At 61.9% G+C, this 55,777-nt stretch carries 57 protein-coding genes (1 of these 57 cut by a window edge); 36 read left to right on the top strand and 21 right to left on the bottom strand.

The genetic code is table 11. The annotated features are described in order from the left end of the window. A protein-coding gene (locus tag ACN50D_RS09050; protein WP_050656772.1) for an MFS transporter crosses the window boundary here: on the bottom strand, positions 1-1,401 show its 5' portion. It extends 30 nt beyond the left edge of the window; 1,401 of the gene's 1,431 nt are visible here — the first part of the coding sequence; the start codon lies at positions 1,399-1,401; its stop codon lies beyond the left edge, outside the window. A 63-nt stretch (positions 1,402-1,464) separates the two neighbouring features. On the opposite strand from ACN50D_RS09050, the gene soxR reads away from it, so the two are divergent. Then, positions 1,465-1,905 carry a redox-sensitive transcriptional activator SoxR gene (soxR, locus tag ACN50D_RS09045; RefSeq protein WP_003943238.1) on the top strand — a complete coding sequence of 147 codons (441 nt, stop codon included), beginning with the start codon at positions 1,465-1,467 and terminating at the stop codon, positions 1,903-1,905. Positions 1,906-1,917: 12 nt separating this feature from the next. Here soxR and ACN50D_RS09040 read toward each other — a convergent pair whose 3' ends face one another. From ACN50D_RS09040 to ACN50D_RS09030, 3 genes are all read right to left on the bottom strand, one after another. Further along, entirely contained in the window at positions 1,918-2,724 is an 807-nt protein-coding gene (locus ACN50D_RS09040) for an ABC transporter ATP-binding protein (protein ID WP_047269415.1), read from the bottom strand. Positions 2,725-2,739: 15 nt separating this feature from the next. Next, entirely contained in the window at positions 2,740-3,444 is a 705-nt protein-coding gene (locus ACN50D_RS09035) for a FadR/GntR family transcriptional regulator (protein WP_003943086.1), read from the bottom strand. A 102-nt stretch (positions 3,445-3,546) separates the two neighbouring features. Further along, positions 3,547-4,107, bottom strand: coding sequence for a QsdR family transcriptional regulator (locus ACN50D_RS09030; RefSeq protein WP_003943195.1), 561 nt, complete (start codon positions 4,105-4,107; stop codon positions 3,547-3,549). A 157-nt stretch (positions 4,108-4,264) separates the two neighbouring features. Between ACN50D_RS09030 and ACN50D_RS09025 the strand changes: the two genes are divergently transcribed. From ACN50D_RS09025 to ACN50D_RS09000, 6 genes are all read left to right on the top strand, one after another. Continuing rightward, positions 4,265-5,236, top strand: coding sequence for a phosphotriesterase family protein (locus ACN50D_RS09025; RefSeq protein WP_030536044.1), 972 nt, complete (start codon positions 4,265-4,267; stop codon positions 5,234-5,236). Positions 5,237-5,239: 3 nt separating this feature from the next. After that, the gene (locus ACN50D_RS09020) at positions 5,240-6,895 is read left to right on the top strand and encodes an AMP-binding protein (protein ID WP_030536043.1); all 1,656 of its coding nucleotides are present in this window, start codon (positions 5,240-5,242) and stop codon (positions 6,893-6,895) included. A 250-nt stretch (positions 6,896-7,145) separates the two neighbouring features. Next, the gene (locus ACN50D_RS09015) at positions 7,146-8,537 is read left to right on the top strand and encodes an MFS transporter (RefSeq protein ID WP_030536042.1); all 1,392 of its coding nucleotides are present in this window, start codon (positions 7,146-7,148) and stop codon (positions 8,535-8,537) included. A gap of 68 nt (positions 8,538-8,605) precedes the next feature. Then, complete coding sequence (locus tag ACN50D_RS09010; protein WP_211921666.1) at positions 8,606-9,280, top strand: TetR/AcrR family transcriptional regulator; 675 nt, start codon at positions 8,606-8,608, stop codon at positions 9,278-9,280. Positions 9,281-9,318: 38 nt separating this feature from the next. Continuing rightward, positions 9,319-9,951: an HAD family hydrolase gene (locus ACN50D_RS09005; protein WP_007730818.1), complete on the top strand. Its 633-nt coding sequence runs from the start codon at positions 9,319-9,321 to the stop codon at positions 9,949-9,951. A 55-nt stretch (positions 9,952-10,006) separates the two neighbouring features. Then, the gene (locus tag ACN50D_RS09000; protein WP_007730819.1) at positions 10,007-10,294 is read left to right on the top strand and encodes a putative quinol monooxygenase; all 288 of its coding nucleotides are present in this window, start codon (positions 10,007-10,009) and stop codon (positions 10,292-10,294) included. 52 nt (positions 10,295-10,346) lie between these two features. Here the strand turns inward: ACN50D_RS09000 and ACN50D_RS08995 are convergent, their stop codons facing one another. After that, positions 10,347-11,849 (bottom strand): class I adenylate-forming enzyme family protein, encoded by a 1,503-nt coding sequence (locus ACN50D_RS08995; RefSeq protein WP_007730820.1) that lies wholly within the window; start codon positions 11,847-11,849, stop codon positions 10,347-10,349. 137 nt (positions 11,850-11,986) lie between these two features. Between ACN50D_RS08995 and ACN50D_RS08990 the strand changes: the two genes are divergently transcribed. Then, on the top strand, positions 11,987-12,667 hold the full coding sequence (locus ACN50D_RS08990) for a TetR/AcrR family transcriptional regulator (protein ID WP_007730821.1): 681 nt from the start codon (positions 11,987-11,989) through the stop codon (positions 12,665-12,667). 73 nt (positions 12,668-12,740) lie between these two features. On the opposite strand, the gene ACN50D_RS08985 is transcribed toward ACN50D_RS08990, so the two are convergent. Then, positions 12,741-13,217: a MaoC family dehydratase gene (locus ACN50D_RS08985; RefSeq protein WP_003942878.1), complete on the bottom strand. Its 477-nt coding sequence runs from the start codon at positions 13,215-13,217 to the stop codon at positions 12,741-12,743. Positions 13,218-13,374: 157 nt separating this feature from the next. Here ACN50D_RS08985 and ACN50D_RS08980 point away from each other — a divergent pair, with 157 nt between their 5' ends. From ACN50D_RS08980 to ACN50D_RS08925, 12 genes are all read left to right on the top strand, one after another. Continuing rightward, on the top strand, positions 13,375-14,196 hold the full coding sequence (locus ACN50D_RS08980) for an SDR family oxidoreductase (protein WP_003942864.1): 822 nt from the start codon (positions 13,375-13,377) through the stop codon (positions 14,194-14,196). After that, entirely contained in the window at positions 14,193-14,996 is an 804-nt protein-coding gene (locus ACN50D_RS08975; RefSeq protein WP_003942852.1) for an enoyl-CoA hydratase-related protein, read from the top strand. Before ACN50D_RS08980 ends, ACN50D_RS08975 begins: the two co-directional genes overlap by 4 nt. Then, positions 14,983-16,203, top strand: a complete 1,221-nt coding sequence (locus tag ACN50D_RS08970; protein WP_019745701.1) for an acyl-CoA dehydrogenase family protein — start codon at positions 14,983-14,985, stop codon at positions 16,201-16,203. The genes ACN50D_RS08975 and ACN50D_RS08970 overlap by 14 nt, the downstream gene beginning before the upstream one ends. 1 nt (position 16,204) lies before the next feature. Next, on the top strand, positions 16,205-16,987 hold the full coding sequence (locus ACN50D_RS08965; RefSeq protein WP_211921664.1) for an SDR family oxidoreductase: 783 nt from the start codon (positions 16,205-16,207) through the stop codon (positions 16,985-16,987). Continuing rightward, a complete protein-coding gene (locus ACN50D_RS08960) occupies positions 16,980-18,014 on the top strand; it encodes a phosphotransferase family protein (protein ID WP_039973187.1) in 1,035 nt (344 codons plus the stop codon). Before ACN50D_RS08965 ends, ACN50D_RS08960 begins: the two co-directional genes overlap by 8 nt. Before the next feature lie 45 nt (positions 18,015-18,059). Next, complete coding sequence (gene fabG / locus ACN50D_RS08955; protein ID WP_083056388.1) at positions 18,060-18,818, top strand: 3-oxoacyl-ACP reductase FabG; 759 nt, start codon at positions 18,060-18,062, stop codon at positions 18,816-18,818. Between the two features lie 34 nt (positions 18,819-18,852). Next, on the top strand, positions 18,853-20,046 hold the full coding sequence (locus tag ACN50D_RS08950; RefSeq protein ID WP_058226902.1) for an acyl-CoA dehydrogenase family protein: 1,194 nt from the start codon (positions 18,853-18,855) through the stop codon (positions 20,044-20,046). Next, entirely contained in the window at positions 20,043-21,140 is a 1,098-nt protein-coding gene (locus ACN50D_RS08945) for an acyl-CoA dehydrogenase family protein (protein ID WP_042921584.1), read from the top strand. Before ACN50D_RS08950 ends, ACN50D_RS08945 begins: the two co-directional genes overlap by 4 nt. A gap of 31 nt (positions 21,141-21,171) precedes the next feature. Further along, positions 21,172-22,155: an NADPH:quinone oxidoreductase family protein gene (locus ACN50D_RS08940; RefSeq protein WP_003943088.1), complete on the top strand. Its 984-nt coding sequence runs from the start codon at positions 21,172-21,174 to the stop codon at positions 22,153-22,155. 79 nt (positions 22,156-22,234) lie between these two features. Continuing rightward, complete coding sequence (locus ACN50D_RS08935) at positions 22,235-23,434, top strand: acetyl-CoA C-acyltransferase (protein ID WP_003943187.1); 1,200 nt, start codon at positions 22,235-22,237, stop codon at positions 23,432-23,434. Next, positions 23,431-24,216: a RhlG family 3-oxoacyl-ACP reductase gene (locus tag ACN50D_RS08930; RefSeq protein ID WP_007730838.1), complete on the top strand. Its 786-nt coding sequence runs from the start codon at positions 23,431-23,433 to the stop codon at positions 24,214-24,216. The genes ACN50D_RS08935 and ACN50D_RS08930 overlap by 4 nt, the downstream gene beginning before the upstream one ends. 173 nt (positions 24,217-24,389) lie before the next feature. Further along, positions 24,390-25,589: a DUF4185 domain-containing protein gene (locus ACN50D_RS08925; protein WP_211921662.1), complete on the top strand. Its 1,200-nt coding sequence runs from the start codon at positions 24,390-24,392 to the stop codon at positions 25,587-25,589. Between the two features lie 6 nt (positions 25,590-25,595). Here the strand turns inward: ACN50D_RS08925 and ACN50D_RS08920 are convergent, their stop codons facing one another. The 5 genes from ACN50D_RS08920 to ACN50D_RS08900 all read right to left on the bottom strand — a co-directional run bounded on the left by ACN50D_RS08920 (position 25,596) and on the right by ACN50D_RS08900 (position 30,264). After that, positions 25,596-27,635, bottom strand: coding sequence for a YhgE/Pip domain-containing protein (locus ACN50D_RS08920; RefSeq protein ID WP_211921660.1), 2,040 nt, complete (start codon positions 27,633-27,635; stop codon positions 25,596-25,598). 133 nt (positions 27,636-27,768) lie between these two features. Next, entirely contained in the window at positions 27,769-28,365 is a 597-nt protein-coding gene (locus ACN50D_RS08915; RefSeq protein WP_047269425.1) for an SRPBCC domain-containing protein, read from the bottom strand. Next, a complete protein-coding gene (locus ACN50D_RS08910) occupies positions 28,362-28,739 on the bottom strand; it encodes an ArsR/SmtB family transcription factor (protein WP_003942971.1) in 378 nt (125 codons plus the stop codon). Before ACN50D_RS08910 ends, ACN50D_RS08915 begins: the two co-directional genes overlap by 4 nt. A 61-nt stretch (positions 28,740-28,800) precedes the next feature. Continuing rightward, positions 28,801-29,484, bottom strand: a complete 684-nt coding sequence (locus ACN50D_RS08905; protein ID WP_003942830.1) for a GntR family transcriptional regulator — start codon at positions 29,482-29,484, stop codon at positions 28,801-28,803. A gap of 36 nt (positions 29,485-29,520) precedes the next feature. Then, positions 29,521-30,264 (bottom strand): aspartate/glutamate racemase family protein, encoded by a 744-nt coding sequence (locus ACN50D_RS08900; protein WP_047269426.1) that lies wholly within the window; start codon positions 30,262-30,264, stop codon positions 29,521-29,523. Positions 30,265-30,422: 158 nt separating this feature from the next. Here ACN50D_RS08900 and ACN50D_RS08895 point away from each other — a divergent pair, with 158 nt between their 5' ends. The 5 genes from ACN50D_RS08895 (at position 30,423) to ACN50D_RS08875 (ending at position 35,561) form a co-directional block, all read left to right on the top strand. Then, positions 30,423-31,127: a type 1 glutamine amidotransferase gene (locus ACN50D_RS08895; protein WP_249343016.1), complete on the top strand. Its 705-nt coding sequence runs from the start codon at positions 30,423-30,425 to the stop codon at positions 31,125-31,127. Between the two features lie 119 nt (positions 31,128-31,246). Next, entirely contained in the window at positions 31,247-32,416 is a 1,170-nt protein-coding gene (locus ACN50D_RS08890; protein WP_211921658.1) for a DUF4185 domain-containing protein, read from the top strand. A 22-nt stretch (positions 32,417-32,438) separates the two neighbouring features. Continuing rightward, the gene (locus tag ACN50D_RS08885; RefSeq protein ID WP_003943037.1) at positions 32,439-33,701 is read left to right on the top strand and encodes a response regulator transcription factor family protein; all 1,263 of its coding nucleotides are present in this window, start codon (positions 32,439-32,441) and stop codon (positions 33,699-33,701) included. Positions 33,702-33,849: 148 nt separating this feature from the next. After that, positions 33,850-34,938: an S-(hydroxymethyl)mycothiol dehydrogenase gene (locus ACN50D_RS08880; protein ID WP_007730860.1), complete on the top strand. Its 1,089-nt coding sequence runs from the start codon at positions 33,850-33,852 to the stop codon at positions 34,936-34,938. Continuing rightward, positions 34,935-35,561, top strand: a complete 627-nt coding sequence (locus ACN50D_RS08875) for an MBL fold metallo-hydrolase (protein WP_007730862.1) — start codon at positions 34,935-34,937, stop codon at positions 35,559-35,561. The genes ACN50D_RS08880 and ACN50D_RS08875 overlap by 4 nt, the downstream gene beginning before the upstream one ends. Positions 35,562-35,610: 49 nt before the next feature. On the opposite strand, the gene ACN50D_RS08870 is transcribed toward ACN50D_RS08875, so the two are convergent. Both ACN50D_RS08870 and ACN50D_RS08865 read right to left on the bottom strand, forming a co-directional pair. Then, a complete protein-coding gene (locus ACN50D_RS08870; protein ID WP_211921656.1) occupies positions 35,611-36,585 on the bottom strand; it encodes a phosphotransferase enzyme family protein in 975 nt (324 codons plus the stop codon). An 82-nt stretch (positions 36,586-36,667) separates the two neighbouring features. Further along, complete coding sequence (locus ACN50D_RS08865; RefSeq protein WP_007730865.1) at positions 36,668-37,159, bottom strand: Lrp/AsnC family transcriptional regulator; 492 nt, start codon at positions 37,157-37,159, stop codon at positions 36,668-36,670. 137 nt (positions 37,160-37,296) lie between these two features. On the opposite strand from ACN50D_RS08865, the gene kynB reads away from it, so the two are divergent. Genes kynB through ACN50D_RS08850 form a run of 3 tightly spaced genes read left to right on the top strand, consistent with a single transcriptional unit; the run spans position 37,297 to position 40,776 of the window. After that, positions 37,297-38,028, top strand: coding sequence for an arylformamidase (kynB, locus tag ACN50D_RS08860; RefSeq protein ID WP_211921654.1), 732 nt, complete (start codon positions 37,297-37,299; stop codon positions 38,026-38,028). After that, positions 38,025-39,290 carry a kynureninase gene (kynU, locus tag ACN50D_RS08855; RefSeq protein WP_211921652.1) on the top strand — a complete coding sequence of 422 codons (1,266 nt, stop codon included), beginning with the start codon at positions 38,025-38,027 and terminating at the stop codon, positions 39,288-39,290. Before kynB ends, kynU begins: the two co-directional genes overlap by 4 nt. 52 nt (positions 39,291-39,342) lie before the next feature. Beyond that, positions 39,343-40,776 carry an amino acid permease gene (locus ACN50D_RS08850; RefSeq protein WP_042921602.1) on the top strand — a complete coding sequence of 478 codons (1,434 nt, stop codon included), beginning with the start codon at positions 39,343-39,345 and terminating at the stop codon, positions 40,774-40,776. Positions 40,777-40,789: 13 nt separating this feature from the next. Here ACN50D_RS08850 and ACN50D_RS08845 read toward each other — a convergent pair whose 3' ends face one another. Then, positions 40,790-41,446, bottom strand: coding sequence for a dienelactone hydrolase family protein (locus ACN50D_RS08845; protein ID WP_211921650.1), 657 nt, complete (start codon positions 41,444-41,446; stop codon positions 40,790-40,792). A gap of 73 nt (positions 41,447-41,519) precedes the next feature. On the opposite strand from ACN50D_RS08845, the gene ACN50D_RS08840 reads away from it, so the two are divergent. The 4 genes from ACN50D_RS08840 (at position 41,520) to ACN50D_RS08825 (ending at position 45,983) form a co-directional block, all read left to right on the top strand. Continuing rightward, positions 41,520-42,464 carry a D-cysteine desulfhydrase family protein gene (locus ACN50D_RS08840; protein WP_211921648.1) on the top strand — a complete coding sequence of 315 codons (945 nt, stop codon included), beginning with the start codon at positions 41,520-41,522 and terminating at the stop codon, positions 42,462-42,464. Further along, positions 42,461-43,318, top strand: a complete 858-nt coding sequence (locus ACN50D_RS08835) for a helix-turn-helix transcriptional regulator (protein ID WP_030536017.1) — start codon at positions 42,461-42,463, stop codon at positions 43,316-43,318. The genes ACN50D_RS08840 and ACN50D_RS08835 overlap by 4 nt, the downstream gene beginning before the upstream one ends. Positions 43,319-43,412: 94 nt before the next feature. Then, positions 43,413-44,396 carry an ABC transporter substrate-binding protein gene (locus ACN50D_RS08830; RefSeq protein ID WP_030536016.1) on the top strand — a complete coding sequence of 328 codons (984 nt, stop codon included), beginning with the start codon at positions 43,413-43,415 and terminating at the stop codon, positions 44,394-44,396. A 420-nt stretch (positions 44,397-44,816) separates the two neighbouring features. After that, a complete protein-coding gene (locus tag ACN50D_RS08825) occupies positions 44,817-45,983 on the top strand; it encodes an alkane 1-monooxygenase (RefSeq protein ID WP_030536015.1) in 1,167 nt (388 codons plus the stop codon). A gap of 36 nt (positions 45,984-46,019) precedes the next feature. Here ACN50D_RS08825 and ACN50D_RS08820 read toward each other — a convergent pair whose 3' ends face one another. Together ACN50D_RS08820 and ACN50D_RS08815 are read right to left on the bottom strand one after the other, a co-directional pair. Further along, complete coding sequence (locus ACN50D_RS08820) at positions 46,020-46,937, bottom strand: nuclear transport factor 2 family protein (RefSeq protein WP_249343015.1); 918 nt, start codon at positions 46,935-46,937, stop codon at positions 46,020-46,022. A gap of 32 nt (positions 46,938-46,969) precedes the next feature. Then, entirely contained in the window at positions 46,970-47,608 is a 639-nt protein-coding gene (locus ACN50D_RS08815) for an NAD(P)-dependent oxidoreductase (RefSeq protein ID WP_030536013.1), read from the bottom strand. A 167-nt stretch (positions 47,609-47,775) separates the two neighbouring features. Here ACN50D_RS08815 and ACN50D_RS08810 point away from each other — a divergent pair, with 167 nt between their 5' ends. The 3 genes from ACN50D_RS08810 (at position 47,776) to ACN50D_RS08800 (ending at position 50,105) form a co-directional block, all read left to right on the top strand. Next, on the top strand, positions 47,776-48,747 hold the full coding sequence (locus tag ACN50D_RS08810; protein ID WP_211921646.1) for a serine/threonine dehydratase: 972 nt from the start codon (positions 47,776-47,778) through the stop codon (positions 48,745-48,747). 58 nt (positions 48,748-48,805) lie between these two features. Next, a complete protein-coding gene (locus tag ACN50D_RS08805; RefSeq protein WP_037130583.1) occupies positions 48,806-49,207 on the top strand; it encodes a hypothetical protein in 402 nt (133 codons plus the stop codon). A gap of 61 nt (positions 49,208-49,268) precedes the next feature. Further along, positions 49,269-50,105 (top strand): DUF1206 domain-containing protein, encoded by an 837-nt coding sequence (locus ACN50D_RS08800; protein ID WP_211921644.1) that lies wholly within the window; start codon positions 49,269-49,271, stop codon positions 50,103-50,105. 19 nt (positions 50,106-50,124) lie between these two features. On the opposite strand, the gene ACN50D_RS08795 is transcribed toward ACN50D_RS08800, so the two are convergent. The 3 genes from ACN50D_RS08795 to ACN50D_RS08785 all read right to left on the bottom strand — a co-directional run bounded on the left by ACN50D_RS08795 (position 50,125) and on the right by ACN50D_RS08785 (position 52,953). Then, the gene (locus ACN50D_RS08795) at positions 50,125-51,432 is read right to left on the bottom strand and encodes a serine hydrolase domain-containing protein (protein WP_047269434.1); all 1,308 of its coding nucleotides are present in this window, start codon (positions 51,430-51,432) and stop codon (positions 50,125-50,127) included. 82 nt (positions 51,433-51,514) lie between these two features. Further along, positions 51,515-52,252 (bottom strand): SDR family oxidoreductase, encoded by a 738-nt coding sequence (locus tag ACN50D_RS08790; protein ID WP_050655985.1) that lies wholly within the window; start codon positions 52,250-52,252, stop codon positions 51,515-51,517. Next, positions 52,249-52,953: a TetR/AcrR family transcriptional regulator gene (locus tag ACN50D_RS08785; RefSeq protein ID WP_042446242.1), complete on the bottom strand. Its 705-nt coding sequence runs from the start codon at positions 52,951-52,953 to the stop codon at positions 52,249-52,251. Before ACN50D_RS08785 ends, ACN50D_RS08790 begins: the two co-directional genes overlap by 4 nt. A gap of 686 nt (positions 52,954-53,639) precedes the next feature. Here ACN50D_RS08785 and ACN50D_RS08780 point away from each other — a divergent pair. Then, the gene (locus ACN50D_RS08780) at positions 53,640-54,875 is read left to right on the top strand and encodes a hypothetical protein (protein ID WP_147308025.1); all 1,236 of its coding nucleotides are present in this window, start codon (positions 53,640-53,642) and stop codon (positions 54,873-54,875) included. A gap of 13 nt (positions 54,876-54,888) precedes the next feature. Here ACN50D_RS08780 and ACN50D_RS08775 read toward each other — a convergent pair whose 3' ends face one another. Both ACN50D_RS08775 and ACN50D_RS08770 read right to left on the bottom strand, forming a co-directional pair. After that, entirely contained in the window at positions 54,889-55,437 is a 549-nt protein-coding gene (locus ACN50D_RS08775) for an SMI1/KNR4 family protein (RefSeq protein WP_230793204.1), read from the bottom strand. A 99-nt stretch (positions 55,438-55,536) separates the two neighbouring features. Continuing rightward, positions 55,537-55,777 (bottom strand): HNH endonuclease signature motif containing protein (locus tag ACN50D_RS08770; protein WP_141695757.1); only part of this gene is annotated, 241 nt, incomplete at its 5' end.

Below are 55,777 nucleotides of genomic sequence, written 5' to 3'. Positions count from 1 at the left end.
GCCGATTTTGTCGGGCGTTCGCGGAAGTGCGCGAGCTGCCACGGCAATGCCGATGATCGAGACAGCGGCGAAGGTGAAGAGAAGCAATTGCGCAGAACGAAGCGTCGACGGTTCGCCGATGTTGACCAGCACTCCGGCCAGGGCTGCACCGAAGGCATTGGCGATCAGCTGAACGGTGTTGATGGCAGCGGAGGCACGCGCACCTTCTCCGGGATCGGTGACCGAGGTCATCGCCCCGACTGCAAGATGAGGCCAGGCGATGCCGATTCCGACGCCGGCGAACAGCAGTCCGATCACCCACGCGACCACCGCACCGGCGCCGGCGTGTTCGGTGAGAAATGCTGCCATGATGCCCAACCCGATCGCGACGAGGATCGGACCGCTGACAACGATTCGTCGCACGATACGAGGGGCTGTTGCCGAGGCGCTCGGGATTTCGCCGAGAGTCCAGCCGAGAGCGAGTGCGGCCCCGAGGAATCCGGCCGCGAGCGGCGCCAGGCCGGCAAGTCGTTGCCCGAAGAGTGGAATGAACGTCTCGACGGTCGACGCGACAGCGAGGACGACGATGGTCAGGTACACCCATTTGAGGGACGACGCGTTGAACGTCGACGGCGGTAGTACGCCGTGGCGCGAGCGACGGTCAGCGGCGACAAAAGCGATCAGTAGCAGCACAGCGGCGAGAACCATTGCGGCGGTCACGGCGAGGTTGGACAGAATTCCGGCAACGCTGACCAGCAAAGCTGCCGCAGTCAGCAATGCCAGCGAGAGGACCGGCACCGGGCTACTGGTGGTGCTGCCCGGTTCATGTGCCGGTAGCGCGCTGGGGACGAGAGCGGCGACTGCGATCGTCGCGATGACCAGGACGCCGAAAGCCCATCGCCAGGCTCCGAACTGAGCAAAGACACCGCCGATTGCAGGGCCGGCGAAGGTGCCGACTCCCCACATCGCCGAAACCAGCGCGGCCCCGCGAGTCCACAGATGTCTGGGGAGCGCGGCATTGATGACGGCGTAACCGAGACCGGCCAGCAGGCCACCGCCCGAACCCTGGATCGTGCGGCCGACCAACAGCAATTCCATCGTCGGGCTGACCGCACAGACAACGGTGCCGAGCGCGAAGATCGCGAGGCCGATCAGGTAGGCCCCGCGCGGTCCCCTGGCAGCGAGGACGTTGGTGACCAACATCGAAGAGATGACGGAAGCAATGAGGAAGACCGTCGCGGTCCAGGCGTAGTACTGCTGACCGCCGATGTCGTCGATGGCAGTCGGAAGCAGGCTGGTCGTCAGGTAGACGTTGGTCGCGTACAGCGCAACGCCGCCTGCGAGGACGGTAGCGGTGCCGAGGTATCGACCGCTCAGGAGCTGCCGCCAGGTTCCGGTGGGAGCATCGGTGGGGGAGTGCATGTTGTCGAAGGTAGAATCTCGAGTGCGCTTCAGGTCAATGTCGCGCAGCCATTGGGAGGCAGAATGATCCGTAAGAGTGACGAACTTCTCTCGATCGGTGAGGTATCGGAGCGCACCGGCGTCGCCGTGTCGGCTGTGCGCTACTACGAAACACTCGGTCTGGTTCCTGCGGAGCGGACGGCAGGAAATATGAGGAAGTTCCCGCGGCATTCGATCCGGCGGGTGTCGCTGATCCAGTTGGCAGTCAGATTCGGGATACCCCTGGCCGAAGTTGCCGAAGTATTCGGATCGTTGCCGCAGGGGCGAACTCCGACGAAGAAGGACTGGCGCAAGATTTCCACGGAGTGGAATCAGCGCCTCGAGGATCGCAAGCAGGCCATCAACCGGATGCAGGACGAACTGACGGGCTGTATCGGCTGCGGGTGTCTGTCACTGAAAACATGCAACCTGCTCAACCCTGGAGACGAACTGGGCCGGGAGGGACCCGGCGCCAGACGTCTCTGAAACTACTGTCGGTCACACTCTTTCGCGTGGCCGCGACTGAGCATTCCACCGACCACCACGACGCTCGATCTCGATGGGATGCGAGAAGCACTCGCTGATGTTCTGGGTGGTGATCACATCCTCGGCGAGGCCGCTGGCGGTCACGACGCCGTCCTTGATCAGAAGAGCATGTGTGGTGGTGCTGGGGATCTCCTCGATGTGGTGCGTCACGAGGATGCTGGCAAGTGACGGGTTCTGATTGCGGAGGTCGTCCAGTGCCGTCAAGAGTTGTTCGCGTGCAGCAAGATCGAGCCCGGTCGCCGGTTCGTCGAGCAGAAGCAGGCGCGGTTCGACCATGAGTGCGCGGGCGATCAGGGTTCGTCCCCGTTCGCCTTGGGACAAGTTGGGCCACAGCGCGTCTGAACGCGGACTCATTCCGAGTAGATCGATCAGTGCGTCGGCGTGAGCCTCTTGCTCCGGCGTCGGTGACCAGCGCGGCATCACCTCGGTGGTGTTGGTGAGGCCGGTGATCACGACGTTGCGGACGGTGATCGGAATTCCGATCGTGTGACGAGGGTTCACGTGCCCGATGTCCATCCGCAGTTCCCTCATGTCGACGCGGCCCAACTTGTGGCCGAGGACGTAAACGGAACCGCGAGTCGGGTGGGCGGTTGCTCCGAGCAGGCTCAGAAGCGTGCTCTTGCCCGCGCCGTTCGCGCCGAGGAGGACCCAGTGTTGTCCGGGTTCGATCGAAATGTTGATGTCTTTCAACAAGTATCGGCCGTCGCGGACGAGATCCACGTGTTCGGTCGACAGAACTGTGCCGGTGGGGTGTTGCACGAGAACTAACCTCTCTTAGGCGTCGAGCACACGCAGTCGTCGTAGGACGGTGTCGATGTTTGCTCGAGTTGCCGCTACCGCGGCTTCTGGGTCGGCGTCTTGAAGGGCCTCGACCAACTGATCATGGGCATGTGAGGTGTCGGGGACGCCGGCCTCGTGGGCCATCATCTCGACGAGGGATTCACGAAGGAGTGGACGCACCGACGTGAAAAGCGAGAGCAGAACTGCATTTCCGGACAGCCGAACGACTTCGGTGTGGAAGTCGAGGTCGACGTCGACGAACTTCTCGACATCACCCTCGAAATGACTGTGTCGCATGGTCAGTCGACGCCGCAGGCCGTCGAGGTCCTCGGGTTGTACCCGCTCCGCGGCCAGTCTGGCGGCCTCGATCTCGAGTGCGCGACGGACTTCGAAGACCTCGAGGATCCTCGAGCGTCGAAGAAGTTTGGTGAATTCGTCGACGTGCTCGAGTTCGGACGCGGCAGCCACGAAGGTTCCGACGCCGTGTCGGACTTCGAGTAGTCCGTCGCGAGCGAGGAGGCGGATTGCCTCGCGAATCGAGGAACGCCCGACGCCGAGTTCGACGGCGAGGGCCGCCTCGCTCGGTATGCGCTCGGACGGCGCCCACGTTCCATGCATGATTCGCCCGCGCAGCAACTGTTCGAGTTGCGGTACCAGCGGGCCACTGCGAAGTGTGAATCCTGTGTGGTCGTCGGACACGGCTCGCCTCTCGGGTGGGTACCGAGAGAGTAACAACTCATCAGACGTCTGAGGACTCGGGTGGCCGGTGTGTCGCCGTAGTGTTCACGCGGTCGAAGCGTGTCAGTTGCGGGTGACGCCGAGGAGCAGTGCGATCAGGTCGAGGGCCGTCTCGATCTCGGCCTTTTCTCGGCCGAGCAGGGGGGCGTAGAGGTGTACGTCGCAGATGCGGACGAGGGCTTCGCCCAGTACTTGCGGCGAGAGCGTGATCGTCAGCTGGCCGGCGTCGACCTGGGATTGCAGGATTTCGGCGGTAATGGAGGCGGAGATCGATTCGATGGAGCCGGGCATCATCGCGAGTTTGATGAACACCATCGGTTCGCGTTTGGTCAGCGCGCGCAGTTCTGTCGACGATTCCACCGATCGCATAACGCGGCCGAAGACGTCGAGAATGTACTCCGGACCTTGCCCCGACGCCTGTGACATCGCCTTTCGGTATGTCCGTTCGGTGGCCTCGGCCAGCACTGTTCCGAGCAGCTCGTCGCGGTTGCCGACCCAGCGGTACAGCGTCGCGCGGCCTACGCCGAGACGTTCGGCGAGCAGTGACATGTCGAGTGGTTCCTCCGCGAGGTACATGCTCGCGGCGGTGTCGATCGCGCGTCGGCGTTCGAGGTCGGTAGGCATCGGGACATTCTCTCCGGTTGTCCGGTACTGCACAATTTCGGCCGTTGAAAAGTGGTGAGCCTCGGGGGATCGAGCCTATTGACGAACCTGGCCACGTGAGACACACTAGCTCATTGTCTCATGTTAGTGATGGCGATCACAGTCAGGGGTTCGATCGATGAGTTCAGTACAAACCGTTCGTGGGCCGGTGGATACAGCCGATCTGGGAAAGGTGTTGATGCACGAGCATGTCTTCGTTCTGGGTGAGGAGTTGCGCCAGAACTACCCCGACTACCCCGAACCCTGGGACGAGGAAGTACGGGTAGCGGACGCGGTGGCAAAGTTGACCGAGGTGAAGTCCCGCGGAATCAGCACGATCGTCGATCCCACGGTGATCGGCCTCGGCCGGTACATTCCGCGCATCGTCCGGATCAACGAGCAGGTCGATCTCAACATCATCGTTGCTACCGGCATCTACACCTACAACGACATTCCCTTCCAATTCCATTACACCGGACCGGGATTGCTGTTCGACGGCCCCGAGCCGATGGTCGAACTGTTCGTCAAGGACATCAGGGAAGGAATCGCCGGAACCGGTGTCCGAGCCTCCTTCCTGAAGTGCGCCATCGAGGAGCCGGGCCTTACCCCCGGCGTCGAGCGGGTCATGCGCGCGGTCGGACAGTCGCAGGTGGAAACGGGAGTGCCGATCACCGTGCACACCAACCCGCACACTGAATCCGGGCTGGTCGCGCAGAAGGTTCTGGCCGAAGAGGGTGCGGATCTGACCAAGGTGGTCATCGGTCACTCCGGCGACACCACCGATCTCGATTACCTGTGTGCGCTGGCCGATGCCGGTTCGCTACTGGGGATGGACCGTTTTGGTCTCGAACCGTTCCTGTCGTTCGAGGATCGTGTCAACACCGTGGTGGAGATGGCCCGTCGCGGTTACGCGGAGAAGATGGTTCTGGCACATGACGCGTCGTGTTTCATCGACTACTTCCCCAGTGCTGCAAGAGAAGCGGCACTTCCGAACTGGAACTACACCCACATCAGTGATGATGTCATTCCGGCGCTGCTCGAACGTGGTGTCACCGAAGACCAGGTCAAGGCGATGCTGGTGGACAACCCACGTCGGTACTTCGAGAGCTGAGATATGACCAACGTGTACGAGAGCAAGCCCTGGCTCGCCAATTACGACGCCGACACTCCGCCGAACGTAGACATCGAGCACGTCGACGCCCTCGCGATGTTCCGTGCTTCGCTGGAGCGCGATCGCACTGCCCCGATCATCAGGTACTTCGACAGGACCGTCAGCTTTGCCGAGCTCGACGAGATGTCGGATGCGCTTGCCGTAGCCCTCGCCAAGGATGGAATCGGGTTCGCAGACAGAGTTTCCTTTGTCCTGCAGAATGTTCCGCAGTTCGTGATCGCGACAGTCGCGGTCTGGAAGCTCGGTGCCGTCGTCGTTCCGGTCAATCCGATGTACCGCGACCGTGAGCTGTCCACCGTACTGGCCGACAGCGGAGCGGCGGCAGTCATCTGTCTCGAGTCCTCGGCCGAGACCGTGGCGACTGCGTCCGAGGGCACCGCAGTGAGACGGGTGATCACCACGTCGGAACTGGATTTTCAGTCGCGCGACGATGAACGGATCTTCGGTTCGGCGTCCAGGATTCGGCACGATGGATTTCCGGATCTACTGGAATTGATCGAGGCTCATCGAGGGCAGAAGCCCGAGAAGGTCGATCTGTCCCCGGAAGACCTTGCCTACCTTCCCTATACGTCGGGGACAACCGGCCCGCCGAAGGGGTCGATGAACACGCACTCAAATGTCGTGTTCGCAGCGCAGATCTATCGGGACTGGCTGGGGTTGCGCCCCGGCGGCGCGATGTTCGCGGTGGCGCCACTGTTCCATATCACCGGGTTGATCGGGCACGTCGCGGCTCCACTCCTAGCCGGCGCGCCCACGATTCTGACCTGCCGATTCCATCCCATCGTTGCAGCGGAGTCAATTTCGGAGCATCGGGCTACCGCGATCATCGGAGCGATCACGGTATTCATCGCGTGGACGGACAGCGCCGCAGTCTCGAAGGAATCTTTGAGCTCTCTCGAGTCGGTGTATTCAGGTGGCGCGCCGATCCCGCACGCGGCGTTGGAAGCGTTCCGGGCGAAGTTCGGTCACTACACTCACAACGGCTACGGGCTGACCGAGACGAACAGCCCGGCAATCGTGGTGCCGAATTCGCGTGAAGCGCCGGTAGATCCGGCGTCGGGGGCCGTTGCTGTCGGCGTACCGGTATCGAATACGTACGCCGAGGTGGTGGACGAGAACGACAAGCCGGTACAGGTCGGGGAGTACGGCGAAATCGTGGTCTCCGGTCCCCAGGTTGCACTCGGATACTGGAACAAGCCGGACGAGACCGCACATGCCATGCCGGACGGGCGTTTTCACACCGGCGACATCGGATTCATGGACGGCGACGGTTGGTTTTACATCGTCGACCGGATGAAGGATCAGATAAATGCGTCGGGCTTCAAAGTGTGGCCACGCGAAGTGGAAGATGTTCTCTACGAACACCCCGCCGTACGAGAGGCTGCTGTCGTCGGTGTCATGGATCCGTATCGCGGCGAAACCGTGAAGGCCTTCGTGTCCTTCAAGGACGGTGCCGAGGCGACCACCGAGGATCTGGTCGAGTTCTGCAAGGAAAGGCTTGCAGCATACAAGTATCCACGCATCGTCGAGGTCATGAATGACCTCCCGAAAACAGTGAGCGGCAAGATTCTTCGTCGTGAACTGCGGGTACCGAACTAGATCTGCCTGACAAACGAATTGCCGGCCGCCGACAAGGTGAGCCGGCCATTCGTCGTGGTGGCTGACGAGCATCGGTAGGGGATTTAGTCCCCTATGCGGCAATGCATTTCAGTGATTGACATCACTCTTTTTGTATCGCAGACTGATCGCAACGCCACAGAGTTGAAGTTGGTGTCAGTTTCTACTTCTGGCCCGGTTCCGCTTCTCAACTCCCGGCGCGACGAGCGTCCGACCCATCGAGGAGTAACCCATGACGAGATCGGCAGTGGATTCGAGCACGCAGGCAGGGGGCCTGTCCGATCAGGAACGGAAGAAGAAGAAGGCGCACCGCAAACTTCTCGGCGCGGGACTGCTCGGCAGTTCCATCGAGTGGTACGACTTCTTCTTGTACGGAACGGCTGCGGCACTGGTCTTTCCGCATGTGTTCTTCCCCGATTCATCCGCACTGATGGGCACATTGCTCTCGTTCAGTACGTTCTGGGCCGGCTTCGTTGCCCGCCCCATCGGCGGTTTGGTCGCCGGACACTTCGGCGACAAGTATGGGCGTAAGCCCGCTGTCGTCACCTGCCTGTTGCTGATGGCTGTCGCGACGTTCCTGATCGGCGCGATCCCGAGTGCTTCGGCAATCGGCGTCGTCGCTCCGATTCTTCTGGTGACACTGCGATTCATCCAAGGTCTCGCCTGCGGTGGCCAGTGGGGCGGAATCGTCCTTCTCCTCACCGAATCCGCGAGTCCCAAGAAGCGCGGATTCTCAGGCACTTTCGGTCAGATGGGTGTCTCGTTCGGTGTAGTGCTGGGCAACCTGGTCTTCCTCGTCGCGACCGCGACCATTTCCAATGATGCATTCCTGAGCTGGGGTTGGCGAGTTCCGTTCTTCGCCAGCGCGCTGCTCTTCCCTGTGGTTCTGTACATCCAGACGAAGGTCGAGGACACGCCGGAATTCCTCGAGTTGCAGGAAGACGCCAAGAAGAACCAAAAGGACGTCGTCGTTCAGGCTCCACTGGCGCAGGCGCTCAAGGATCACTGGCGCAAGATTCTGCTCGGTTGCGGACTTCTGGCCGCCACCAATGCACTATTCTACATCAGCATCGCCGGCGTGCTCAGCTACGGCACAACCGAACTGGGGTTGAAGCGGAACTCACTGCTCATCATCTCGCTCCTGAGCGCGTTGCTGACAGTCGGCGTGGTGCTGTGGTCCGGGAAGATGTCCGACAAGATCGGTCGTCGTCCGATGATCCTGATCGGCGCCGCGGCGATCGTGGTCTGGGCATTCCCGTACTTCTGGTTGATCAACACCAAGTCCCTGCCGCTGTTCTTCATCGCGGTGACGGTTGGCAGCGTGTTCCAGTCGATGACCTACGGGCCGATCGCGGCATACATGGGTGAGCTGTTCGCACCCAACGTGCGCTACTCGGCAGCATCGTTGGCCTACCAGTTGGCTGCGATCACGGTCAGCGGTGGCACTCCGTTCATCATGACAGCACTTATCGCGAAGACCGGAACCACGACATGGGTTGCCGTGTTCGTAGCCCTCATGGGCTTGGTGACCTTCTTCAGTGCCTGGGTGCTGAAAGAGACCAACCCGAAGGAAGTTCGGGACGATCCGAACGCAATTCCGGGCGCGCACCTGTACGCCAAGTAACTCTTTCGGTTTCGAGCAGACGCCCGCTATCGGTCACCGGTAGCGGGCGTCTGACGTATAACTGGAGCATGGCTGCAGCACGCACAGGCTCCGAAGATGCTTTGTCGACAGTGTCACGGGAACTCCCCTCCACTCAGCGTGGTTTGCGTACGCGGCGAGCGTTGATCGATGCGGCCCGCACCGTTTTCGAACGGTCCGGCTATCTGGACTCGCGGCTGATCGACATCACTGTAGAGGCGCAGTGCTCGGCCGGTACCTTCTACACCTACTTCGCGAGCAAGGAAGAGATCTTCGCGGCAGTGATGGAGTTGGCGCGCGAAGACATGATGCATCCGGGTATGCCGCACTCTCCGAAAGGCGCGGATCCTGCTGAGGTCATCGCGGCGAGTAACCGCGCGTACCTCGAGGCGTACCGACGGAACGCGAAGCTGATGGGACTGCTCGAGCAGGTAGCAAGCATCGATCCGGAGTTCCGGGTTCTCCGCCTCGAGCGTGCTGACGCGTTTGTTCGACGCAACGCGCGCAGTATCGAGAAGCTGCAGAAGGCCGGACTGGCGGACGCGAATCTGGATCCGCTACTGACGTCTCGGGCACTCTCCGGGATGATCAGTCGACTTGCGTTCGGGTACTTCGTATCCCGCGGCGGCGAGGACGGCGCCGCCGGAGTGACCTTCGACGGTCTGCTCGATACCGTCAACCGGTTGTGGATCAACACTTTGCAATTCTCGCTACGCCGAAATTGATGTTGACGCCGGGTTCATGTTTGGTGTCTGATGGAGCAATGACACCCACGCGTACGGCAGTGCTCGTCGATTTCGGTGGAGTTCTCACCTCCAGTGTGCTGCGAGCCTTCGAAGATTTCGGAGCCTCGCTTGGGGGCGACCCACGACTTCCGTTGACCCTGCTCTCCCGCGACGACGTCTCGAAGCGACTGCTCTCCGATCACGAATCCGGAAAGATCGACCAGGAGGCCTTCGAAGCAGGATTCGGGGAACGGCTACGAGCGCACGGCGCCGTCGTGGACAGCGAAGGATTGGTCGACCGTATGCAGGCCGGGCTTGTCCGAGACGAAGAGATGGTGCGACTGATTGCGGACGTCCGAGCGGCGGGTCACCCTGTTGCGCTCGTGTCCAATGCTTTCGGGCGTGATTGCTACGCGGGTTTTGTGCTCGAGGACCTCGCCGACGAAGTGGTGATCTCCTCGGAAGTCGGGATTCGTAAGCCCTCTCGTCAGATCTACACCATCGCGTGCGAGCGGCTGGGTGTTGCGCCCGAAGGCGCCGTGATGATCGACGACCTGCAACAGAACCTCGACGGCGCGGCACGATTGGGGATCGCCGGCATTCTCCACACCGATGCGGAAAGCACTCGCAGTCAGTTGGAATCGACGTTCGGACTACTGCCCATGCAGTGAAACTGTAGGTTCTCGGTAACACTCGAATACTGCTGGAACACTTTTGGAGGAATGAATGATTGCTGTCATCGCGGATATCACCGTCAAAGACGGAAGCGGCGAACAGTTCGAAGCCGTAGTCGCCGAACTTGCCGAGAAGGTGCGCACGGAAGAGCCCGGAACGGTTCTGTATCAACTGATCCGCTCGAAGACGGATACGAATTCGTACAAGTTCATGGAGCTGTATCAAGACAGTGCTGCGATCAAGGCCCATGGATCGTCCGAGCATTTCCAGGCCGCGGGAAAGGCGATGGCGCCCTTCCTCGCAGGCGCCCCGCAGATCGAATACTTCGACGCACTCTGAGCGCATGGACAGGTGAACCCCGGCGAAATCTCGCCGGGGTTCACCTGTGTTTTCAGTTCTGCTTCTGGGCGAGGAGTTCAGTGCGGTCGATCGATCGCTTGAGGATCTTTCCCGTCGAACCCTTCGGGAGCGCGTCGATGAACTGGACCACCCGCGGAATCTTATAGGCGGACAGACGTTCCCGAGCCCACGAGGTGACGTCATCTGCTTCGAGGTCGGAGCCTGGGCGAACGGCCACCACCGCCGCAACCTCCTCGCCGTAGTAGTCGTCGGGTATACCGATCACCGCGGCCTCGATGATGTCGGGGTGCTGGTAGAGCACCTCTTCGACCTCGCCTGGATAGACGTTGTATCCACCGCGGATGATGAGGTCCTTGACGCGGTCGACGATGCGAAGGTCACCGTCGGCGTCGGTCTCGCCGAGGTCTCCGGTGCGGAACCATCCGTCGTCGGACAGGACGGCGGCCGTGTCGGCCGGGCGCTTCCAGTAGCCCTTCATGACCGTCGGTCCTTTGATGAATACCTCGCCCACTGTGCCTGCCTGGCAGACATTTCCGTCGTGATCACGGACCTCGACCTCGGTGCGCGGTACGGCGCGGCCGGTGTATCCGATCTTTGCGACGCGGTCGATGCTGTTGAAAGTTCCGAATGCGCTCGTCTCGGTCAGGCCGTAGCCCTCGAGGATTGTGCAGTTGAACCGTGCTTCGAAGGCGCGAGCGACTTCACCGGGAAGTGATGCGCCACCGGAGATTGCGATCCGCAGTTGTTCGAAGTCGGAGCTGTCCACGTCGGCTGCGGCGTGCAGCATGGCATTCCACATGGTGGGGACGCCCGCCATGATGGTGAGCTTGTCCCGGCGCACCAGATCGAGCATGGCGGCCGGGTCGAACCGGGCGAGCAGGGATAGTGATCCGCCGCCGGTGAAGGTTGCCATCATGACCGAACCCTGGCCGAAGATGTGAAAGAGCGGCAGTCCGGTACCGGTGCGGTCCGAGGGATTTCCGCGGCTGCTCTCGGCGCCGATCTCACCGGCAGACAACAGATTCCCGACCGTCAGCTGAGCGCCCTTCGGACGTCCGGTGGTACCGGAGGTGTAGAGAATCGCCGTGGTGTCCGCTGTGTCGCGGTCGACCACCGTTGCCGGTGGATGGTCGGCCTTCGCCGATTCTTCGGTGAGCGTCCACACCGGGACGCCGCGCGCACTCCCTGCATCCTGAACTGCGGGACCGAGCTGGTGCCAGGCGATCGCCAGCGAAATCTCGGCGTCGTCCAGTACGTACTCGACTTCGGGTTGCGCCGACATCGTGTTGATGGGCACCACGACACAACCTGCAGCCTGAATCCCCATGTACGCCACGATGAATTCAGGCACCGACGGCGCCGCGAGCAGAACCCGGTCGCCGATGCTCAACCCTTCGTCGCGAATGCGGCCGGCAAACGCCAGAGACGCGTCGTGGAGCTGTCGGTATGTCCAATGATTATCCGTGCCGCGAATTGCAATATTTTCCGGAGTGGCTTCCGCGTGACGGGTCACCGGGTCGAGAACGCTAACCATGGTTCTGCCTTTCGGGAGGAATCGACCGATTGTGTGTCCTGGGTCTCACCAGAGCGTACACTTGAATCCGGCGTCAACATCGAGTCTGCTGGGATTGTCCCGAAAATGATGTTGATCGGAAGGATGAGGAGCGCACCGTGCTCGACGACGAATCGCGAATTGCCGCCTTACCGGTGGCTCCGCCCGCGCTGCTCCGGGATCGACCGACCACCGAGCGGGGGACACGCACGCGTGCGGCATTGGTTGCTGCTGCCCGTAAGGTTTTCGAGCGCAGTGGCTATCTCGATGCACGTTTGATCGACATCGCAAAAGAAGCCGGTTGCGCGACGGGATCGTTCTACACGTACTTCGCGAACAAGGAAGAGGTGTTCGCCGCCGTCCTCGAGGTCGCGCGAGACGACATGATGCACCCGGGCATGGGACGCGTTGCGAGCGCGGACGATCCGTACGCCGTGCTCGAGGCAAGTAATCGAGCGTATCTGGCCGCGTATCAACGCAATGCGAAGTTGATGGGGCTCATGGAGCAGGTAGCTCACATCGACCCGGAGTTCCGGAAGTTCCGCAGCGAGCGTGCCAATGCGTTCATACGCCGTAATGCCCGCGGGATTGCAGATCTGCAGTCCCGCGGCATCGCGGACACGACGCTGGATCCGATGACGGCGTCGATTGCTCTGTCCGGCATGGTGAGTCGACTCGCCTACAGTCTGTTCACCCTTCGTGAGGGTGAGGTGGACGGGCGTTCACCGGAGTTCGATCAGATTGTCGCCACTGTGACCGATCTGTGGGCGAACGCTCTGAAGTTCCCCGACCGTCTCTGACGAGGTGGGCCGCCCCGGCTGCATCGATGTTCGAGCGGCCGGGCGTCCCAGTCTCGGTTCAGCTCTTTTCGGTTCAGCTCTTTTCGACGACGCGAGCGACGGATTCGGCGACCACGACGGGCTTGTCGGAACCCTCGCGCTCGACCACCTGGCTCATCTTCACTTGGATTCCGCCGGGCAACTGCTCCGCGGACACGACGGTTGCGCGCATCCGGACCCGGGATCCCACGGGAACGGGAGCGGGGAAGCGAACCTTGTCGTAGCCGTAATTGAGGCTGTGGGCGAAGCCGTCGAAGTGGATGAGTTGGTAGGAGAACTGGGGTCCCAGTGAGAGGCTGAAGAGTCCGTGCGCGATCGTGCTGCCGAGCGGGCTCGATGCGGCTCGTTCCGGGTCGACATGAATCCACTGATGATCGTTTGTGGCTTCGGCGAACGCGTTGATGCGCTCCTGGGTGATGTCGTACCACTCCGTCGGGCCAAGTTCCTGGCCGATGAGCTTCTCGAGCTCGGCGAAGGTGGACGGGCGGACGGGCAATTGGTTTTCAGTCATCGTTATCCCTTTACTCGCAGTTCAGGAGGACGGAACGGGCCGTTCGGGTGACCGTCGCGATTCGACGGTTGAAACTGACGCCGGATTCAACTATACATGAGGGGAGACGTGGATCACTGTCAGCGCGTAGGTATGACGCAAGCGAGAGGAATCGCTCATGAAGGTTGCCCAGAAGGTAGCAATTGTCACCGGTGGCGGCGGGGGAATCGGCGGTGCACTGGCCGAGCGACTGGCTGCCGAGGGTGCTCGCGTCGTAGTGGCTGACCTGGACGGGGCAGCAGCTTCGGCAGTAGCAGAGGCGATCAACGCGGAGCGTCCCGGAGCGGCCGTGTCTGCCGGTGGCGACGTCTCCGACGAGACGGTCATTGCGGGCCTGATCGCGCAGGCGGAAAAGGAATTCGGCCCGGTCGACCTCTACTTCGCCAATGCCGGCGTTACCGGTGGCATGGGCCTCGACATCAGTGAAGACGTCTGGGACACGACGATCGACGTCAACGTTCGCGCCCACATTCGCGCTGCCAGGCTCCTCGTCCCCGGCTGGACGGAGCGCGGGGAGGGCTACTTCATCAGCACGGCCTCTGCGGCCGGCTTGCTCAGTCAGGTCGGGTCCGCCGCGTACTCGGTGACCAAACATGCCGCGGTCGCGTTTGCCGAGTGGCTCTCGATCACCTACGGAGATCAGGGTGTTCGCGTCAGTTGCTTGTGCCCGATGGGCGTCAACACCAAGCTTCTCTACGAAGGTGAGAACTCCGGCGATCCGGTCGGCAAGGCCGCAACCGGAGCCGTGCTTGCGGCAGGCAATGTTCTCGAGCCTGCCGAATGCGCCGAAATCGTTCTTGCGGCAGTGGATGCCGAAGAATTTCTCATCCTTCCGCACAAGAACGTGCTGGACATGTACCGGCAGAAGGGCGCCGACTACGACCGTTGGCTGCGCGGGATGCGCCGGTACCAGGCGTCGCTCCTCGCGGGAACACGATGACCGAGGAACTCGTCCTCTCCGAGCAGAGAGGAGCGGTGCTGGTTCTGACATTCAATCGGCCCCGCGTTCTCAACGCGTGGACCAACGAGCTCGAAGATCAGTACTACGACTTTCTGGCCGTGGCAGACGAAGATCCCAGTGTCCGAGCAATTGTTGTCACCGGCTCCGGCCGAGGATTCTGCTCGGGGGCTGACCTCGGCAATTTGAAGAACGTCGGCGAAGTCTCCGAAAGTGATCTTGTCCGGCCGCGAGACCGTCATTTCCCGACCACCATCCGCAAGCCGCTGATCGCTGCCGTCAACGGCGTCGCCGCCGGGCTCGGAATGGTCGAGGCTTTGTACTGCGACGTTCGTTTCGGTTCGAGCGCAACACGATTCACTACCGCGTTCGCGCGTCGAGGCCTGATTGCGGAGTACGGCATCTCCTGGATGTTGCCCCGCTTGGTCGGGCACAGTCGAGCAGTCGATCTTCTGCTTTCCAGCCGGATGGTGGACGCCGACGAGGCGTACCGCATCGGTCTGATCGACCACCTGGTCACCGGCGGTGACGTTCTGGATGCGGCGATTGCTTACGCCGAGGACATCGCGGCGAACTGCTCGCCGACGTCCCTCTCCGTCATCAAATCGCAGATGAGTGCCGACGCGCACTCGACCTTCACCGATTCCGCCAGGCGTGCGGAATCGCTGATGCTGAACGCATTTCACGGCCCGGATGTCGTCGAGGGTGTCAACAGCCATCTCGAACATCGAGCCCCCAATTTTCCTTCCCTCTCTGTCAGGAGTTCACATGTCAGTGTTTGAGTTCTCGGATCGCACCAAGAAGTACCAGGCCGAACTGCTCGATTTCATGGACAAGCACGTTTACCCGGCCGAAGCGGTCTACGAAGAGCAGATGCGTGAGTCCGGTAACCCGCACTTTCAGCCGCCGATCATCGACGACTTGAAGAAGGAAGCCAAGGCCCGCGGGCTGTGGAACCTCTTCCATCCCCATCCCGAATGGGGCCCCGGCCTGACCAACCTGGAATACGCACCGCTCGCGGAGATCATGGGCCGCAGCCACCTGGCCTCCGAGGCCACCAACTGCGCCGCTCCGGACACGGGAAACATGGAGGTGCTCACGCTCTTCGGCACCGACGAGCACAAGGAGAAGTACCTCAAGCCGCTTCTCGAAGGCGAAATTCGTTCCGCTTTCGCGATGACCGAGCCCGAGGTTGCCAGCTCCGACGCCACCAACATCCAGCTCCGTATGGACCGTGACGGCGACGAGTACGTGCTGAACGGCCGTAAGTGGTTCGCTTCCAACGCCTTGCACCAGAACTGCAAGGTTCTGATCGTCATGGGTAAGACCGACTTCAATGCCGCCACCCACCGTCAGCAGTCGATGATGGTCGTGCCGATCGATGCTCCCGGCGTCACGATCCTGCGCAACCTGCCGGTTTTCGGCTACCAGGACCGCGAAGGACACGGCGAGATCACTTTCGAGGACGTGCGCGTCCCGGCCAAGGACATTCTCGCCGGTGAGGGTGAAGGATTCGCGATCAGCCAGGCCCGCCTCGGCCCCGGCCGCATCCACCACTGCATGCGTGCAATCGGAATGGCCGAGCGCGCACTGGAACTGATGTGCAAGCGCGCATCCACCCGCATCACCTTCGGGAAGCCCGTCAGTGACAACGCGAATATCCAGGACTGGATCGCCGAGGCTCGTATCGACATCGAGATGGTTCGACTCCTCACACTCAAGGCCGCACACATGATGGACACGGTGGGCAACAAGGAAGCGCGCACCGAGATCGCAGCTATCAAGGTTGCGGCACCGAACATCGCGCTCAAGATCATCGACCGCGCCATCCAGGTTCACGGCGGTGGCGGCGTCACCGACGACTTCCCGCTCGCGATGGCTTACGCCCACATGCGCACCCTTCGCCTGGCCGACGGCCCGGACGAGGTGCACAAGCGCGCCATCGCCAAGCAGGAACTGCGCAAGTACCGCGAAGTCAAGGCGAACTGACATGGCAGGACTGGATCTCACCGGTAAGACGGCAATCGTCACAGGCGCATCGCGGGGCATCGGCCTCACGACCGCGCAGGCGATTGCGGCGGCGGGCGGAAACGTCGTACTGACTTCGCGCTCACAGGAATCCGCAGATGCGGCTGCCGCGCAGGTGAACGGCAACGCGATCGGCGTCGGCGCTCACGCGACGGACGAGGATGCTGCACGCAAGTGCGTCGAGCAGACGATCGAGCGTTTCGGCAGTCTCGACATCTTGGTGAACAACGCGGGCACCAACCCGTCGTTCGGGCCGATCATCAACCAGGATCACTCGCGCTTCGCCAAGACTTTCGACGTCAACGTGTGGGCTCCAGTCCTGTGGACCGGCCTCGCAGCGCGGGCCTGGATGGGCGAGCACGGTGGTTCCGTGGTCAACACCGCTTCGATCGGCGGCATGGCGTTCGAGGCGGGAATCGGTACGTACAACGCGTCGAAGGCTGCTCTGATCCACATCACCAAGCAGTTGGCGCTCGAGTTGTCACCGAAGATTCGTGTCAACGCCGTTGCGCCGGGAGTGGTGAGAACCAAACTCGCCGAAGCTCTGTGGAAAGAACACGAAGAAGCGGTGTCCGCGTCGACTGCTCTCGGACGCATCGGTGAACCCGAGGACGTGGCCGCTGCCATTGCCTTCCTGGTTTCGGATGCAGCCCAGTGGATCACCGGCGAGATCATGACCATCGACGGTGGCCAGTTGTTGGGTGACGCACTCCCGTTCCGGCAGGGAGCGTCCGTCGGTGGCTAGCGTCGGAGTAGTGGGACTCGATACCGAAGCGGTCACCGGGTGGATCGCAGGCCTGGGGATCGACTTTTCCGGGCCGTTGTCCTTCGATCGAATCGGCTTGGGGCAGTCGAATCTCACGTACCTGGTTCGCGATCAGGACGGCAATCGCTGGGTGCTACGACGCCCACCGCTGGGGCATCTGCTGGCCTCGGCTCACGACGTGGCGCGTGAGGCTCGAATCCTGAGCGCTCTCGAATCCACCGACGTGCCATCGCCGCGAGTATTCGGGTTGACCGAGGATCCTGCCGTCACCGAAGTTCCGCTGCTCCTCATGGAATTCGTGGACGGCGAAGTGGTGGACCGAATGCCTCTTGCGGAGGCGTTGTCGGAAGATCGTCGCCGGGCAATCGGAATCTCGCTCGCTCAGACGCTGGCGAAGATACACGCCGTCGACCTCGAGCAGGCCGGTCTCGACGACTTGGCAAGTCACAAGCCCTACGCCGCGCGGCAGCTGAAGCGGTGGGGTGGTCAGTGGGAACAGTCGAAGACGCGGGAATGCCCTGATCTCGACGATCTCACCCGACGCCTGATTGCAGCCCAGCCGGATCACACTGAAACCACGTTGGTGCACGGCGACTTTCACCTACGCAATGTGATCACCTCGGCGAGCAACGGCGAAGTTGTCGCGGCCCTCGACTGGGAACTGTGCACACTCGGTGATCCGTTGGCGGACGTCGGAAGCTTGTTGGCGTACTGGCCGGCGGCTGGTGAGAATACCGGCGGCGATTTCCCGGCATCGGCACTCCCGGGATTCCCCTCGCGAGAGGAGATCTCCCGGATCTATCTCGAGGCCACCGGACGGGATCCTGCTGCGCTGAAGTTCTGGCACACGTTGGGACTGTGGAAGATTGCCGTGATCGCCGAGGGCGTGATGCGTCGCGCCCGCGACGAACCGCAGAATGCCGCCGAGAGCGGAACTCCCACCGTGGAACGTATTGACGCCTTGGTCGCCAAAGCCAGGGAAATTGCAGATCAGGCCGGGATCTGACGAGATCGTCCGGTGTCCGTCGAATCACGAAAGTATGGAGGGCCAGTGAGCCAGGAACGTAGAACCGCAATTGTCACGGGTGCAGCACGCGGAATCGGTGCGGCAGTAGCGAAGCGACTGTCGGAAGACGGTTTTGCCGTCGCCGTGCTCGACCTCGACGAAGCGGCGTGTGCGGGAACCGTCGACGCGATCAAGGCCGCAGGCGGACAGGCGCTGGCCGTCGGCGCTGACGTCTCCGACGAGGCTTCGGTTGCTGCAGCAGTGGATCGTGTGGCCGCCGAACTGGGTGCACCCACCGTACTGATCAACAATGCCGGCATCACTCGCGACAACCTTCTGTTCAAGATGAGCGTTGCCGAGTGGGATTCGGTGATGAACGTCCACCTGCGCGGAGCGTTCCTCATGTCGCGTGCGGTGCAGAAGTACATGGTGGAAGCGAAGTTCGGCCGCATCGTGAACCTCTCGAGCACGTCGGCTCTCGGCAACCGCGGACAGGTCAACTACTCCGCAGCCAAGGCCGGCATGCAGGGATTCACCAAGACATTGGCCTTCGAGCTGGGCAAGTTCGGCGTCACCGCCAACGCCATTGCACCCGGATTCATCGAAACCGAGATGACCGCCGCAACGGCCGAGCGCATGGGCGTCGGCTTCGACGACTTCAAGACCGCTGCCGCTTCGCAGATCCCGGTCAACCGTGTCGGTCAGCCCGAGGACATCGCGCACACCGCGTCGTTCTTCGTCAGCGAAGGCGCGGGCTTCGTTTCCGGTCAGGTCGTCTACGTCGCCGGTGGACCGAAGGACTGACCGTCCGCTCACCGCTCGAACCGAAGGAATGGGCATGGCTTTCGACGAAGAGGCAGTATCGCGTGATCTCACCGAAAAGGTGAACACGCTTCTCGCGGAGAACGATCCGAACAGCGTGTCGGTATCGGACTTCCTCGGCGCACGATTCGACGCCGGACTGGCGTGGGTTCATTTCCCCGAAGGTCATGGGGGACTCGGTGTACCGCAGAGCTTTCAGCGTCAGGTGAACGCTCAGCTGGAGGCCGCCGGTGCACCGGGCCCGGCCACCGGCAAGAACGGGATCGGACTGGGCATGGCGGCACCGACCATCGCTGCCTTCGGCACCGAGGAGCAGAAGCAGAAGTTCCTGCGCCCGTTGTGGACTGCGGAGACGGTCTACTGCCAGCTGTTCAGTGAACCGGGCGCAGGGTCGGACCTCGCGGCCGTTGCTACCCGCGCCGTCCGCGACGGCGAAGACTGGATAGTCAACGGGCAGAAGGTATGGACGTCGGGCGCGCAGAATGCGCAGCTGGCGATTCTCGTGGCCAGGACCGATCCGTCACGTTCCAAGCACGCGGGTCTGAGCTACTTCATCTGCGACATGACCGATCCGGGCGTCGATGTCCGGCCGCTGCGTCAGATCACCGGCGAGGCCGAATTCAACGAGGTATTCCTCACGGACGTCAGGATTCCGGACGCCAATCGCCTCGGAGCCGAAGGCCAGGGGTGGAAGGTTGCGACCACCACCCTGAACAACGAGCGTGTTGCCATCGGTTCGGGCGCACCGCGTGAGGGCGGCATGATCGGAAAGGTCGCTCAGGCCTGGCGTGACGAGCCCGAGCTGCGTAACCCGGCGATGCACGACGAGTTGATGCGACTCTGGACCGAATCCGAAGTTGCGCGTCTGACCGGGGAGCGACTGCGCCAGCAGCTCGCCGCCGGCCAGCCCGGCCCCGAAGGCTCGGGAATGAAGCTCGCGTTTGCCGGTTTGGCCCAGCAGATTTCTGGATTCGACCTCGAACTGCACGGCGAAGCCGGTCTGCGCTACGACGACTGGACACTGCGTCGACCGGATTCCGTCGACTTCACCGGGCGTGAACCCGGATACCGGTACCTGCGAGCCAAGGGCAATTCGATCGAGGGCGGAACGTCGGAGATCCTGCGCAACGTCATCGCAGAACGTGTACTCGGGTTGCCGCCCGAGCATCGCGTCGACAAGGACATCGCCTGGAAGGACCTACCCCGATGAGCGCCGATCTGCTGTACTCCGAGACCGAACAAGATCTGCGAGCCAGCGTCAGACGACTGCTGAGCGAGCGGGCCGGCGCCGACACCGTGGTCACGGCGTACGACGACGTGTCCGCCGACTTCACCGGGCTGTGGAAGTCGCTGGCGTCGGAACTCGGTTTGGCGGGACTGCTGGTACCCGAGGAACTGGGCGGGGCAGGTGCGTCGACGCGTGAGGCGGCGGTCGTGATGGAGGAGATCGGACGTGCGGTCGCTCCCGTTCCGTTCTTCACCAGCGCGGTGCTGGCGACGACGGCGTTGCTGAAGGCCGGCGAGACCGAGGTGCTCGGTCAATTGGCAGCGGGGGATTCGACGGCTGCTCTGGTCGTCCCGTTGTCCACTGCACCAGGAACTTTCACACCTACTGTCAAGGCAACGGCGAGTGGACTCGTCGGCAGCGTCACGACGGTTGCCGGCGTCGCCGAGTCCGATGTTCTTGTTGTTCCGGTTGCCGGTGAGAGCGGCCTGGAGCTGCATACCGTTCGGATCGCCGACGCTACCGTCACGCCGGTTCTGTCCCTGGACATGACGCGCCGATTGGCGGACGTCGAGTTCTCGGGTTCGTCGTCGGTCCGTGTCGACAGCGGCAATGCGGCGCAAGCGGTTGAGGAAGCGTTGCTCTGCGGAAGCGCACTTCTGGCGTCCGAACAGTTCGCTGTAGCTCAGTGGTGCCTCGAAACGACTCTCGCGTATGTGAAGGAGCGCAAGCAGTTCGGCCGGGCGATCGGTTCGTACCAGGCGATCAAGCACCGCCTCGCCGATCTCTGGCTCGAAGTCAGCTCTTCGGGCGCGGCAGCACGCTATGCGGCGGACACCTATTCACGCGGCGACGCCGATGCGGCGATCGCAGCGACGGTGGCCCAGGCATTCTGCAGCGGCGTCGCGGTTCATGCTGCGGAGGAGTGCGTCCAACTTCATGGTGGTATCGGAATGACGTGGGAGTATCCGGCGCACCTGTACCTCAAACGGGCGAAGAGCGATCAGCTGTCGCTGGGAACCGCGTATCAGCATCGGGCACGCCTCGCCGAGTTGGTCGACCTCCCGATCTCGTCCTGAAACTCACCCACTATCTGTCTGGAGAATTGCTGTGAAGGCTTGGCGCGTCAACGAACTCGGTCAACCCCGCGATGTGCTCGCGTTGGAGGAGACCGCGGATCCCACCCCGAATGCGACGGAGATGTTGGTCAAGGTGCTGGCGGCTCCGGCCAACTTCCCCGACGTCCTCATGTGCCGCGGTGAGTACCAGATCAAGCCGCCGCTGCCCTTCACACCCGGTGTCGAACTGTGTGGTGAAGTGGTCTCGGTCGGTGAATCGGTGACCAAATTCGCAGTGGGGGACCGGGTGATCGGTAATCCGAGTCTGCCGTCCGGCGGATTCGCCGAGTACTCGGTACTGGATCAGAACAACACGTTCCCGGCGCCGTCGGCTCTCGACGACGCGGAAGCATCCGCTCTGAGCATCGGCTATCAGACAGCGTGGTTCGCTCTGCATCGCCGCACCCAACTGCTCGAGGGTGAGACATTGTTGGTCCACGCTGCTGCGGGTGGTGTCGGTAGTGCGGCAGTGCAACTCGGCAAGGCGGCAGGCGCCAAGGTGATCGGTGTCGTCGGCGGCCCGGACAAGGCCGAGTACGCGCGCAAGCTCGGCGCCGACCTCGTCGTAGACCGTCACAGTGAGGACTTCGTGGCAGCGGTCAAGGAGTTCACCGGCGGCAAGGGCGCCGACGTGGTCTTCGATCCGGTCGGCGGCGACGCATACGCGAAGTCCACCAAGTGCATCGCCTTCGAGGGACGGATCGTCATCATCGGCTTCGCCGGTGGCACGATCCCGCAGCCGGCACTCAATCACGCTCTCATCAAGAACTATTCGATCATCGGACTGCACTGGGGGCTGTACAAGGCCTACAACCAGCAGGCCATCGACGACTGCCACGTCGAGCTCACCAGGCTCGCCGATGCCGGCTTGGTCAAACCACTGATCAGTGAGCGGTTGTCGTTGACGGACGTTGCCGACGGTATCGGTCGCCTCGGCGACGGCACCACTGTCGGTCGCGTCGTGTTCCAGCCCTGATTCTTGCTGTGCGCCTTTATTAACCCCCGGCGGTTAATAAAGGCGCACAGCACTTCGTGTTCGACGAAAGGATTCCCCGATGAGGCAAGCTGTCATCGTTTCCACCGCCCGTACCCCGATCGGTAAGGCGTACCGCGGCGCGTTCAACAACACTCAGGCTCAAGAGCTTGCTGCACATGCCATTTCGAATGCAGTTCAGCGCGCGGGCCTCGAGGGCGGCGAGGTCGAGGACGTCATCCTCGGCGCCGCGCTGCAGCAGGGCTCTTCCGGCGGCAACGTCGCGCGGCAAGCGGTACTGCGGGCCGGGCTTCCGGACTCGGTGTCCGGAATGACGATCGATCGTCAGTGCTCGTCCGGGCTCATGGCCATCGCGACCGCAGCAAAGCAGATCGTGGACGACGGAATGCAGATCGCGGTCGGCGGCGGAGTCGAATCGATCTCGTTGGTCCAGAACGATCACATGAACAACTTCCGCGCGGCTGATCCGTGGCTGAAGGAAAACAAGCCGTCGATCTACATGCCGATGCTGCACACGGCCGAGATCGTCGCCGAGCGCTACGGAGTCACCCGCGAGCAGCAGGACGAGTTCGCGCTCGTCTCCCAGCAGCGGACCGCAGCGGCCCAGGACGCAGGTCGGTTCGATCTCGAGATCGTCCCGCTGCCCTCGATCAAGCAGGTGCAGGACAAGGAGACCGGTGAGATCCGCAGCGAGTCCGTGACGCTGACCCGCGACGAAGGCAACCGCGCTTCCACCACGTTGGAAGGGCTGTCGAGTCTGCGACCGGTTCTGGCCGACGGGACTGTCAGTGCTCATTCGTCCATTACTGCGGGCAACTCGTCTCAGCTCTCCGACGGCGCTTCGGCGTCGGTGCTGATGGAGGCAGGCGAGGCGCAACGCCGCGGGTTGGCTCCTCTCGGTATCTACCGTGGCATGGCTGTCGCGGGTTGCGCTCCCGACGAGATGGGCATCGGACCGGTGTTCGCGATTCCGCGTCTGCTGGATCTTCACGGCCTGAAGGTCGACGACATCGATCTCTGGGAACTCAACGAGGCCTTCGCCTCTCAGGCCCTGTACTGCCGCGACAAGCTCGGGATCGATCCCGAGAAGTACAACGTCGACGGTGGCGGTATCTCCGTCGGCCATCCGTACGGAATGACGGGCGCTCGTCTGGTCGGCCATGCTCTTCTTGAAGGAAAACGGCGCGGAGCCAAGCTCGTGGTGGTGACCATGTGCATCGGCGGCGGTATGGGCGCTGCCGGGCTTTTCGAGGTCGCATGAGCTTGATCGAGGGACTGTTCGACGTCAGTGGCAAGACCGTTGTGGTCACCGGTGGATCACGCGGCATCGGATACATGATCGCTCGCGGGTTTGTCGAAGGCGGAGCGACGGTCGTCATTTCGGCCCGAAAAGCCGAAGCCTGTGACGAAGCCGCGCGAGAGCTTTCGGAGTTCGGCACCTGCATTTCGCATCCGGCCGATCTGTCCACGGACGAGGGGGTCGAGAGCCTCGCTGCGAAGGTCGCCGAGATTTCGCCGACGCTCGACGTACTGGTCAACAACGCCGGTGCCACGTGGGGAGCTCCCGTCGACGATTTTCCGGCCGCAGGCTTCGACAAGATTTTCGACATCAATGTCAAGGCAATCTTCCTCCTGACGCAGAAGCTGTTGCCGCAGTTGCGGTCTGCAGCCACGGCGGAAGATCCCGCGCGCGTGATCAATATCGGATCGATCGACGGACTCGTGGTGTCGGGTTCGGAGAACTTCTCGTACGGAGCCAGTAAGGCTGCGGTGCACATGTTGACGCGCAAGCTCGCGGCAACGCTTGCGGGGGAACAGATCACGGTCAATGCCATTGCGCCGGGCCCGTTCCCGTCGAAGATGATGGCATTCCTCCTCGAGGACGAACAGAGTGCAAAGGCTGTGGCGGACTCGGTCCCGTTGGGCCGGGTCGGAACTCCCCAGGATGCCGCAGGTCTTGCCATCTTCCTGGCTTCACGTGCCGGGGCTTATCTGACCGGCGCGGTGATTCCACTCGACGGCGGTGCGAGCGGAGCGCGCTGACCTACTGACCGATCTCCTCTGTCCCAAAAGGCCTGAAAGTCTGAACTACTATGACTTTCAGGCCTTTTCGTCCCTTTGTCTGATTGGGTTGTCTGTGACTGCAGTTGCTAGATTATCCGAGGTTCGGGGGGAACGACGACGACAACACCAACAATCCCGGCCTTGGGGGAGTCATGTTTCGCGCGGGGAGATCGTTGGGGGTGTTCGGGGTAGTTGCTGCTCTGGCAGCTGCTGCCGTCACGGTGGTGGCTTCGCCGGCGATGGCTGCGCCGGGATGCGTCGGAGTCAGTGGCGTCGGTAGTAGCGGTGGTCCGGCCAATGCGGCACCGTGGCTCAACGGCAACACCGGAGGGTTGCCAGGTCTGTCCGGTCGTACTGCCGCGATCGAAAAGGTCACCGGGACATACAGTCCAAACAAGACCGTTGATCGCTTCAATGTCCTGGGTACCGACCTGGGCATCATGTGGGACAACGGTGCGGGGCAGATTCTGACCGCTTTCGGCGATACCACCGGGCTCAGTCGTAACCCCGGCTGCGACGGTTTGGTGGGCGAGTGGCGAAGCAATGTACTCTTCCGCAGCTCGGATCGGGTACTGGCCGACGGTATGCGCATCGACAGTGCGCCGATGGACGGCACAGGTCAGGCGCGTGAGATCATTTCCGGTCTGAAGATTCCGGGTGTCGAGGCCTCCAGCATCCCCACGAGCGGCATCACAGTGAACGGTGTGCAGTATCTGAGCTACATGTCGGTGCGTAACTGGGGCGAGGCCGGGCAGTGGAGCACGAACTACTCGCAGATTGCCACCTCCTCGGACAACGGCGAAACGTGGACCACTCGTCCGGAAACTCTGCGCCCCAACATCGGTGGGGTTCTTCCCGCGGGTGTCGCCCCCGTCGCCGGTAGCGAGAACTTCCAGATGAGCTCGATGGTGAAGGACGGCGGGTTCGTCTACAACTACGGAACCCCCGCGGGACGATCCGGCGAGGTTCGACTTTCTCGCGCGTCCGAGGGTTCGATCCTCGATCTTTCCGCCTACGAGTACTGGAACGGAAGTGGCTGGGTCCGTGCCGATCCCGCTGCGGCCGTACCCGTCATGGACGGCCGCATCGGTGAGGTCTCCGTTCAGTACAACGAGTTCCTCGGCAAGTTCGTGGCGATGTACGCCGACGCGTTCAGTTCGATCGTGATGCGAACCGCTCCCAGTCCGGTCGGTCCGTGGACGGCACCGGAGACACTGGTCAATCTGGTCGAGGTTCCCGGTATCTACGCCGCATACATCCACCCGTGGTCCAGTGGTTCGGATCTGTACTTCCTTGCCACCACGTGGGCCGACTACAACGTCATGTTGATGCGTACGACGCTCGTTCGCTGATCCGGCTCACGCTTGCGTTTGCTGGAGGTACACGATCTCCTCGGTGATCGGCGCGTCGTCATCGGCGTCGGTCGGCGGTTCTTGTCGGCGGCGCCACCAGATGGTGAACAGGACGGCTCCGATCACCAAGGCAGCCAGAGCGATTACCGCCACCCAGAATTTCGGGCCGTAGTATCCGACAAGGACCATGCGCATGGCGTTGCGCGCCCACGTGAGTGGCATCAGAGCGTGCAGCCACTGCAGAACCGTCGGCATCTGTTCGATGGGGTATACCGCGCCGAAGGCGAAGATCTGAATCATCAAGGCGCCCAGAGCGATGAAGGTTCCGTTGACGGCACCGAACACAACGGTGAAGAGCCTGCCCGAGCTGACCGCGGCGGCACCCACCAGGATCATCACTGCGATCATCGCCAGAACACTAGGTGGTTCGACGTTTGCCACGGTCAGTGACACCACCGACAACACGAGCGCCGCGACCAAGGTGACCAGGGCGGGAATGCGGTAGCGGCGCAGCCCCTCACGTACCACGCTGGTGTGCGAGTTCAGTGAACGTCCGCGCCGTGGGCGGACGACGAACCACGTGAGAATTCCGCACAGGAACAGTGCCACCGAGATCACGGCAGGTACGGCTCCCGGCCCGAAACCGGCTGCGGGATAGTTGTTCCGCGCGTCGACGGCAACCGGGGAAGAGAGGAGATTGGCCGTGGTGGCGCGCTCGTCGTCCGTGAACTGCGGTACCTGGGCGGCACCGTCGGACAAACCGGTGGCGAGTTCCGCGCTGCCCGCGTCGAGCTCGCCGACGCCGGCCGATAGCTGCCCGAGACCGTCACGGAGCGCAATACTTCCAGTGTCCAACTGCCCCAGCCCGGTGGAGAGTTCCTGTGCACCGGTAGCGAGTTGGCCTGCGCCGTCGGACAGTTGGCCCAGGCCGGTGTTGAGTTCACCTGCACCGGCCGCGGCGGCAAGGAGCCCACCACGGTAGTCGCTGCTCGGATCAGTGAGCTGCCGCGAGATTTCCCGCGCGCCGTCGCGAAGCTGACCGAGCTGACCGATCACGTCGTCGTCCGACGGTTGTGCAGTCAGGGAAGCCCGCAGTCCACCCAGGGCTTCGACGAGTCCGCCGGAGACCGGATCGGCCGAGTTTCGAAGCATCGACGTGAGGGCGTCGATCTGACCGACGACGGCGTCCGAGGACCCCGCGAGGTCGAGTACCGGGGTGGTGACCATGTCGACCACTTCGCTGATCTGTCGGGCGCCTGCGCCGAGTTCGTCGGTGCCCCCGACCAACTGGTTGAGTCCGCTGCTCAGCTCGCCCGAGCCTGCAGCAGCTTCGCCAGCTCCGGCAGCCAGCTCGCCGGCTCCGGCGGCCAGCTCCTTGCCGCCCTGATTTGCTTCGCCCATGCCGGTGGCGAGTTCTTTGCTTCCGGCGTAGAGCTCGTTGGTTCCGGCGAGTGCCTCGGAGGATCCGTCGGAGAGTTGTTGCGCGCCAGCGGCTGCTTCACCGAATCCTGTTCCGAGTTCGCCCAACCCGACCAGCACCTGGTCGATGGACTGCTCACCGATCGACTCGGAGACCGCCGAGCGCACCTGAGCGATGATGCTTTCACCGACCGGGCCGGCGACCAGACTGTTGTAATCGTTGTACAAGACGTCGAGTTCGGCCTTGCGGCCCGAACCCGATGCGGCACTGGCCACATCCGCGCTGAAAGTCTTCGGAATGACGACAGAGAAGTAATAGGTGCCGTCGTTGACGCCGTCGGCGGCTTCCTGTTCCGAGACGACCTTCCATGCAACGTCTCCGCTCTCGACGAGCGCGGCAACAACTTCATCGCCGGCTTGCAGACGTGTTCCGTCGAGTTCTGTGCCCGCATCGGCGTTGACGATGGCGACGGGCAAGCGGTTGACCGTGTCGCCCGGATCCCACAGTGCCCACATGTAGAACGCCGCAATCGACAGCGGTGCGATGACGAGGACAGCGAGAACTGTCCGGATGATGTGCGTGCGTCGCGTCGTGGCCGCGTTGTCGACTACGGGTTGTGGCGCCATGTGGAGCTCTCTTCTCGTGGACCGAAGCAGGTGTGGCACGAAAGGAAGCCACCAAAACTGCTGGACATACGTCCAGCTCGGTCACGATACAAAGCAAACGGCAATCCTGTGACCGTTTTCGAAGAATTGGGCGTTATCGGCCGCCGTGCTCTGCCTCGATCTTTGCCCACTCCCACCCTCGGAAGTTGGCCAGACGAAGCTCCTCTGCTTCGTCGAAGGTGTACCACTCGGTGCTCGGCGCATCAGGGAGAGTGCCGCGCAAGTATTCGCCCAGGTAGTGAAGTGGGCCTTCCCAGCCGGTTCCGACGCCGTAGCAGCCGGTGTCCGGGTCGTTACGGAAGACATCGGCGACGGAGGCGTGCTCCAACTCGAGCCAGGTGGCGTCGGGGCCGTCGGCAGTCAGCCGGATCTCGACCTGATCGCTGTATCCACGATCGCCGGGCGGTGTCCACTGCAGTCGCAGCAGGTGTGGGGCGTCGCAGGCCAGGATCTCGCCACTTGCCTGGCCTTCGAAGGCGTACGAGCCGCCCACCTGGAAGTCTCCGCTCACCGGAAGGAAGAAGCGGTTGATGCGGTCAGGGGTCGTGATGGCATCCCAGACGTCGTCGACCGACGCGTTGTAGCGGCGCTTGAGTACGGCAGTTCGAGCCGAACCTTCTGCGATGTCGCGGTTACCCATGCTCCGCTCCACCGCGGTGAGGCTGGTGTCCTGGTTCGCGATCTCGGTCATTGTGAGTCTCCTTCGTCGGAAGAATTCGATTGTGAAGATCTGCTCCGCTTCGAGCCGCGTCGTTTCCCGCGTGCGAGTTCTGTGGCCAATGCGTCGAGAGGGCCGCTCCAGAACTGCCGGAATCCGTCGAGCCATTGGTCCACTTCTTGCAATGGCGCGGGCTCGACGGCATAGAGACGCCTGGTGCCTTCACTGCGGACGGTGGCGAATCCGTTTTCTCGGAGTACTCGCAGGTGTCCGGACGCGGTCGGTTGCGAGATTCCGAACTCCGCTGCCACGACTTCGGCGATCTGACCCGCCGAGCGCTCGCCGCCGGACAGGAGTTCCATGATTCGTCGCCGCACTGGGTCTCCCAGAACGTCGAATGCATGCACCCGTCATTTATATCGGCAATGACCAATATAGGCAAGCGCCGAAACTTGTACCCGGACTCGGTCAGTCCGAGAGCGCGAACTCGTCGGCGTCGAAAAGTTCGCCGATCAGCCCGCCGAGATGGCGTCGATGTTCGGCTGACAGCGTCGCTGCCGCCTCGGCATCGTGGTCTGCGCACAGCTTGATCAGCCTGTTGTGATGATCGACGGAGTCCTGGCTCCCGAGGAGGCTCGAGAACTTGCGGTAGTAGATGCGGTGAATTTGTGGGTGCACTTGGTGGATCAGCTTCTTCAACAGCGGATTCGCCGCAGCATCGATGATGACGCTGTGTAGGCGATCGTCAGCGGTCAGGGCTCGGCCTATGTCGTTTCGCTTGACGGCGGCAGCGAAGTCCTTGTTGGCCGAACGCATCGCCCCGATCATCTCGTCGGTGAGATTCGGTACAGCGGTGACGACGGCCAGTTGGTCGAGAGCTTCGATGACTGCGAGTGTTGCCTCGACGTCGCCGCGGTCGAGGGTGGTGATGCGCGTGTACGCACCGGGTTTCGCTTCCACGAGTCCGGTGTCGACCAGCCTTGCGAGCGCTTCGCGGACCGGAGTTCTGCTCAAGCCCAGATACTCGGCGAGTTCGCTGTCCTTGATCTTCGAGCCCGGCGCCAGTTCACCGGTGACGATCGCTTCGCGAATGCGTTCGAGAGCGATGTCGCTCATTCGTGCTCGCTCAACCGGTTTACCGCCACGCAACATACTGGATATCGTACTCTGCAGCCTCCCTGCTGCAGGTCAGCCCGAAACGACCATCGAAGGGTGTCTCCGGGCATCTGCAACCCGTCGGAGCAGAGCGCGGGCGAGAATTGTTGCCGGATCGATGATCTGACAGGTTGTGGCGTCGGCGGGCAGTCCGAGCGGAATCTCGGTGCATCCGGCCACGACGACCTGCGCGCCCGATTCGACGAGAAGATCAGCGGCCCTGACGAGCTTGTCGGTGGTCTCGTCTCCGACGTTGCCGCTCTTGATTGCTCGGATCGCCGGCATCACCAGTTCGTCCTGGATCGCAGGTCCGGGCACCAGGACGTCAATCGAGTATTCCGACAGCCATTGTTGATACAACCCGGTGCGGACCGTCCCCGTGGTGGCCAATAGTCCGACGGATGTGACGGCGGGTGAGAGCGTCCGGATATGCCGAGCGACTTCGTCGATCATGTGGACGACGGGAAGTCCCAGTTGGGACGAGATGGCGGGCAGGAAGGCGTGAGCGGTATTGCATGGGATGGCGAGCGTCGTCGCGCCCGACTCTCGGAGAACGCGCGCACCGCGGATCAGCCAGGGGGTGGGGTCAGGGCCGTTCTCGGTGAGTGCCAATGTCCGGTCGGGAACGGTGGGATCGGCCCAGATGACAACTTTGGGGTGCTCCTGATCCGTCGAACCTGGTGTCAGCGCAACGAGTTTGGAGTAAAAGTCGGCAGTAGCGGCGGGCCCCATGCCTCCGAGTATTCCGATGACGGGGTCGCTCGTGGCCATTCTCATGTGACAAGTACACCCTTCTGGAATCCAATATATTGGATTCTACGTCTTGGTGATCAGAGTGCGGGAAACGGCAAGTAGTTGTCAAGCGTGGCGCCGCCGCGACCGGCAGCAGAAAGGGCCATAGGCTTACAGGCATCGGGAGCGAAAGGACCGCGAGCATGCATTTTCTGGAGCTACGACACGCGCAGTGTGAACCCCCAGCGGCGTATTCGCCTGTCCTGGAGAGCTACGGAGACGTGCAGACTGTTCTTCTGGGCACCGACCCGCTTCCTGCCGATCGACGGTTCGACGCCGTGATCGTGATGGGCGGGCCGATGGGCGTCGGCGATCAGGGCGAGGTCGAGTGGTTGGCATCCGAGATCGAATACATTCGCGATCTGGTCGAGAGCGACGTCCCGGTGTGGGGAGTGTGTCTGGGTTCGCAGTTGCTCGCCGCAGCGCTGGGTGCTCGCGTCTACACGGGAGCGGTACCCGAAGTCGGAGTTGAGGAGATCACCTTGACTGTCGAGGGCCGGCAAGATCCCGTGTGGGGAGGTCTGCCCTCCACTTTTCCTGCGATGCAATGGCATTCGGATACCTTCGACATACCGAACGGCGCGGTGAGGCTCGCTGGTTCAGCCAAGTATCCGAATCAACTCTTCCGATACAAGCAGAGTTACGCCGTTCAGTTTCACCTCGAAGCGTCCTCCGAGGTGGCGCGCGAATGGATGGAACTGGCCGAGTACCGCGACTCGCTGCATGCTTCGCTGGGAGCGGACGGTCCGCGCATCTTCATGCAGCAGTTGAGTGCAGCCGAGTCGCAGGGGCTCGAGATTGCCGCAGCCGTGATGGAGAAATGGTTGAAATCCATCTCCACCGAATAAGCCCGTTTTGTCCTGATTGACCGATTTACCTGTTACCTTGTGTTCTCGTGGGTGGATGAACCGATCCGGTCGAGCAACACACCTCGTAGAGTCCGGATCTCCCCCGCGAAAGGGGAGCGATGCGCCGGATGCGGAAGATATCGACAGCAGCAGTGACGTGTGTACTCGCGTCGACCGCGGTCTTGGGGGCGACCCAGGCCCATGCATCCCCGTGGGATTGCAATGTCACCGGGAGCTTGGATCAATCAGGTGGGCCGACCAATCCGATTCCCTGGCTCAACGGCACGGATGGCAGACTGCCGGAATTGCAAGGCCGCACCTCGGCGGTCGAGTACATCACGGGCGCGCTCAGCCCCAACCAAACCGTCGAGCGGTTCAATGTTCTCGGCACGGATCTGGGCATCATGTGGGACAACGGCGCAGGTCAGGTCCTGACAGCTTTCGGTGACACCGTCGGTATCGGATCTGACCCTCTGTGCTCCGGGGTGGTCGGCGACTGGCGCAGCAACGTCCTGTTCCGTAGCTCCGACGGAAATCTGTCCGACGGCATGAACATCGACTCCTCACCGACCGACCGACCGAATCACTCGCGCGAGATCATCGGAAGTCTGAAAGTCACCGGCGTCGAAACCAGCAGCATTCCGACGACGGGTATCTCCGTGGGCGGCGTTCAGTACGTCAACTACATGTCGATACGTTCGTGGGGAGGGTCGGGCGAGTGGGTCACCAACTTCTCGCAGATCGCGTCCTCGCACGACAACGGTGAGACCTGGCAGATCGAACCGGCCTCGTCCCGGCCCAATCTGCCGTTGACAGGTAACGACAACTTCCAGATGGGGTCCTTCGTCAAGGACGGTGGTTACGTCTACAACTTCGGTACCCCCGCCGGACGCTTTGGCGAGGGGCGTCTCTCGCGAGTCATGGAAGCCTCCATCGCGGACGTCGCGGCGTACGAATACTGGGACGGAAAGGCATGGGTCCCCAACAATCCCGCTGCCGCTGCAGTAGTTCTCGACGGGGATGTCAGCGAACTGTCGGTGCAGTACAACAACTATCTCGGAAAGTTCGTCGCGATGTACTCCAACGAGTGGGGAGCGCTGGTGCTGCGGACGGCCTCGGACCTGACCGGCCCGTGGAGCGCACCGGACGTCGTGATCGGCACCGACGAGGTTCCGGGACTCTACGGCGCGTACATGCACCCCTGGTCGCAGGGGCAGGACCTCTACTTTCTCGCCACCACGTGGTCCGACTACAACGTGATGCTCATGAAGACCACGCTGCACCAGTGAACCGGATGGTTATCGTTGAACAGTGAGCACCACCGACAATGCGCTACTGATCACCGCCCTTCGAGACGTGTTGGTGGGACCACTTCCCGAAATCGGCCGACGATTTTCGACGCTGATCGCGGACATGGCGCCGCACACCTCTCTGGTGATCTTCACCCGTGAGTGCACCGGTAGGCCGCGCAAGGTTGCCGGGGATCCAGCTGTCGTCGATCGTGTGACCATCGCCGAACTCGACCGTATCCGTACGGATCTCACTGTCGGACAGATATTTCGGGGAAAGTGCGCTATCGCCGGCCGAGACCGTGAAGTGCTCGCGATGCTCGATCGAACAGACACCCTCCTCGTGCTGACGCCACACCCCGGACCGGTGAAGGCGGCATCCCTCGAATTGATCCAGGCACTGTTCGCGGTGACTGCAACCGGAATTCAGCTCCAGGTGCGGAACGCGAGTCCGGCATATCTCGCCGAGTCGCGGGCAGCGTCGTCCGAGCGTGCACGCACCGTGGCAGAGATGACGGAGGTGCATGCGGCCACCCTCGAGACGATGCTGGCGACGCTGCGCTCGGCGGATCTCGACGACACGCGTGCTCGAACCTCGGCCAGGGAGACTGCGGCTTCGGCCCTGATCGGCCTGCGTTCGGCCGTCGACGTGCACCGCGAGTTGGCCGAAGAGTCGACCACCACCGCTTTTGCGCGGATGCGTGGGGAATTGCGTTCGCTGCTCAAGCATCGGGAAATCGCGTTGGAGTTGGTGGAGCCACCCGTCGACGGGCGTGGGTTACCCGGTGAAGTGGCGCACGGCGCCCGCGCGGTCGTCCGCGGCGCGGTCTTGGCCTTGTCGGATCAGCAGACGCTCTCGCGAATCCGGGTGGCCTGGACCCTCGACGCGGCTTCGCTCTCGATCGACATCCGCGACGACGGTGGTGGTGAAGCCGATGTGATCGACGTGGAACGCCAATTACGTTCGAGGGTAGAGACTTTGGGTGGAACCGTCGAATCCGAGTCGACGCCCGGGTGGGGGAACCGGATCAGCGCAACCATCCCGCTCGACGCGCCCGTCGCCCTACCGAACCGCGACGTCCTGACGGAACTGGCTCCGCGGGAGTTCGAGGTACTCGAGCATCTGGTGGCCGGACGGCGCAACAAGGCAATCTCGGAGCGACTCGGCGTCAGTGAGAGCACAGTCAAGTTTCATGTTGCGGGGGTCCTGCGGAAATTGGGCGTCGAGAGTCGGGGTGCGGCCGCCGCCGCGGGCGCGGAGGCCGGCGTGAAGCCCGCGCCCTAGTCCTTTCGGCCAGGTCGGTCAGTCAGTTCGACCAGGGTTGCGGGCACCTGCTTCGGGCTAACCTTTCAACGAGTGCACATATCGCAATGTGAAAACACGGCGCCATGTGACGACACGTCCTCAATCGCACGAAGCCAGGAGCAAAGCCATGCCACAGCAGGTACGCGGCGTCATCGCCCGATCCAAGGGTGCCCCCGTCGAAATCGTCCCCATCACGATCCCCGATCCCGGCGCCAATGAGGTAGTGGTCGCCATTGCAGCGTGCGGTGTGTGCCACACCGACCTGACCTACCGCGACGGCGGAATCAACGACGAGTACCCGTTCCTGCTCGGGCACGAGGCGTCGGGCATCGTCGAGAGCGTCGGCCCCGGTGTCACTCACGTCGAGGTGGGCGACTTCGTCGTGCTCAACTGGCGTGCAGTATGCGGGCAGTGTCGTGCGTGTAAGCGTGGCCGCCCGCAGTACTGCTTCGACACGTTCAACGCCGAGCAGAAGATGACGCTCGAAGACGGCACCGAACTGACGCCGGCACTCGGCATCGGCGCATTCGCAGACAAGACGCTCGTTCACGAAGGCCAGTGCACCAAGGTCGACGCCTCGGCCGATCCGGCTGTCGTCGGACTGCTCGGTTGCGGCGTCATGGCCGGCATGGGTGCCGCGATGAACACCGGCAACGTCGGACGCGGTGATTCGGTGGCTGTGATCGGGTGTGGCGGCGTCGGCGACGCAGCGATCATGGGTTCACGCCTGGCCGGTGCCAATACCATCATCGCCATCGACCGGGATCCACGAAAGCTGGAGTGGGCCACGGAACTTGGTGCCACGCACACGATCAATGCGACCGAGGTCGACGACGTCGTCGAAGCAGTCCAGGAGCTGACCGGAGGTTTCGGCGCCGACGTGGTTGTCGACGCAGTCGGCCGTCCCGAGACCTGGAAGCAGGCGTTCTACGCCCGCGACCTCGCGGGAACCGTAGTGCTGGTGGGAGTTCCGACGCCGGACATGAAGCTGGAAATGCCGCTGGTGGACTTCTTCTCGCGCGGCGGAGCCCTCAAGTCGTCGTGGTACGGCGACTGCCTGCCCGAGCGTGACTTCCCCGTTCTGGTCGACCTGTACCAGCAGGGGCGTCTGCCGCTCGAGAAGTTCGTCAGCGAGCGCATCAAGCTCGACGAGGTCGAGAAGGCATTCGAGACGATGCACCGCGGCGAGGTTCTCCGTTCGGTGGTGGTCCTGTGACATTGCGAGTCGATCGCGTCGTCACCTCGGGCACGTTCAGCCTCGACGGCGGAACATGGGACGTCGACAACAACATCTGGCTGATCGGTGACGACAACGAAGTGGTGATCGTCGACGCAGCTCACACCGCGCAGCCGATCATCGACGCTGTTGGTGGACGCAAGGTGATCGGAATCGTCTGCACCCACGGCCACAACGACCACGTCACCGTTGCGCCGGAGCTGGCCGAGAAACTCGACGCTCCGATCTACCTGAACCCGGCCGACGATGTCCTCTGGGAGATGACTCACCCCGGGGTGAAGCATCTGAGCTTGGAAGACGATCAGCGTATTGCTGTGGCGGGCACGGATATTCTGGCCATCCACACCCCCGGTCATTCTCCGGGGTCGACGTGCCTCTACCTACCGGAGGCCGGCGAACTGTTCAGCGGCGACACCTTGTTCTCCGGTGGTCCCGGGGCAACCGGGCGGTCGTACTCCGACTTCCCGACCATCATCGGGTCCATTCGCGACAAGCTGTTCGCGCTCCCCGCCGAGACCAAGGTCCACACGGGGCACGGCGACGGCACCACGATCGGCACCGAGGCACCGCACCTCGAAGAATGGATCCGCGCCGGATCCTGATGTGATCAGAACGAAAGTGGGGACGCCGGTATCGGTGTCCCCACTTTCGTCACAACGCGGAGGCCCAACCGGCGGTGTCGTTCTCACCCGGGATTGCCATCAGGCCGTGCCACAGCTCGAGGATCTCGAACCATTCTGTCTCGGATCGGCTGAGGGGCCGGACGGATTCGTAGCCGGCGCGCAGGCTCTGCCGTACCGCGATCGGTGTCGGTCGCCAATCGGTGAACAGGGTGCCCAGATAGACGCTTGCCTTGGCCAGGTCGCTCACCCGGTGGTCGATCACCACGTCGTCGAAGTCGAGTACTCCGGTGGTCCGAGAGTTTCGAGTCAAGATGTTGGCTGCACGGAAGTCGTTGTGTACCAGTTGAGTTCGGTCATCGAGCTCGGACGCCCGCGCCAAGAGGTTCGTGAGCCTACGCGTTGCCTCAGGCGCAAACCCGCGGTCGAAATTCTCCAGCCAACCACCGATGCGCTCCTTCAACCCGGTGCTGCGCGACGAGAACACCGATCCGTCGACATGGGTGGCGCCGAGCGTTCGGTGTATTTCTGCCAGACATGCTCCTGCCGAACGGACCGCCGCGCGGTCCTGCACGTCCAACCAATCTCCCGCCAACTCCGGCAGTACGGTGAATGACACTGCGCACGAAGGCCCTTCCAGTGTTTTCCGGTCCAACAGTGTTTCCCGGTCCAATCCGTTCAGGGACGTGATTGGTGACGGAACGGGCATGCCCTGCGCGGCGAGTGCGCTCAGTAGGCGCGTCGACGCCTCCAGGTTCGCGAAGCGCTCTGTGGCGCGCGACCACTTCACCACCAGCCCACCGCGGTCGCTCGCAGCCCACACAATCGCGTTCTGGTCACTGATCGCCATTCGCGAGCATTCGAGGGCCGTCAATCCCCAAGTCTGCTCGAGTACCGCCGAGACCCAATGGGTGGCTGCGCCGAAGCTGTTGAATCCGAATCGCTGCTTCAATGCGGCTTCCGACTCCACCGACTCCCAGAGCATGGACAACCCGAGTGGCAACATGCCGTTCGACTCTAGTGGGGGAAGTTCGAATCGAGGTGTCGATCTCGGAAGCACCCGAAGACGCCTTGGCGACAGCTGCAGTTCAGCCGCCTTGACTCAGTTCGCTGAAGATCAGGTTGGTCTGGGTATTGGCGATGGCCGGATCGTTGAGGTGCGCGCTGACGAAATCGCGAAGCCGAGTGGGGGATTCACACGACACGTGCACCAGGAGATCACGGTCCCCACTCATCAGGAACACTCGCTGAACGGAATCCAATCCGCTCAGGTGCTCGGCAATTTCCGTCATCCGACTTCTGGCGTGGGAGTGAATCAGAATCGACACCATCGCCGAGATCTCGAGGCCGAGTAGCTCGAGGTCTATGTCTGCGTGAAACCCCTTGATGACGCCCGATTCGCGTAGAGCGCGCATCCGCGCCAGAGCGGTCGACGGCGCTATCCCGACCTTCTCGGCGAGTGCGTTGTTGGGGATGCGTGCATCCCGGACGAGTTCGCGGAGAATCGCCGTATCGACGTCGTCGAGCCGAACATGATTCGGCCGAGCTGCGGCAGCTGCCCGTTCGATCGCATTTATCATCCGATTTCTCCCTGCCGTCGCGAAAATATTCAGCATCTATTGACCGCGCCCGTCGATGATCCTAGCTTTTGCCAAACACATCGAATTATCAAACGGTCGAGATCGACACACTCGACTGTTGCGACGAAGGGGTCCGGATGGTTCCGAGGATCGGCCGACACACGGGCGACGGACACATGGGCGACTGGGTGGCGCGGTTGATCGACATCAGCCCGCCGATCTCCGAATCGACGCCCGTGTGGCCAGGTGATACCGCCTTCAACCGGGCTGTTACGTCAGACCTGGGCGGCAGTGACGCCGTCACCATCAACAGAATCACCACAACACCGCATATCGGTGCTCACGCCGACGCACCGGCGCACACCCGCATCGACGGTGCGCCCATCGGTTCCGTTCCCCTCGAGCCCTATCTCGGTGAGGCCCTGGTGGTCGACATGACGGGGGTCGACGGTGCCGCCTGCATCAAGCCCGTCGAAGAGACGGTGGAGCGACTCGGCGGCCATCTGCCGCAACGGCTGATTCTGAGGACCTACCCGAAGTACCCGAGCGAGTGGGACAACGACTTCGCCGGCGTTTCTCCGGACCTGACTCACTGGTTCGCCGACCGCGGGGGCGTTCTGATCGGAATCGACGGCGCCTCGTTCGATCCGATGGACAGCAAGACCATGGACGGGCACCACGCGGCAAGCGATCGTGGCGTCGCGATCCTCGAAGGACTGTGCCTCGACGAGGTCGACGAAGGCTACTACGAGTTGATCGCACTGCCGCTGAAGTTCCTCGACCTCGATGCCAGCCCGGTACGCGCCGTGCTCCGGACTCTGCCTTCATCACTTTCAACGCCGACACATGCAGGAGAAGAATCGTCATGACATCGACAACCACCCTTTCGTTGGAAGACTGCGTCAAGGCCGACTCGCTGGATCCCCTGAGGGAGTTCCGCCGCGAGTTCGCGATTCCGGAGGGCGTTCTCTACTTCGACGGAAACTCGCTCGGCGCGCGTCCCATTGCCGCACAGGAATGCGCCGCGAGAGTGATCGGCGACGAGTGGGGCAACGGCTTGGTTCGCAGTTGGAACGAGGCTGGATGGTTCGACCTCCCGGTCCGCCTCGGTGACAAACTTGCCCCGTTGCTGGGAGCAGGTGAAGGCGAAGTGGTAGTGACGGATTCGACGTCGATCAACCTGTTCAAGGCATTGGCCTCCGCACTGTCCATCGCGGCTGCACAGGATCCCAGCCGGAAGGTGATCGTCTCCGAGCGAGACAATTTCCCCACTGACCTCTACATTGCGGAGGGCATCATCTCGCTGCTCGATCAGGGATACGAACTACGCCTGATCGACCAACCGGGCGACGTCACCGAAGCAGTAGGACCGGACACCGCCGTAGTGATGTTGTCGCACGTCAACTACCGCACCGGAAACCTGTATGCGATGACGGAAGTCACTGCAGCAGTGCAGGAACGTGGCGCCCTCATGATCTGGGATCTCGCACACTCGGCCGGCGCCGTCACTGTCGATCTGAGCGGTGCCGACGCCGACTTCGCGGTCGGGTGTACGTACAAGTACCTCAACGGTGGTCCGGGTTCGCCTGCATTCATCTGGGTCAACCGTCGCCATCAGAACACCGGAATCCAGCCGCTGTCCGGGTGGTGGGGGCACGCGCGACCGTTCGCGATGGAGTCGGCCTACGAACCCGGCGCAGGAATACGGCGCTTTCTGAGTGGTACTCAGCCCATCACGTCGTTGTCTCTCGTCGAGTGTGGTCTTGACGTCGCGCTCAAAGCTGACATGGCCGACATCCGCAGCAAGTCGCTCGCGCTGGCCGATCTCTTCATAGACCTCGTCGAGGAGCGTTGCGCTGATTACGGTTTGCAGTTGATCACGCCGCGCGAACACGAGCGTCGTGGATCGCACGTGAGTTTTGTTCATCCCGAGGGCTATTCGATCATGAAGGCTCTCATCGCGCGGGGCGTCATCGGCGACTACCGCGAACCCGGAGTGCTGAGGTTCGGTATCACTCCGCTCTATCTCGGATACGCCGACGTGTGGAACGCCGTCGACGTGTTGCGAGACATCCTCGAGAACAAGTCCTGGGATCGCCCCGAATTCCGCGAGCGCGACGCAGTCACCTGATTCTTCCAAGTTTCCGCGGACCGGGAGGTACCGCCTTTCGCAAGGAGCTTTCATGAGTGATTTCAAAAACATTCAGCAGCGAGAATCAGGTCTCAAACGCGAACTCGGCCCCAAGCAGATGAGCATGATCGCGCTCGGCGGTGCAATCGGCACCGGACTCTTCCTCGGCAGTAAGTTCGCCATCGGATTTGCCGGCCCGAGCGTCATCATCAGTTACGCGATCGGCGGGTTGATCGCCCTCCTGCTGATGGGTGCCCTTGCCGAAATGACTGTTGCACATGCGACATCAGGTTCGTTCGGTGCGTACGCAGAATTCTACGTCGGACCGTTGATCGGCTTCCTCGTTCGCTATCTCTACTGGTCATGCATCGTCCTCGCGGTCGGGACCGAGGTCACCGCGATCGGTGAATACATGCAGTTCTGGTTCGCCGACGTACCGTCGTGGCTGTGGATCGTGTTGTTCTCCGGAGTGCTGATCGGCGTGAACATGTTCAACGTCAAGGCCTTCGGAACGATGGAGTACTGGTTCTCGACGATCAAGGTCTTCGCGATCGTGGCGTTCATCGTGATGGCAGCGTACGTCGTGTTCGGTAGCGGAAACCCGGACTACGGATTTCACAATTACACGGCCGGTGGCGGATTCTTTCCGAATGGTTTGTCCGGCATGTGGTTTGCCGTGATTGTATCGATCTTCAGCTACTTGAGCATCGAGATGATCGCCATTGCGGCCGGTGAGGCGGAAAACCCCGCGGTGGCGGTGAAGAAGGCATTCCGTGTGACGATCGTCCGACTGTTCGTCTTCTACATCGCAACCCTTGCTTTGATTCTGGCAATCGCTCCGATGGACAAGATATTGAGTGGCGGAAGCCCTTTCGTTACGGTGATGCAGGTTGTGAAGATTCCGGGCGCAGACAGTGTGCTGAACTTCGTGGTGATCATCGCCGCGCTGTCCGCGATGAACAGTCAGCTGTACGTGTCTTCGCGAATGATGTTCTCGCTCTCCCGTGCTGGTGACGCGCCGGCCATTCTCGGCAAGGTCAGGGCCAACGGCTCACCGGTCAATGCCTTGCTGCTGTCGACGTCGGGTATCGCCGTCGCAACCATCGTCTACGTGCTCTTTCCCGAGCAGGCATTCACCTTGATGATCTCGCTGTCGATGTTCGGGGCGATGGCGACGTGGCTGCTGATCTTCGTGACGCACTGGTTCTTTCGCAAGCGGATGGCAAGCGAAGGACGAACCCTCTCGTTCACGATTCCGTTCTTCCCGGTGGGGACGATACTGGGTGGTGTCCTCATGGTCGCGATCCTCGTCACGACATTGTGGGTCGAGGATTTCAAGATGACCTTGGTGTTCGGGGTGCCGTTTGTTCTTGCCGTGATCGGCATCTACTGCTTCACCCGATCACGTCGGGCGCAGAGTCGAGCGGTAACGGCTGAACAGGTTCAGGACGAGATCACCGGCACGGTGGTCAAGCGGGTTCCCTGACTTACATTGGCAATCAAAGGGTGTCGGCGAAAAACTCCATAGTGCGGGTCCAGGCGAGGGCAGCAGAATCCGGGGCGTAGTGGCTGGCCGAAGTGTCGTTGTTGAACGCGTGGCCGGCGTCGGCATAGCGGTACACCCGGGCGAGATCGGACGCGGTTGCGCGCAATTGCTCGACGCTCTCCGGCGGGATACTCGGATCGAGGTCGCCGTAGTGACCGAGCCACGGGACCTGCAGTTGCGCTGCAAGTTCGGTGCCTGCGGCAATCCCATCCCATCGGGCTTCTGCAACGCCGCCACCGTAGTACGTGACAGCGGAATCGACGAGGGGTACGGCGGCACACCACAGGGATGCGGTGCCGCCCATGCAGAATCCGAGGGAGCCGACTTTGTCTGCTCCCTCGGATCGGCTGTAGTCGACGGCGGCACGTACGTCGTGGCCGATGCTTGTGCCGTCGAGTGCCATGAGCGCATCCTTCGCGGACGGGAAGTCGGTGAAGGAGGTCTGTGCGCCGCGATGGTAGAGATGCGGGGCGACGGCAAGGTAGCCGCCATCGGCGAGACGCTCGAGGATGCTCTCGATGTGCTTGTTCACGCCCCACGCTTCTTGGAGAACCACAACCGCATGCTTCGGTTCTCCTGGCGAATCCGGTCGGCTGACGGTCAGCGGCACGTCGTGTGTGGTCGTCGTGAAAGTTCCTAGGCGAGCCCAGACTGTAGACGGACCGTCGAATTAGACTCGTCAAATGTTGAGTTCCGCCGTACAGCCGATCATCTTGGGCAGTTGGCCGACGCCCGTCGAACCTCTGGCGCGTTGCGCGCAGGCACTCGGATTGGGGCCGGAAGACCTGTGGATCAAACGTGACGACGTCACCGGCCTGGGCGGTGGCGGCAACAAGATCCGAAAGCTGCAGTACACCTGCGCTCAGGCTTTGGCCGTCGGCGCGACGACACTGATCACTACCGGTGCACCGCAAAGCAATCACGCTCGCTTGACTGCGTCGGCAGCAGCCCGTTTGGGATTGCGTTGTGTGCTGGTGCTCGGTGGTGCCGAGCCGGAATCCGCGCAGGGAAATCTCGTTCTGGATGCACTCGCGGGCGCTGAGATCGTCTGGGCCGGTGGGGACACGGCATCCGCGCTCGACGCCGCGGCGCAGGCCGTCGCTGACTCGGGCGGAGTTCCTTTTGTCATTCCCTTCGGTGGTACCAGCGCGGTGGCTGCGCAGGGATATGTGGACTGCGCACGCGAGATCGAGCAGCAACTCTCCGGCGTCGATCGCGTCGTGGTTGCTCTCGGATCGGGCGGAACGATGGCTGGACTTGTCGCGCATCTGGGCGTCGACAGAGTTGTGGGCGTTGATGTCGGGGCTGTTGCCGATCCAGTGTCGACTGTCGCTGGGTTGTTGGACGAGATGCCTGGTCCGGCTATGCGAGCCGCAGATCTTCAGATCCTGCGAAACCAAGTTGGACAAGGATATTCGACGCTCACGGAAGCATCAGCCGGCGCGATTCGATTATTGGCTCGTACGGAGGGCATCTTCCTCGACCCGACGTACACCGGCCGAGCCTTTGCGGGATTGATCCAACTCGTGAAGGACGAAGCCATCACGGCGGGATCAAAAACGGTCTTCCTGCACACCGGTGGGTTGCCTGGCCTGTTCGGACATCCCGAACTGTCGACGCTGCGGTGAGCGAGCAGATCGACTACCCGCTCAGCAGTCCGCTCGACGAACTGTCCGAGTGGCAACGCGTCGTTCGACCGCTGCGCGTCAGTGCCGACGGGTATCTGCGTTTGGCGACCAATCGGCTGGCCGTCGATTCCGACTACACGTGGGAGATGCACCGCCACAGCGATCACGAATTGCTGTGGGCGATCGACGGTGTTCTCGAGGTCCGTACTCCGGAGACTGTGTACACGGTGCCGAGCGGGGTCAGTCTGTGGATCCCGTCCTATGTTCCCCACGAGGTGACGGCGCGTAGCGGCACAGAATTGTCGTGCACGTGGTTGGTGGCATCCGATGTGACCGGGTTGGATCGTGTGGTGGCCTTGTCCACCCCTCCGCTGCTCGAACAAGTACTCGATCACCTCACCCGAGACGACTTGACCGACGCGGCTCGTCGACGAGCCGAGGCGTTTGCCATCGACCTCGTCGAACCCGTTCCGCGACTGATTTTCGATGTGCCGCTGCCGACGACGCCGTGGCTTCGGCAGATCGCAGATCAGTTGGTTGCCAGCCCGGCCGACACCCGATCGGTCGAGGAGTGGGCCACCGACGCGAAGGTCAGTACGAGGACTCTCACACGACGGTTTCCGGCCGAGACCGGATTGACCTTCTCGGAATGGCGTATGCGACTGCGGGCTCATCATGCGATGCAACTTCTGGCACTCGGTCGAAGCATCTCGTTTGTGGCGCGGAAGACGGGTTTTCGTTCCGAAAGCGCGTTCGGTGCGGCTTTTCGTCGAACGATGGGCGTGACGCCGGGGGAGTTTGCAAGCCTGATCGATCATCCGCGCGCGCCAATGACCGATTGGCTACAGGACTAGTCCGAACAGCGACTCAAAGCATCTCGATCGGACTTGTGCCGTGCCGCAGAATGAACTTAGGGTTGGCTAAACAATCACCCTGTAGGAGTTCTGCGTGCGCGCAATTCGATCATTTTCTTTCGGTTCCAGAGTCATTGCAGCGGCGGCGGTTGCCGTCGTAGGTGCGATGGTGGTGACCGGCTGTTCCTCGTCGTCGGCCGACTCCGAGCAGACGGACGTCCGGACCGTCGCGTCGGCGTACGGGGACATCGAGGTTCCGGTTTCACCTGAGCGCGTCGTCGCCGCGTCGTACGACACTCCTTGGCAGCTCATGTCCCTCGGAGTGAAACCGGCTGCTGTGCAGGACTACGGCAAGTGGATCAGTGAATTCACGCCGGAGCAGCAGGCCTTCGTCGACGGGCTCCCGACCATCGGGCCTTTCGGGGAAATGAACTTCGAAGCGATCGCTGCGGCGGATCCCGACATCATTGTCGGCGACGCCGACGAGGTGGACCAAGCGGCGTTCGACCGTCTGTCCGGCATTGCACCCACCGTCATCGTCAAGGGAGAGAGCCGAGGCGACTGGAAGAAGATCACCACCGAGCTTGCTGAGGCAATTGGCAAGACCGACGTGCTCGAGTCGACGCGGACTGCTTACGAAGAGAATCTCGAACGTGTCCGTGGCGAGTACGCCGACGTGATCGCGACCAACAAGTGGATTCACATTTCACTCGGAGACGCGCCCGGCGCTTTCTCGGTTCAGCAGCCCACCGGTGCGATCGGCAATTTGGTGGTCAACGAACTCGGATTGGCGTACGGGCCCGGTGTTCCGACCAATTACACCGATGCCGGATACGCGTCCTATCCGATGGAGCAGTTGGCCGACATCCTGAACGGCGTGACGGTCGTGCTGTATCCGCTGAACGCGGACGGGTCGACCAGTGCGGCGGTTCAGGCGGTCCTCGACGACAACCTCTTCACGAGGCTGCCGGCGGCGCAGGCCGGGCACGTCTTCGGATTGCAGTCGAGCGTCACAGACTTCGTGACCGCGAACGGTTGGCTGAACGAAGTGAAAACGAAGGTGTTTGCAACGCTCTGACGCTTGCTCACCTTTTCACTGCGTGCCCGCAACTGACCAGTTGAGGGCGCGCAGTCTTTTTGGTCGCCACTACGAGCGGAAATCCTGTCCTCTGCTTATGATTTCTGTCACTGCCGGTTACCGTTACTTCGACGAGGGCGACGCGGTTCGACCTTGCCTTGGCAGGGATCATCGATCCTCGGCGACGTGCGGAGGTGGTCGCCATCCCCGCAGATCCGTGGGGTATTTTGTCCGTATCTACTGTCGGGGTGAGCAGTGATGTGCGGGGGAGTTTCTGGTGAGTACAAGCGCTCGTGCCGTCTTTCGAGCAGGGCGCTCTGGATTTCGGGACCATACCCGTCCGGGCATTAGTTCTGGTTTGCTGAGCGTGAACGGTGCGTGGGGCGAATCGTTCGAGGGGACGAAAGGCGAGATCGGCGAATGACAGCGACTTCCGACGCACGGCGTACCGAATCGAACGCTGTCCAGAACACCGACTCGCCGTCCGGCGAAAATCCGCGCTGGCGCGACCGCAAGAGGTACCTGTGGCCGCTCGGATTGCTGATTCCACTCAGCCCGTTCATCTCCTGGTTTCTCGTCGACAACCTTCGTCTCGGATTGTTCTGGGCGACCGGCGCGTGGCTACTGGTCATCGTCATCCCGATCATCGACATGCTGGCCGGTGAAGACGGCGAAAGTCCGCCGGACGATGCGATCCCACGACTGCAGAAGGACCGCTACTACCGCTGGTGCACTTACGCGTTCCTCCCCTTGCAATACGCCGGTCTGGTCTTCGCCTGCTGGTGCTGGATCAACGCTCCGATGGGAATCGCGGAGAAGATCGCGATGTCGTTCACGGTGGGCGTCGTCGCCGGCGTCGGTATCAACGCGGCCCACGAGCTCGGCCACAAGAGCGAGAAGATCGAACAGTGGCTCGCGAAAGTGGCGCTTGCGCAATCTCTCTACGGGCACTTCTACGTGGAACACAATTTCGGCCACCATGTGCGTGTAGCTACTCCGCAGGACCCGGCCAGCTCACGGTTCGGTGAGAGCTTCTGGAGGTTCTTGCCACGAAGTGTGTTCGGCGGGCTGCGTTCGGCATGGCGCATCGAGAGCGCTCGACTCCAGAGGAAAGGCAAACGAACCTGGAGCTTCGAGAACAATATTCTCAACGCTTGGGCGATGAGTGTTGTCCTCTTCGCGACGCTGATCGGTATCTTCGGTTGGGAGGTCGCGCCCTGGCTCCTGCTGCAGGCAGTTGCCGGATTCACCTTCCTCGAAGCCGCGAACTACCTCGAGCATTACGGCCTGCTGCGTGGCAAGCGTGCCGACGGCTCGTACGTTCGCTGCAGCCCCGCTGACAGTTGGAACAGCGATCACGTCGTGAGCAATCTGTTTCTCTACCAACTGCAGCGGCACAGCGATCACCACGCCAACCCGAAGCTGCGGTACCAAAGTCTGCGTAGCGCGGCCGAAGCGCCGCAACTTCCGGCCGGCTACGCAGTGATGATCGTGATCGCGTGGATTCCACCGCTGTGGCGCCGGGTGATGGATCAGAGATTGTTGGACTACTACGACGGCGACACAGAACGAATCAACGTCGGCTGATCCGCATCCCTCTCTGAACTGTTCGGAGTTGCCGTCTCAGCGACCGTCGTCCCACACGGTGTTGCCGCTTGCAGTCGTCGACGGGTAGTCCTGGACGGCGTCCCAATGCTCGACGATTTTGCCGTTCTCGTCGAATCGGAAGATGTCCATCGAGCCGCTGCCGGCCGTTCCCTCACCGGACGAAGCGAAGGTCTGAACAAAGACGAAGTCGCCCTCGGCTACCGTCCGTGGAAACTTGGTGGCCTTGTCTTCGGTAACGGGTTCGATCCCGGCCAGTGCGGTGACAAATGCGTCCTTGCCGTCAGCGAACGAGGGGTTGTGCTGCGTGTAGGTCGGACCGACCAGCTGGTCGGCAGCCTCGGCGGCTTTGCCTTCGTTGAAGGCGAGCTGCAGGAACGTCAACGCGTTGGCCGTGTTGCGCTCCAAGACTTCTGACGACTTGGACGGCGACGAGGTGGGTCCGTCGAACATCGTGTTCGGATTCGCGGACGTTTCCGGCACGTCTTGAATGGCATCCCAGTGTTCGACGATCTTGCCGTTGTCGACGCGGAAGATGTCGAGTACCGCCTGGCCGCGGTCGCCGGGTGCAGACGTGGTGTGGGACTGGAGGGCAACCAGATCGCCCTCGGCGAGAACGCGAGTGATCTCGGCATGCAATCCGGGTGTGGCCTCGACGTAACCGCCTATGCCGCTGACAAATCCGGCTGCCCCATCGGCGGCGGTGGGGTTGTGCTGGATGTAGACGTCGCCAAGGTACCGGTCGGCGGCTTGCTGAACCTGACGGCCGTTGAACGCCAGTTCGTAGAAGTCCGTGACGACGGTCTTGTTGGATTCGAGTTGATCGCCCTGTTCGGCAACAACGCTCGTGGACGTCGTAGAACTGCTGGGCGTTGCGGATTCCGCGTCGTTGGAGCACGCGGTGAGCAGGAGTGCGGCGGCAGCGGGAACAGTCATCCAGGCTGCGCGCCTACGAAGGTTGCTCATATTCAGTGTGCGACGGTGAAACGCTGGCGACGGTGGGCCGGAGTCTCGATCTCGTCGACAAAAGCGTGTGCGTAGTCTTCGCCCGCGATGGCGGAGTTGCCCTCGGCGTCCGTCAGGAGAATGTCGCCACCCAACTGGAACGATCCCTTCGGGGCGACGCCGGCATGGGCACCGAACGCAGCGGCCGGGCTCACGTAGAACCAGTCGACATTGCTGTCGGTCGCGCGGAGCGCATCGAGGACGTCGGCGTGAGCGAGTGCCTCACCCTTGTATGCGTCCGGGAAGTCGGGGGTGTCGACGACGCGTGGCCCACCCTCGGAGACCAACAGGCTGCCGGCGCCACCGACTACGGCAATGCGAGCACCGTTGCGTGCGGCGGCATCTGCGAGGGGAGTGACGGCGTCGAGCAGGCGCTTGCCGTCGATCTCGCGAGCGGGGATGGCAACGACAACGACGTCGTTGTCTGCCGTGATCTGCTCCACGATCGTGTTGTCGTGAACAGAACCCTGCACGACATTCGTGTCGGTTCCGGACTGCGCGCTGCGAGCGACGACGGTTACCTCGTGGCCGCGTGAAGCGGCTTCTTTCGCGATTGCGCTTCCTGCAAAACCGTTTCCACCGAATACTGCGATCTTCGACATGGGGTGTGCCTTTCCTTGATGTCGTCGTTGTGCTTGTAGTAGTAAATTTATTCACCCCGAGGTGCATTGTCTCGGTCAGATGCGGGCATTCCTTGGTGAAAAACAGACATCATGATGACGATGGGCCGACTGCTTCGGGTCGACGTTGCGAACCGTAGGGTTGGTACATGACTCTCACCGCCGACAACAATGCAGGTCCAGTGGCAATCGAGCGCTCGGACGTCGAAGCTGCGCGGACTCGTATCGCGGGACTGGCGCGGCGTACTCCGATCTTTCGCACTGCGCTACCGACGCCACACGGTGAGGTGCCGGTTCTGTTCAAGCTCGAGTACCTCCAGCACGGCGGTTCCTTCAAAGTGCGCGGCAGTCTCAATGCAGTGGAACGAGCGGTCGCCGACGGCACCATGCCCGATGCCGGCGTGGTGATCGCGTCTGGCGGCAACGCTGCAATCGGGGCCGCGTGGGCAGCGCGGCGACGAGGACTCACCTGCACAGTGGTGGTGCCGGAGACAGCGCCTGATGCCAAGGTGAAGGCTCTCGGAGAGTTGGGTGCAACCGTTCACAAGGTAGGCGACCGGTATGCACTCGCTGCTGCCGCTGCGGCGGACATCGCACGCACCAGCGGTGCGCTCGAACTGCACGCCTACGACCTGCCCGACATCGTCAGTGGGGCCGGCACCATCGCTCTCGAGATCGAAGACGACGCATCCGGACCGATCACGTATTGCGTTGCAGTCGGCGGCGGCGGATTGGTCTCTGGAATCGTCGCGGCGGCTCGTCCCGAAGATCACGTGGTAGCCGTCGAGCCGACCGGGGCTGCCACCTTGCGCACCTCGCTCGATGCGGGGCGTCCGGTGGATATCGAAGTGAACAGCATCGCCGGAGACTCGTTGGGGGCTACACGAATTGGCGTCATTGCCTGGGAGACACTGCATGAGAGTTCGGTAGACAGTGTTGTGGTCGAAGATGATTCGATCCGGCAAGCGCGGGCATTCCTGTGGCGGGAGTTCCGGATTCTGGTGGAGTTGGGAACCGCAGCAGCATTGGCTCCGGTTCTGAACGGAACGGTGTCGCCGCCGTCCGACGGTGAACTGTGCGTGGTTCTATGCGGAGCCAACACACATCCGACCGACCTGTAATTTCAGCGTATTTGTTTGCCTGCGTGTGAGAAAGTCGCAGGTGGGTACCTCTCGCAGTATGAGTACCAGCAGCATTATCTGGATAATTGTTGCCGTGGTCGTGGTGATAGCGATCGTGGCCGCACTCCTGTGGGTGGCGCGAAACAGGCGTGACGAGCGTCGTCACATCGAGGCAGAACAGATCCGCGAAGACGTCGCAGACAAGTCACTGCAAGTAGGCGAGCGCGAGGCGCGGGCAGAAGAGACAGCAGCCAAAGCGCGCATGGTGCAGGCAGAGGCCGACGCCAAAGCGGCGGAAGCGTCTGCGCTGCAACATCATGCAGCGCAGCATCGGAAAGAGGCGACGAGTTCTCGCGACGAACTGAACCAGCAACGAGATCATGCAGACACGATCGACCCCAAGGTTCCCAACCCCGAAGAACCGCGGTCGACGCCGGATCAGAACCCTCGAAACCCTTGATCTCGAAACACTTGATGCAGGCGTTCGAGGGAAGCGTCTGCCCGTATATGGTTCGACGATCATGATGAATAAAGAATCGTCACCGCACGACCAGAAGAGCGTTGCGTCCACGGCGGCTGACGTCGCACAGAACAATGTCTTCGAGCGCTTTGCCCGTGCCGGATTCGTCGTCAGCGGTGTGGTTCATCTGCTGATCGGATATATCGCGATCCGCCTTGCTCTCGGTGGATCCGGGTCTGCGGACCAATCGGGTGCGATGGCCGAGTTGGCAGGAAAGCCAGGGGGTGTCTTCGCTCTGTGGGTCGGCGTCGTGGCCTTCCTTGCCATGGCGTTGTGGAGATTGGCCGAAGCTGCGTTGGGAAGCTCGTCGTCGCCGTCCTCTGACGACAAGAAGAAAGAGTTCTTCAACCGCGCAAAGGCTCTGGGCATTTCGCTCGTCTATTTCGGTTTTGCGTTCACTGCATTCGGATTCGCCCGCGGTAGCGGGAAGTCCAGCAGCGGTCAGAGTGCGGGGATCACGGCGCGTTTGATGGAGAACACGCTTGGAACTATCGCATTGGTGATCGGCGGGATGGCGATCATCGCTGTTGGTGTGTACCACGTGTACAAGGGCGCGAGCCAGAACTTCCTCGATGATCTGAAAGGCACACCCAGCAACTTCGTGCGCCGACTCGGAACCGTCGGGTACGTCGCCAAGGGCTTGGCCATCGCTGCAGTCGGCATTCTGGTTCTTCTTGCGGTCAACAGTTCCGAACCCGGCAAGTCCTCCGGACTCGACGGAGCGTTCAAGACGCTGGGCGCGCAGCCGTACGGAGTGGCGCTGCTGATCCTTGCCGGATTGGGCATCATCACCTACGGGCTCTACTGCTTCGTGATGGCACGCTCGACGAAGATGTAGCGCCCGTAGGTAAGTGGGCCTATCCGAATGACCCGGTCTGGAAGCCGACGTCGCTGCCCGACGAACTTCCCGTCGAGCTACCGAATATCGGTCGTCTCGGAACCAGATCATGCATCAGGTTCACGGCTGCAGGGTCGATCATCGCCGCATTTCCACCGTTCGCCAGAATCGTGATCGACCAGCCGCTGTCGGGAACCAGCAGGGTGATGCAGTTGGATCCCGAGCTGTCTCCGTTTTTCTTGGCGAACCGTTGTGGGAAGTTCGGCGTCGGGGGTTGGAGCTGCCACGCCATTCCCATTCCGAATGCAGGATTCTCCGGAGCTTGCGTGTCGATCTGCTCGAGCATCGAGGTCAGGACTGGTTTGAGCGGGTTGTTTCCGTAGCCGAGAGTTGTTGCAGCCCAGATCGACATGTCCTCGGCGGTGCTGACCAGCCCACCCCCGCCTGCGATCGCACCCGTGTTGTTCCACAGAGGCGCTCGTGTGCCGTCGAGGTAGTACGGAACGGCAAGGTCGGTTGCTTTGGTCTCGATCACGGTACCCATCATCCCGAGCGGGTCGGTGATTTCGCGGGCGACTGCCGCCGCGAATGGTGGTTTCTCTTGTCCCGGAATGATTTTGTCGGCCATGAGTGTGCCGAGCAGTCCGAACCCGAAGTCCGAGTACAGCCAGTGGCTACCGGGGGCGAACTCCAAGGCGCCGGCGTCTTGGAGTCCTTTCCAGAGCATATTTCTGGTGTACTTCGCCTTCTCGTCCGTGCACGATCGTGTGGGATCGGCACACCCCGCCGAAAGATTGGGCGGGTCGTCGCTCAGGCCGGAACGGTGGGTGACCAGTTGGCGAAGCGTGATCTCCTCGCCGCCGATGCCTTTCGGCAGCGGGTTGCCATCCGAATACTTGCTCGCCAGGTCGTCCAATCCGACTTCTCCCCGAGAGATCAGTTTCGCCAGTAGTGCAGCGGTGAAGGTCTTGGTCTCCGAGGCGATCTCGAATTGCGTTCGTGGAGTGACTCTCACGCCGTTTTCGACGTCGGCCTGGCCGTAGTGGTACGTAGTGGTGACACTCGCCTTGCGGTTCTTCTCATCCGGTTTGACGATAGCGAAGGCAAGGCCGGGAACGCCGCTGTTCAGCAGTGTCTCTGCGACGCGCTGCACCGCTTGGGCTTCCGCAGGATCGCCGACCCGCGAACCTGGATTGGGTGCCGTGGGGCCGGCGGCGCCGGCGGTCGAGGAGGTCGCGAGGGTTATGACCGCGGTTGCCGCCAGCCCTGCAACGCTGATGAACTGCCGTCGTGACGTCCGGGCGGACCCTCGATCCTGGTTATCCATTGTTTGCACATTACAACCAAAGTCGACTGGTTTGACTGTTTTGTCGGAATTGCCAAGGTGTGGTCCTTAGGCGATGGTTTCGCTAAATCACGCCGCCGTTGACGTAGATGACCTGGCCATTGACCCAACGAGCTGGGCCGGCGAGAAATGCGACAGCCTCCGCGATGTCCATCGGTGTGCCGAGGCGTTCCAGGGGAGCCAGCTTGGACAGGTTCTCCACTGTAGCTTCGTCTTTCCCGTCAAGGAACAGATCGGTGGCCGTGGGGCCTGGGGCTACGGCGTTGACCGTGATATCGCGTCCCCGTAGCTCTTTCGCGAGAACCAGAGTGATCGCGTCGACAGCACCTTTGGTGGCGGCGTACGCGGCATAAGTCGGAAATGCCAGCTTCTTCACGGAGGTGGAGAAATTGATGATCGCACCACCGCGCCGGACACGTCTGGCTGCCTGCTGGTCGACCACGAAGGTCCCTCGGACGTTGGTCCGATGCATCCGATCGAAATCGTCGAAGTTCAGTTCTGCGACGGTGGAGAGGATCATGATTCCGGCTGCGTGAACGACGACGTCGATGCCCCCGAACTCCTCCTCGACCGTATCGAACAGTGTGGCGACTTCACCTTCGTCGGCGACGTCCGCATGCACCGCGATGGCGCGACCGCCCGCAGCGACGATGGCGTCAGCTGTTTCCTGGGCGCGTTGAATGTTTCCTGAATAGTGCACGGCGACAGCCATTCCGTCGGCGGCGAGCTTCTCGGCAGTCGCTCGCCCGATGCCGCCGGACGCTCCGGTGACGATGGCGACGCGGGTGGTGGTGTCAGTCATGATGTAACTCCTGAACTGGTTTCGGTTGCATCGGACAGCTTGCGAAGCCACTCTCGTAGTAGGCCGACTTCGTTGGCGGAGAGAGAAGTTGAATCTGCAGCGGCCAGTTGGGCGTCGAGAGTAGATGCAACTCTGTTGAGTGAGGTTTCCGGGTGGGCGCCGGATTCGTCGATGATGGACGCGAAGATTCCGTCGCGAACTCGCTGTGACAGCGTCGGATCGGGGTACTGTTCCGGCCTGACGACGAGCATCAGAGCGACGCCCGCATTCGCGGACATCACCATCTGCGTAGCCACGTCGACCGATACGGTCAGAACACCTGCCGCAGCGCATCGTTCGAGAACGGATCGAAGTAGCGCCTGGGCCTGCAGGGCGGTGTCGGCGCTCTGGGCGGAAGGTGAGTGCATCAAGCGGTAGTGAGCGGGATGCGCGAGCGCGAAGGCGGTGTGCGCATCCCAGCCGGCCCGCAGATCGGCGACGGGGTCATCGGAAGGTGTCGCAGCCCGTTTGCCTTCGAGGTATTCGAAGAAGCCCGCCTCGACGACGGCTGCGAGCAGTCCGTCCTTGTCGCCGAACTGACGGTAGAGCGCGGGGGCGCCGACGCCGGCCATCTCGCACACGGCGCGGGTGGATATGTCGCCGTTGGGGGAGGTGTTGAGCAGCTCGGTTGCCGCGGCCAGAATCTTTGCTCTCGAGCTCATAAAAACAACGCTAACAGAATTATGTGATCATCGCTACCGGGGTGAAGAGGCGCTTTGGTGTGTCGGTGTCCGTTGGATGGACTACAGATACCTAGTCCCAAGTCGTGTTAAAACTCTCTGAGTTCGCCCTGTCGATGGCATGTCCCTGCTCAGGAGCGAAAATTCAGGAGGTTCTACCGGTGAAATACCCTTCGGCTCGGTCAGTCATAGTCTTCGTGTTGGCGATGCTGTGCTTCCCGCTGCTCTCGTGTGGTTCGTCCGACACTCCCGTGGCAACAGCTGCGCCCGTGACTGCAACTGTCGAGGCCTCGGCAAGTGATGGGCCCGTCGAGGCTGAAGTTGGCGAGGACGGTGTATCGGTCAGTGGGAAGATCGGTCAGCTCGGTGTCACTGCAACAGCGCCCGCGGGAGTCGCGGATATCGGGACCACGCTCACGCTATCGAGTGGCGTCGGGACGAACCGTAAAGTCTTTCCGGCAGAGTTGGTCTCGACAATCCCGGCGCAGCTCACTCTCGAAGACGGACTGCAGCCCAGGAAGCCGATCACGTTGACCTTCGACTTGTCCGGACAACCCGAGATCGTCCGACAGATCAGCGATTCCGTTCGACCGATCGTCGCGGTCAACTCCGATGATCCTGTCAGTAGTGACCTGCTTCCTGCCGAATGGAACGCGGTGTCGAAATCCGTGACGACTACAACCACTCACCTCAGCAGCTTCCAAGTCCTCCTTACCGACGTCGGGCAAGTGCTCACCGACTCTTTCACTCAGGTATGGGTGGCGAGTGCAGGAGGATCCGATGAATTATGCTCTGAGAAAAGCGAACTCGACCTTGCAGGCATGAAATACACGCTCACTGCCTCTAAATCGGGGGTAGTTGCTGCTTGCCTCCGCGCTGCCGAGGAAGGGATCGCCGTCGACTTTGCCACGAAATCCGCACAATATTACGAAGTCAATTCCCAACCGCCCGGCCAATTCGTGAATCAAGGGCCGTTGCAAGGGACTGATCAACTTGCAGTATTGCTTCGATCCAGTTTAAGTGGCGGGAATTCGGGACTATTGACCCCGAAAGGCGCTGGCACACTAGTGTTACCTGCCGGCACGGCCACGGGAGTCGTCCGCCTCGATGTCGATGCCGCCGCACTACAATTGGAGACGATTCTTACCGGTCTCGACATGTACGGGATCCAAGGAGACGAACTGGTCGATGCATTTCAGGCGACCAAATCTGCCTACGACTGTTTGGTGACGGTATACGAGAGTTTGACTGACCCGAGTAAGGCCAGCGTCGGCGAATTCACCAAGGTGCTCGGCGATCTCGCTCAATGTGGACTTGCCGGGGCGACAGGCGCAGTAGGCGACAGTCAAGGTCGGATTCTGCACAAGATGAGTGTCGTCACGTCCCTGTTCACCGCGCTCCCGAGTCAGTTGATGGCCAATATCACGGGAATCGCCGGCGAAATTAATGGTGACAATCACCTCGAATACACCCTGGAAAGTAGGGGACCTGTCCGCGCGACCTCGACTGCGCCGTCGCCGAACAATACTGGCGCCACTCTCGAACTGATCACGAAGATCACCCCAAACGGATTCGGGTTCACTCGTGGGCCAGATCATTACGAGATTTCGGACGTTCACAAGAACAACGGTCGTTTCTACGTGGACGTCAATTACCACTGGAAGCTGAACCGACCAGAAGGCAGCGACCTCGGATACTGCAGAGCTCACGCGCGAATTACCAACAGTGAGGGAACAGAAATCGCGCGCTACGACGACACCGGATTCAACATCTGCCAAGGGGGCGGAGCCTTCGGTACCAACACCCCTATCTACGATCCTGGCACCTACACTGTCACTGTCGACGTCGAAACTGAGCGCGGTGCAGCTCTGAGCATCGCTCGGGACTTCACCGTCGATCAATGACCGGACGTGTAGATCAGAGCGCGGTGGGCTGGAGTGGTTCTATGTCGGAGGTGCGAGGTCCGAACAGGCCCATAGCCCGGGTGCGAATGGACGGTAGTGCTTCGTGGATGCTCCCGCCGAGACGGTGGAGAGAGTTGAACGAGCGTGATTCCCAAACCGGAAACTCTCCGTCGGTGTCGCGTGATGCTGTGTCCCACAGGAGGGCGTCACCGTTTTCGCTCCATCCGAAAACCTGCAGCGAGTCGGGGAGTGACCAATCGCCGTCGGGTTCGATCATCCAATCGAACTCGTCATCCTGTCCTTCTCTGTAGACCGAATGAAGATGGGCGGTGAGGTTGCGGGCGCGCCCTTGCCAGCCGTCGGCAAATCCGGGAAGGACGGGCGGATAGATGAGCCAGAGTCCGAAGGTCCGCGCCCAACCTGCGTGCCTGATGAATGCGCGATATGAATCGGGGAAGCCCTGCCGGTCGGGAAATCGATAGGAATCCATAAGGGCAAAATCGATATGCGCGAGCGTCGGTCGGCCGTCTACCGTCAGCGCGTTGGTTCCCTGTGCAAACACACCCTCAACGCTAGCAATAGGGGATACCGTGCCGCCCTTTCCGGCTATCGAAGCACGCCGGAATGGGTCACCGAGGCGTTTGCTCGGTGACCTCCGGGTTCAGAGTCGTGTGGTGGAGCGGCGGGGTTTCCGGTCGGGGTCGATGCCCGGTGGTGGGATGAACCAGGGCAGGTGATCGGTGCCCATTCGGATTTCCCATTTGCCGGTGAATCCGGGTTTTCGGTGCATCAGGGTGTGGTGGGTTCGGCAGAGTAGGACCAGGTTGTCCATGACGGTTGGTCCTCCTTTGGCCCAGTGTTTGATGTGGTGGGCGTCGGTCCAGGCGGGGACGCAGTCGCAG

This window comes from Rhodococcus sp. SB1D (assembly GCF_048573875.1).
GTDB lineage: Bacteria > Actinomycetota > Actinomycetes > Mycobacteriales > Mycobacteriaceae > Rhodococcus_F > Rhodococcus_F qingshengii.
Note: the sequence above shows the minus strand (reverse complement) of the source record. Positions and strands in the feature narration are given on the sequence as shown.

Coding starts and splice junctions, on each gene's coding strand:
- ACN50D_RS08925 (WP_211921662.1), top strand. CDS start 24,390: ATGTTTCGCGCGGGGAGATCGTTGGGGGTGTTCGGGGTAGTTGCTGCT.
- ACN50D_RS08995 (WP_007730820.1), bottom strand. CDS start 11,849: ATGGTTAGCGTTCTCGACCCGGTGACCCGTCACGCGGAAGCCACTCCG.
- ACN50D_RS09020 (WP_030536043.1), top strand. CDS start 5,240: ATGACCAACGTGTACGAGAGCAAGCCCTGGCTCGCCAATTACGACGCC.
- ACN50D_RS08795 (WP_047269434.1), bottom strand. CDS start 51,432: ATGGATAACCAGGATCGAGGGTCCGCCCGGACGTCACGACGGCAGTTC.
- ACN50D_RS09005 (WP_007730818.1), top strand. CDS start 9,319: ATGACACCCACGCGTACGGCAGTGCTCGTCGATTTCGGTGGAGTTCTC.
- ACN50D_RS08900 (WP_047269426.1), bottom strand. CDS start 30,264: ATGAGAATGGCCACGAGCGACCCCGTCATCGGAATACTCGGAGGCATG.
- ACN50D_RS08850 (WP_042921602.1), top strand. CDS start 39,343: ATGAGTGATTTCAAAAACATTCAGCAGCGAGAATCAGGTCTCAAACGC.
- ACN50D_RS08800 (WP_211921644.1), top strand. CDS start 49,269: ATGATGAATAAAGAATCGTCACCGCACGACCAGAAGAGCGTTGCGTCC.
- ACN50D_RS08810 (WP_211921646.1), top strand. CDS start 47,776: ATGACTCTCACCGCCGACAACAATGCAGGTCCAGTGGCAATCGAGCGC.
- ACN50D_RS08815 (WP_030536013.1), bottom strand. CDS start 47,608: ATGTCGAAGATCGCAGTATTCGGTGGAAACGGTTTTGCAGGAAGCGCA.
- ACN50D_RS08915 (WP_047269425.1), bottom strand. CDS start 28,365: ATGACCGAGATCGCGAACCAGGACACCAGCCTCACCGCGGTGGAGCGG.
- ACN50D_RS08805 (WP_037130583.1), top strand. CDS start 48,806: ATGAGTACCAGCAGCATTATCTGGATAATTGTTGCCGTGGTCGTGGTG.
- ACN50D_RS08980 (WP_003942864.1), top strand. CDS start 13,375: ATGAAGGTTGCCCAGAAGGTAGCAATTGTCACCGGTGGCGGCGGGGGA.
- ACN50D_RS08950 (WP_058226902.1), top strand. CDS start 18,853: ATGGCTTTCGACGAAGAGGCAGTATCGCGTGATCTCACCGAAAAGGTG.
- ACN50D_RS08890 (WP_211921658.1), top strand. CDS start 31,247: ATGCGCCGGATGCGGAAGATATCGACAGCAGCAGTGACGTGTGTACTC.
- ACN50D_RS08840 (WP_211921648.1), top strand. CDS start 41,520: ATGTTGAGTTCCGCCGTACAGCCGATCATCTTGGGCAGTTGGCCGACG.
- ACN50D_RS08945 (WP_042921584.1), top strand. CDS start 20,043: ATGAGCGCCGATCTGCTGTACTCCGAGACCGAACAAGATCTGCGAGCC.
- ACN50D_RS09015 (WP_030536042.1), top strand. CDS start 7,146: ATGACGAGATCGGCAGTGGATTCGAGCACGCAGGCAGGGGGCCTGTCC.
- ACN50D_RS08820 (WP_249343015.1), bottom strand. CDS start 46,937: ATGACTGTTCCCGCTGCCGCCGCACTCCTGCTCACCGCGTGCTCCAAC.
- ACN50D_RS08790 (WP_050655985.1), bottom strand. CDS start 52,252: ATGACTGACACCACCACCCGCGTCGCCATCGTCACCGGAGCGTCCGGC.
- ACN50D_RS08880 (WP_007730860.1), top strand. CDS start 33,850: ATGCCACAGCAGGTACGCGGCGTCATCGCCCGATCCAAGGGTGCCCCC.
- ACN50D_RS09030 (WP_003943195.1), bottom strand. CDS start 4,107: ATGCCTACCGACCTCGAACGCCGACGCGCGATCGACACCGCCGCGAGC.
- ACN50D_RS08985 (WP_003942878.1), bottom strand. CDS start 13,217: ATGACTGAAAACCAATTGCCCGTCCGCCCGTCCACCTTCGCCGAGCTC.
- ACN50D_RS08930 (WP_007730838.1), top strand. CDS start 23,431: ATGAGCTTGATCGAGGGACTGTTCGACGTCAGTGGCAAGACCGTTGTG.
- ACN50D_RS08920 (WP_211921660.1), bottom strand. CDS start 27,635: ATGGCGCCACAACCCGTAGTCGACAACGCGGCCACGACGCGACGCACG.
- ACN50D_RS09010 (WP_211921666.1), top strand. CDS start 8,606: ATGGCTGCAGCACGCACAGGCTCCGAAGATGCTTTGTCGACAGTGTCA.
- ACN50D_RS08975 (WP_003942852.1), top strand. CDS start 14,193: ATGACCGAGGAACTCGTCCTCTCCGAGCAGAGAGGAGCGGTGCTGGTT.
- soxR (WP_003943238.1), top strand. CDS start 1,465: ATGATCCGTAAGAGTGACGAACTTCTCTCGATCGGTGAGGTATCGGAG.
- ACN50D_RS08895 (WP_249343016.1), top strand. CDS start 30,423: ATGCATTTTCTGGAGCTACGACACGCGCAGTGTGAACCCCCAGCGGCG.
- ACN50D_RS09000 (WP_007730819.1), top strand. CDS start 10,007: ATGATTGCTGTCATCGCGGATATCACCGTCAAAGACGGAAGCGGCGAA.
- ACN50D_RS08865 (WP_007730865.1), bottom strand. CDS start 37,159: ATGATAAATGCGATCGAACGGGCAGCTGCCGCAGCTCGGCCGAATCAT.
- ACN50D_RS08905 (WP_003942830.1), bottom strand. CDS start 29,484: ATGTTGCGTGGCGGTAAACCGGTTGAGCGAGCACGAATGAGCGACATC.
- ACN50D_RS08785 (WP_042446242.1), bottom strand. CDS start 52,953: ATGAGCTCGAGAGCAAAGATTCTGGCCGCGGCAACCGAGCTGCTCAAC.
- ACN50D_RS08825 (WP_030536015.1), top strand. CDS start 44,817: ATGACAGCGACTTCCGACGCACGGCGTACCGAATCGAACGCTGTCCAG.
- ACN50D_RS08870 (WP_211921656.1), bottom strand. CDS start 36,585: ATGTTGCCACTCGGGTTGTCCATGCTCTGGGAGTCGGTGGAGTCGGAA.
- kynU (WP_211921652.1), top strand. CDS start 38,025: ATGACATCGACAACCACCCTTTCGTTGGAAGACTGCGTCAAGGCCGAC.
- ACN50D_RS08970 (WP_019745701.1), top strand. CDS start 14,983: ATGTCAGTGTTTGAGTTCTCGGATCGCACCAAGAAGTACCAGGCCGAA.
- ACN50D_RS08935 (WP_003943187.1), top strand. CDS start 22,235: ATGAGGCAAGCTGTCATCGTTTCCACCGCCCGTACCCCGATCGGTAAG.
- kynB (WP_211921654.1), top strand. CDS start 37,297: ATGGTTCCGAGGATCGGCCGACACACGGGCGACGGACACATGGGCGAC.
- ACN50D_RS08965 (WP_211921664.1), top strand. CDS start 16,205: ATGGCAGGACTGGATCTCACCGGTAAGACGGCAATCGTCACAGGCGCA.
- ACN50D_RS09025 (WP_030536044.1), top strand. CDS start 4,265: ATGAGTTCAGTACAAACCGTTCGTGGGCCGGTGGATACAGCCGATCTG.